The 47,202-nt window shown below is 69.3% G+C and carries 57 protein-coding genes; 34 read left to right on the top strand and 23 right to left on the bottom strand.

Annotated features, from left to right (window positions below; genetic code table 11):
• From ACH9D3_RS05560 to dapF, 4 genes are all read left to right on the top strand, one after another.
• A partial coding sequence (locus ACH9D3_RS05560; RefSeq protein WP_396410178.1) for a RecX family transcriptional regulator occupies positions 1-549 on the top strand: 549 nt, incomplete at its 5' end.
• 118 nt (positions 550-667) lie between these two features.
• Positions 668-2,197 (top strand): tRNA (N6-isopentenyl adenosine(37)-C2)-methylthiotransferase MiaB, encoded by a 1,530-nt coding sequence (miaB, locus tag ACH9D3_RS05555; protein ID WP_396410182.1) that lies wholly within the window; start codon positions 668-670, stop codon positions 2,195-2,197.
• A complete protein-coding gene (miaA, locus tag ACH9D3_RS05550) occupies positions 2,194-3,114 on the top strand; it encodes a tRNA (adenosine(37)-N6)-dimethylallyltransferase MiaA (RefSeq protein ID WP_396410177.1) in 921 nt (306 codons plus the stop codon). Before miaB ends, miaA begins: the two co-directional genes overlap by 4 nt.
• Before the next feature lie 200 nt (positions 3,115-3,314).
• Positions 3,315-4,244, top strand: coding sequence for a diaminopimelate epimerase (gene dapF, locus ACH9D3_RS05545; RefSeq protein WP_396410181.1), 930 nt, complete (start codon positions 3,315-3,317; stop codon positions 4,242-4,244).
• A gap of 18 nt (positions 4,245-4,262) precedes the next feature.
• Here dapF and ACH9D3_RS05540 read toward each other — a convergent pair whose 3' ends face one another.
• The gene (locus tag ACH9D3_RS05540; RefSeq protein ID WP_396410176.1) at positions 4,263-4,925 is read right to left on the bottom strand and encodes a methyltransferase; all 663 of its coding nucleotides are present in this window, start codon (positions 4,923-4,925) and stop codon (positions 4,263-4,265) included.
• A gap of 133 nt (positions 4,926-5,058) precedes the next feature.
• Here ACH9D3_RS05540 and hflX point away from each other — a divergent pair, with 133 nt between their 5' ends.
• A complete protein-coding gene (gene hflX, locus ACH9D3_RS05535) occupies positions 5,059-6,687 on the top strand; it encodes a GTPase HflX (protein ID WP_396410175.1) in 1,629 nt (542 codons plus the stop codon).
• A gap of 4 nt (positions 6,688-6,691) precedes the next feature.
• Positions 6,692-8,770 (top strand): helicase C-terminal domain-containing protein, encoded by a 2,079-nt coding sequence (locus ACH9D3_RS05530; protein WP_396410174.1) that lies wholly within the window; start codon positions 6,692-6,694, stop codon positions 8,768-8,770.
• Between the two features lie 118 nt (positions 8,771-8,888).
• Here ACH9D3_RS05530 and lexA read toward each other — a convergent pair whose 3' ends face one another.
• Positions 8,889-9,668, bottom strand: coding sequence for a transcriptional repressor LexA (lexA, locus tag ACH9D3_RS05525; protein ID WP_396410173.1), 780 nt, complete (start codon positions 9,666-9,668; stop codon positions 8,889-8,891).
• Positions 9,669-10,012: 344 nt separating this feature from the next.
• Between lexA and ACH9D3_RS05520 the strand changes: the two genes are divergently transcribed.
• The 7 genes from ACH9D3_RS05520 to ACH9D3_RS05490 all read left to right on the top strand — a co-directional run bounded on the left by ACH9D3_RS05520 (position 10,013) and on the right by ACH9D3_RS05490 (position 15,117).
• Positions 10,013-10,441 (top strand): LysM peptidoglycan-binding domain-containing protein, encoded by a 429-nt coding sequence (locus tag ACH9D3_RS05520; RefSeq protein WP_396398936.1) that lies wholly within the window; start codon positions 10,013-10,015, stop codon positions 10,439-10,441.
• A 222-nt stretch (positions 10,442-10,663) separates the two neighbouring features.
• Complete coding sequence (locus tag ACH9D3_RS05515) at positions 10,664-11,767, top strand: histidinol-phosphate transaminase (RefSeq protein ID WP_396410172.1); 1,104 nt, start codon at positions 10,664-10,666, stop codon at positions 11,765-11,767.
• Positions 11,768-11,911: 144 nt separating this feature from the next.
• Positions 11,912-12,535: an imidazoleglycerol-phosphate dehydratase HisB gene (gene hisB / locus ACH9D3_RS05510; protein ID WP_396410171.1), complete on the top strand. Its 624-nt coding sequence runs from the start codon at positions 11,912-11,914 to the stop codon at positions 12,533-12,535.
• Positions 12,532-13,299 carry an imidazole glycerol phosphate synthase subunit HisH gene (hisH, locus tag ACH9D3_RS05505; protein WP_396398933.1) on the top strand — a complete coding sequence of 256 codons (768 nt, stop codon included), beginning with the start codon at positions 12,532-12,534 and terminating at the stop codon, positions 13,297-13,299. The genes hisB and hisH overlap by 4 nt, the downstream gene beginning before the upstream one ends.
• The gene (locus tag ACH9D3_RS05500; protein ID WP_396410170.1) at positions 13,296-13,457 is read left to right on the top strand and encodes a hypothetical protein; all 162 of its coding nucleotides are present in this window, start codon (positions 13,296-13,298) and stop codon (positions 13,455-13,457) included. The genes hisH and ACH9D3_RS05500 overlap by 4 nt, the downstream gene beginning before the upstream one ends.
• A gap of 56 nt (positions 13,458-13,513) precedes the next feature.
• On the top strand, positions 13,514-14,266 hold the full coding sequence (priA, locus tag ACH9D3_RS05495; protein ID WP_396410169.1) for a bifunctional 1-(5-phosphoribosyl)-5-((5-phosphoribosylamino)methylideneamino)imidazole-4-carboxamide isomerase/phosphoribosylanthranilate isomerase PriA: 753 nt from the start codon (positions 13,514-13,516) through the stop codon (positions 14,264-14,266).
• On the top strand, positions 14,263-15,117 hold the full coding sequence (locus ACH9D3_RS05490) for an SseB family protein (protein ID WP_396410168.1): 855 nt from the start codon (positions 14,263-14,265) through the stop codon (positions 15,115-15,117). Before priA ends, ACH9D3_RS05490 begins: the two co-directional genes overlap by 4 nt.
• Before the next feature lie 49 nt (positions 15,118-15,166).
• Here the strand turns inward: ACH9D3_RS05490 and ACH9D3_RS05485 are convergent, their stop codons facing one another.
• On the bottom strand, positions 15,167-15,580 hold the full coding sequence (locus ACH9D3_RS05485) for a DUF1844 domain-containing protein (protein WP_396410167.1): 414 nt from the start codon (positions 15,578-15,580) through the stop codon (positions 15,167-15,169).
• 84 nt (positions 15,581-15,664) lie between these two features.
• Here ACH9D3_RS05485 and ACH9D3_RS05480 point away from each other — a divergent pair, with 84 nt between their 5' ends.
• The 8 genes from ACH9D3_RS05480 to ACH9D3_RS05445 all read left to right on the top strand — a co-directional run bounded on the left by ACH9D3_RS05480 (position 15,665) and on the right by ACH9D3_RS05445 (position 21,238).
• On the top strand, positions 15,665-15,961 hold the full coding sequence (locus ACH9D3_RS05480; RefSeq protein ID WP_396410166.1) for a DUF503 family protein: 297 nt from the start codon (positions 15,665-15,667) through the stop codon (positions 15,959-15,961).
• 334 nt (positions 15,962-16,295) lie between these two features.
• A complete protein-coding gene (gene infC / locus ACH9D3_RS05475) occupies positions 16,296-17,303 on the top strand; it encodes a translation initiation factor IF-3 (RefSeq protein WP_396410180.1) in 1,008 nt (335 codons plus the stop codon).
• A gap of 157 nt (positions 17,304-17,460) precedes the next feature.
• Positions 17,461-17,655, top strand: a complete 195-nt coding sequence (gene rpmI, locus ACH9D3_RS05470; RefSeq protein WP_017832891.1) for a 50S ribosomal protein L35 — start codon at positions 17,461-17,463, stop codon at positions 17,653-17,655.
• Positions 17,656-17,749: 94 nt separating this feature from the next.
• Positions 17,750-18,139, top strand: a complete 390-nt coding sequence (gene rplT, locus ACH9D3_RS05465; RefSeq protein ID WP_396398927.1) for a 50S ribosomal protein L20 — start codon at positions 17,750-17,752, stop codon at positions 18,137-18,139.
• A gap of 14 nt (positions 18,140-18,153) precedes the next feature.
• Positions 18,154-19,068, top strand: coding sequence for a TrmH family RNA methyltransferase (locus ACH9D3_RS05460; protein WP_396410165.1), 915 nt, complete (start codon positions 18,154-18,156; stop codon positions 19,066-19,068).
• A gap of 4 nt (positions 19,069-19,072) precedes the next feature.
• On the top strand, positions 19,073-19,525 hold the full coding sequence (locus tag ACH9D3_RS05455) for an NUDIX domain-containing protein (protein WP_396410164.1): 453 nt from the start codon (positions 19,073-19,075) through the stop codon (positions 19,523-19,525).
• 610 nt (positions 19,526-20,135) lie between these two features.
• Positions 20,136-20,597: a MarR family transcriptional regulator gene (locus tag ACH9D3_RS05450; RefSeq protein ID WP_396410163.1), complete on the top strand. Its 462-nt coding sequence runs from the start codon at positions 20,136-20,138 to the stop codon at positions 20,595-20,597.
• A 74-nt stretch (positions 20,598-20,671) separates the two neighbouring features.
• A complete protein-coding gene (locus ACH9D3_RS05445; RefSeq protein ID WP_396410179.1) occupies positions 20,672-21,238 on the top strand; it encodes a hypothetical protein in 567 nt (188 codons plus the stop codon).
• Positions 21,239-21,285: 47 nt separating this feature from the next.
• Here the strand turns inward: ACH9D3_RS05445 and ACH9D3_RS05440 are convergent, their stop codons facing one another.
• Positions 21,286-21,747: an ester cyclase gene (locus ACH9D3_RS05440; protein ID WP_396410162.1), complete on the bottom strand. Its 462-nt coding sequence runs from the start codon at positions 21,745-21,747 to the stop codon at positions 21,286-21,288.
• 331 nt (positions 21,748-22,078) lie between these two features.
• Between ACH9D3_RS05440 and ACH9D3_RS05435 the strand changes: the two genes are divergently transcribed.
• Positions 22,079-22,669: a recombinase family protein gene (locus ACH9D3_RS05435; RefSeq protein WP_396410161.1), complete on the top strand. Its 591-nt coding sequence runs from the start codon at positions 22,079-22,081 to the stop codon at positions 22,667-22,669.
• A gap of 4 nt (positions 22,670-22,673) precedes the next feature.
• Here the strand turns inward: ACH9D3_RS05435 and ACH9D3_RS05430 are convergent, their stop codons facing one another.
• A complete protein-coding gene (locus tag ACH9D3_RS05430; RefSeq protein WP_396410160.1) occupies positions 22,674-23,261 on the bottom strand; it encodes a recombinase family protein in 588 nt (195 codons plus the stop codon).
• Between the two features lie 702 nt (positions 23,262-23,963).
• On the bottom strand, positions 23,964-24,527 hold the full coding sequence (locus tag ACH9D3_RS05425; protein ID WP_396410159.1) for a hypothetical protein: 564 nt from the start codon (positions 24,525-24,527) through the stop codon (positions 23,964-23,966).
• A 392-nt stretch (positions 24,528-24,919) separates the two neighbouring features.
• Here ACH9D3_RS05425 and ACH9D3_RS05420 point away from each other — a divergent pair, with 392 nt between their 5' ends.
• The gene (locus tag ACH9D3_RS05420; protein WP_396410158.1) at positions 24,920-25,405 is read left to right on the top strand and encodes a hypothetical protein; all 486 of its coding nucleotides are present in this window, start codon (positions 24,920-24,922) and stop codon (positions 25,403-25,405) included.
• Between the two features lie 189 nt (positions 25,406-25,594).
• On the opposite strand, the gene ACH9D3_RS05415 is transcribed toward ACH9D3_RS05420, so the two are convergent.
• The 5 genes from ACH9D3_RS05415 to ACH9D3_RS05395 all read right to left on the bottom strand — a co-directional run bounded on the left by ACH9D3_RS05415 (position 25,595) and on the right by ACH9D3_RS05395 (position 27,731).
• The gene (locus tag ACH9D3_RS05415; protein ID WP_396410157.1) at positions 25,595-25,846 is read right to left on the bottom strand and encodes a hypothetical protein; all 252 of its coding nucleotides are present in this window, start codon (positions 25,844-25,846) and stop codon (positions 25,595-25,597) included.
• Positions 25,822-26,307: a hypothetical protein gene (locus ACH9D3_RS05410; RefSeq protein ID WP_396410156.1), complete on the bottom strand. Its 486-nt coding sequence runs from the start codon at positions 26,305-26,307 to the stop codon at positions 25,822-25,824. Before ACH9D3_RS05410 ends, ACH9D3_RS05415 begins: the two co-directional genes overlap by 25 nt.
• A gap of 279 nt (positions 26,308-26,586) precedes the next feature.
• Complete coding sequence (locus tag ACH9D3_RS05405; RefSeq protein ID WP_396410155.1) at positions 26,587-26,823, bottom strand: hypothetical protein; 237 nt, start codon at positions 26,821-26,823, stop codon at positions 26,587-26,589.
• A gap of 106 nt (positions 26,824-26,929) precedes the next feature.
• On the bottom strand, positions 26,930-27,196 hold the full coding sequence (locus ACH9D3_RS05400; protein WP_396410154.1) for a hypothetical protein: 267 nt from the start codon (positions 27,194-27,196) through the stop codon (positions 26,930-26,932).
• Positions 27,197-27,278: 82 nt separating this feature from the next.
• Positions 27,279-27,731: a hypothetical protein gene (locus tag ACH9D3_RS05395; protein ID WP_396410153.1), complete on the bottom strand. Its 453-nt coding sequence runs from the start codon at positions 27,729-27,731 to the stop codon at positions 27,279-27,281.
• Between the two features lie 265 nt (positions 27,732-27,996).
• Between ACH9D3_RS05395 and ACH9D3_RS05390 the strand changes: the two genes are divergently transcribed.
• A complete protein-coding gene (locus ACH9D3_RS05390; protein WP_396410152.1) occupies positions 27,997-28,272 on the top strand; it encodes a hypothetical protein in 276 nt (91 codons plus the stop codon).
• 239 nt (positions 28,273-28,511) lie between these two features.
• On the opposite strand, the gene ACH9D3_RS05385 is transcribed toward ACH9D3_RS05390, so the two are convergent.
• The gene (locus ACH9D3_RS05385) at positions 28,512-28,724 is read right to left on the bottom strand and encodes a hypothetical protein (protein ID WP_396410151.1); all 213 of its coding nucleotides are present in this window, start codon (positions 28,722-28,724) and stop codon (positions 28,512-28,514) included.
• A gap of 621 nt (positions 28,725-29,345) precedes the next feature.
• Here ACH9D3_RS05385 and ACH9D3_RS05380 point away from each other — a divergent pair.
• Positions 29,346-29,537, top strand: coding sequence for a hypothetical protein (locus ACH9D3_RS05380; RefSeq protein ID WP_396410150.1), 192 nt, complete (start codon positions 29,346-29,348; stop codon positions 29,535-29,537).
• A gap of 81 nt (positions 29,538-29,618) precedes the next feature.
• On the opposite strand, the gene ACH9D3_RS05375 is transcribed toward ACH9D3_RS05380, so the two are convergent.
• From ACH9D3_RS05375 to ACH9D3_RS05365, 3 genes are read right to left on the bottom strand one after another with little or no spacing between them, the layout of a single operon-like run.
• Positions 29,619-30,257, bottom strand: a complete 639-nt coding sequence (locus tag ACH9D3_RS05375) for a hypothetical protein (protein ID WP_396410149.1) — start codon at positions 30,255-30,257, stop codon at positions 29,619-29,621.
• Between the two features lie 43 nt (positions 30,258-30,300).
• Positions 30,301-30,816, bottom strand: a complete 516-nt coding sequence (locus tag ACH9D3_RS05370) for a hypothetical protein (protein WP_396410148.1) — start codon at positions 30,814-30,816, stop codon at positions 30,301-30,303.
• Positions 30,817-30,838: 22 nt separating this feature from the next.
• Positions 30,839-31,294 (bottom strand): hypothetical protein, encoded by a 456-nt coding sequence (locus tag ACH9D3_RS05365; RefSeq protein WP_396410147.1) that lies wholly within the window; start codon positions 31,292-31,294, stop codon positions 30,839-30,841.
• A 235-nt stretch (positions 31,295-31,529) separates the two neighbouring features.
• On the opposite strand from ACH9D3_RS05365, the gene ACH9D3_RS05360 reads away from it, so the two are divergent.
• A complete protein-coding gene (locus tag ACH9D3_RS05360) occupies positions 31,530-31,691 on the top strand; it encodes a hypothetical protein (protein WP_396410146.1) in 162 nt (53 codons plus the stop codon).
• Positions 31,692-32,008: 317 nt separating this feature from the next.
• Here the strand turns inward: ACH9D3_RS05360 and ACH9D3_RS05355 are convergent, their stop codons facing one another.
• Positions 32,009-32,344 carry a hypothetical protein gene (locus ACH9D3_RS05355; protein ID WP_396410145.1) on the bottom strand — a complete coding sequence of 112 codons (336 nt, stop codon included), beginning with the start codon at positions 32,342-32,344 and terminating at the stop codon, positions 32,009-32,011.
• A gap of 64 nt (positions 32,345-32,408) precedes the next feature.
• Positions 32,409-32,864, bottom strand: coding sequence for a hypothetical protein (locus ACH9D3_RS05350; RefSeq protein ID WP_396410144.1), 456 nt, complete (start codon positions 32,862-32,864; stop codon positions 32,409-32,411).
• Between the two features lie 432 nt (positions 32,865-33,296).
• Here ACH9D3_RS05350 and ACH9D3_RS05345 point away from each other — a divergent pair, with 432 nt between their 5' ends.
• Together ACH9D3_RS05345 and ACH9D3_RS05340 are read left to right on the top strand one after the other, a co-directional pair.
• Positions 33,297-33,845, top strand: coding sequence for a DUF805 domain-containing protein (locus ACH9D3_RS05345; RefSeq protein ID WP_396410143.1), 549 nt, complete (start codon positions 33,297-33,299; stop codon positions 33,843-33,845).
• A 27-nt stretch (positions 33,846-33,872) separates the two neighbouring features.
• On the top strand, positions 33,873-34,112 hold the full coding sequence (locus ACH9D3_RS05340) for a hypothetical protein (RefSeq protein WP_396410142.1): 240 nt from the start codon (positions 33,873-33,875) through the stop codon (positions 34,110-34,112).
• A gap of 131 nt (positions 34,113-34,243) precedes the next feature.
• Here ACH9D3_RS05340 and ACH9D3_RS05335 read toward each other — a convergent pair whose 3' ends face one another.
• Together ACH9D3_RS05335 and ACH9D3_RS05330 are read right to left on the bottom strand one after the other, a co-directional pair.
• Positions 34,244-34,783 carry a Mov34/MPN/PAD-1 family protein gene (locus tag ACH9D3_RS05335; RefSeq protein WP_396410141.1) on the bottom strand — a complete coding sequence of 180 codons (540 nt, stop codon included), beginning with the start codon at positions 34,781-34,783 and terminating at the stop codon, positions 34,244-34,246.
• The gene (locus ACH9D3_RS05330) at positions 34,735-36,483 is read right to left on the bottom strand and encodes a ThiF family adenylyltransferase (protein WP_396410140.1); all 1,749 of its coding nucleotides are present in this window, start codon (positions 36,481-36,483) and stop codon (positions 34,735-34,737) included. Before ACH9D3_RS05330 ends, ACH9D3_RS05335 begins: the two co-directional genes overlap by 49 nt.
• A gap of 376 nt (positions 36,484-36,859) precedes the next feature.
• On the opposite strand from ACH9D3_RS05330, the gene ACH9D3_RS05325 reads away from it, so the two are divergent.
• Both ACH9D3_RS05325 and ACH9D3_RS05320 read left to right on the top strand, forming a co-directional pair.
• Positions 36,860-37,642 (top strand): hypothetical protein, encoded by a 783-nt coding sequence (locus tag ACH9D3_RS05325; protein ID WP_396410139.1) that lies wholly within the window; start codon positions 36,860-36,862, stop codon positions 37,640-37,642.
• 155 nt (positions 37,643-37,797) lie between these two features.
• Complete coding sequence (locus ACH9D3_RS05320) at positions 37,798-38,253, top strand: hypothetical protein (protein ID WP_396410138.1); 456 nt, start codon at positions 37,798-37,800, stop codon at positions 38,251-38,253.
• A gap of 756 nt (positions 38,254-39,009) precedes the next feature.
• Here the strand turns inward: ACH9D3_RS05320 and ACH9D3_RS05315 are convergent.
• Entirely contained in the window at positions 39,010-39,450 is a 441-nt protein-coding gene (locus ACH9D3_RS05315) for a hypothetical protein (RefSeq protein ID WP_396410137.1), read from the bottom strand.
• Between the two features lie 485 nt (positions 39,451-39,935).
• Positions 39,936-40,370 carry a DUF6578 domain-containing protein gene (locus ACH9D3_RS05310; protein ID WP_396410136.1) on the bottom strand — a complete coding sequence of 145 codons (435 nt, stop codon included), beginning with the start codon at positions 40,368-40,370 and terminating at the stop codon, positions 39,936-39,938.
• 419 nt (positions 40,371-40,789) lie between these two features.
• On the opposite strand from ACH9D3_RS05310, the gene ACH9D3_RS05305 reads away from it, so the two are divergent.
• The 4 genes from ACH9D3_RS05305 (at position 40,790) to ACH9D3_RS05290 (ending at position 44,525) form a co-directional block, all read left to right on the top strand.
• A complete protein-coding gene (locus ACH9D3_RS05305) occupies positions 40,790-41,569 on the top strand; it encodes an ATP-binding cassette domain-containing protein (protein WP_396410135.1) in 780 nt (259 codons plus the stop codon).
• Positions 41,566-42,843, top strand: a complete 1,278-nt coding sequence (locus ACH9D3_RS05300; RefSeq protein ID WP_396410134.1) for an FtsX-like permease family protein — start codon at positions 41,566-41,568, stop codon at positions 42,841-42,843. The genes ACH9D3_RS05305 and ACH9D3_RS05300 overlap by 4 nt, the downstream gene beginning before the upstream one ends.
• 433 nt (positions 42,844-43,276) lie before the next feature.
• Positions 43,277-44,092, top strand: coding sequence for a hypothetical protein (locus tag ACH9D3_RS05295; RefSeq protein ID WP_396410133.1), 816 nt, complete (start codon positions 43,277-43,279; stop codon positions 44,090-44,092).
• 199 nt (positions 44,093-44,291) lie between these two features.
• Entirely contained in the window at positions 44,292-44,525 is a 234-nt protein-coding gene (locus tag ACH9D3_RS05290; protein ID WP_396410132.1) for a hypothetical protein, read from the top strand.
• Here ACH9D3_RS05290 and ACH9D3_RS05285 read toward each other — a convergent pair.
• Positions 44,513-45,997: a selenium-binding protein SBP56-related protein gene (locus ACH9D3_RS05285; protein WP_396410131.1), complete on the bottom strand. Its 1,485-nt coding sequence runs from the start codon at positions 45,995-45,997 to the stop codon at positions 44,513-44,515. The genes ACH9D3_RS05290 and ACH9D3_RS05285 overlap by 13 nt on opposite strands.
• A 34-nt stretch (positions 45,998-46,031) precedes the next feature.
• A complete protein-coding gene (locus ACH9D3_RS05280) occupies positions 46,032-46,361 on the bottom strand; it encodes a carboxymuconolactone decarboxylase family protein (protein WP_396410130.1) in 330 nt (109 codons plus the stop codon).
• Between the last annotated feature and the right edge of the window lie 841 nt (positions 46,362-47,202).

Raw genomic sequence — 47,202 nt, 5'->3', positions numbered from 1 at the left:
CCGGCGCAGGATCCCGAACCCGACCCCCGGGAGGTGGCGCGGGCGATCGTCCTGCGCCAGCTCACCGCCTCGGCCAAGAGCCGCAAGCAGCTCGAGGACAAGCTCGCCGACCGCAACGTCCCCGAGGACGTCGCCCGGGAGGTGCTGGACCGGTTCGAGGAGGTCGACCTCGTCGACGACGCCCAGTACGCGCAGCTCTACGTCCGCTCCCGGGCGACCTCCCGCAAGCTCTCCCGCTCCGCGATCCGGAGGGAGCTCGCCACCCGCGGCGTCACGGGGGAGATCGCCGAGTCGGCGCTCGAGCAGCGGACGGACGAGGACGAGCGGGAGGACGCCGCCGAGCTGGTGCGCCGCAAGCTCCCGGCGGAGCTGGACCTGACGGACCGCGCCGCACGGGACAGGGCCGTGCGGCGGCTGGTCGGGATGCTCGGGCGGAAGGGCTACCCGCCCGGGCTGGCCTTCGCCGTCGTCAAGGACGAGCTCGAGGCGCGCTCCGGTGCCCCGGGAGCGGCCGACGAGATGGGCGGAGCCTGCCCGGAGAGCCCGTGACCGGGGCGCGTGCGTGCCCCGCCGCCGGCGCGCCGGTGTGTCCGCGAACGAGCGGCCGGGCGCGTGCTCCGTCGCGGACGGGACGGGAACGGCCCCCGGCCCGTAGAATCGACCGGTGATGTCGACCCCCGCAGCCCTGTCCCCGGTCCCGACCGCGTCCTCCGGCACCCCCGGACCGCGCTCCTACGAGGTGCGCACCTTCGGATGCCAGATGAACGTCCACGACTCGGAGCGGATCACCGGTCTGCTCGAGGCCGCCGGCTACGTCCCCGCCGCGGGCGGCGAGCCGGACCTGGTGGTCTTCAACACGTGCGCCGTGCGGGAGAACGCCGACAACAAGCTCTACGGCAACCTGGGCCAGCTCGTGCCCGCCAAGCAGCGCAACAAGGACCTGCAGATCGCCGTGGGCGGATGTCTGGCGCAGAAGGACCAGGACACGATCCTCGAGCGCGCCCCGTGGGTCGACGTCGTCTTCGGCACCCACAACATCGGCTCGCTACCCACGCTGCTGGAGCGCTCCCGGCACAACGCCGAGGCGCAGCTGGAGATCCTCGACGCCCTCGAGGTCTTCCCCTCGACGCTGCCCACCAAGCGGGACAGCGCCTACTCGGGCTGGGTGTCGATCTCCGTGGGCTGCAACAACACGTGCACGTTCTGCATCGTCCCGTCCCTGCGCGGCAAGGAGAAGGACCGCCGGCCCGGGGAGGTGCTCGCCGAGGTGCAGGCGCTCGTCGACGACGGAGCGGTCGAGGTCACCCTCCTGGGGCAGAACGTGAACTCCTACGGCGTCGAGTTCGGCGATCGCGGGGCGTTCGCCAAGCTGCTGCGCGCGTGCGGGGGGATCGAGGGCCTGGAGCGCGTGCGCTTCACGAGCCCGCACCCCGCGGCGTTCACGGACGACGTCATCGACGCCATGGCGGAGACCCCGAACGTCATGCCGCAGCTGCACATGCCCCTGCAGTCCGGGTCCGACCGGATCCTCAAGGAGATGCGGCGCTCCTACCGCTCGAAGCGGTTCCTCGGCATCCTGGACACCGTCCGCGAGCGCATCCCGGAGGCCGCGATCACCACGGACATCATCGTGGGCTTCCCGGGAGAGACCGAGGAGGACTTCCAGGCCACCCTGGACGTCGTGGCCGCCTCGCGCTTCTCCTCGGCGTACACGTTCCAGTACTCCGTCCGCCCCGGCACCCCGGCGGGCGAGATGGCGGACCAGGTGCCCAAGGCCGTGGTGCAGGAGCGCTTCGAGCGGCTCGTGGCCCTGCAGGACCGGATCGCGGCGGAGGAGAACCGGGGCGTCGTCGGGCGGCAGGTCGAGCTGCTCGTCACCGCGGAGGCGGGCCGGAAGTCCGGGCAGACCCACCGGCTCTCGGGGCGCGCGCGGGACCAGCGGCTCGTGCACTTCACCGTCCCGGACGGCGCCGAGGCCCCGCGGCCCGGGGACTTCGTGACGGTCGTCGTGACCGGCGCCGCCGCCTACCACCTCATCGCCGACCCCCGTTCCCCGCAGGAGTACGCGCTGCGGCGCTCGCGGGCCGGGGACGCCTGGGACCGCCGTCAGGCCGAGTCCTGCGGTGTCCCCGCGGCCCCGGGTGCTGCCGGCCCGCGGCCCGTGAGCCTGGGCATGCCGGGCCTGCCCGTCCGGTGACCGGCTCGGACCGGCCCGTCGTCGCGGTCGTCGGCCCCACCGGTTCCGGCAAGACCGCCCTGGGCGTCGAGCTGGCGCTGCGGCTGGACGGAGAGGTCGTCAACGCCGACTCCATGCAGTTCTACCGGGGCATGGACATCGGCACCGCCAAGGCGACCGCCGAGGAGCGGCGCGGTGTGCCGCACCACCTGCTCGACGTCCTGGACGTCACGGAGGAGGCGTCCGTGGCGGACTTCCAGCGCGCCGCGCGGACGTGCATCGCCGAGATCCGCTCCCGCGGCCGGGTCCCCGTGGTGGTGGGCGGATCGGGGCTGTACGTGCGCGCGGCCCTCGACGTGCTGGAGCTGCCCGGCACCGACCCCTCGGTGCGGGCACGGATCGAGGGCGAGCTCGCCGAGCGGGGTCCGGGCGCCCTGCGGGAACGGCTGCGTCAGGTGGATCCCGAGTCCGCCGCGCGCCTGCGGGACGAGCGGCGGCTGGTGCGCGCCCTCGAGGTGTGGGAGCTGACGGGCCGCCCGTTCACCTCGTTCATGCCCCGCCGCGAGTACGTGCAGCCCACGGTGCAGCTGGGCCTCGACGTCGACCGCGCCGAGCTGCGCACCCGGCTGGCACGCCGGGTCGGAGCCATGGTGGAGGCCGGCCTGGAAGCCGAGGTGCACGGGCTCGCACAGCGCGGGCTGCGCGAGGGCCGCACGGCGTCCCGCGCCCTGGGCTACGGGCAGTTCCTCGACGTGCTGGACGGGCGCGCCACCGTGGAGGAGGCGGTCGAGGCGACCGTGGTGGCCACCCGCCGGTTCGCCCGCCGCCAGCTCACGTGGTTCCGGGCCGACCCGCGCGTGCACTGGCTCGATCCGTCCGGGCCCGGTCTCGTGGAGCGGGCCGTGCAGGTCGTCGACCGGGCCGCGGCCCCGGCCTGACCGGCCGCGCGGAGCGTGGACCGGCGGTGACGGCCGGCAGGCCCCCGGCGGGGGCCGCGTATCATGGCCGGGTGACTTCCGCCCAGCCCTCGACCGCCCGCCCCGCTCCCGCCGCGCCCTCGACCGCCCGCCCGGCTCCCGCCCCGCGTCCGACGGCCGACCCGGACAGCGCCGCCGACACCGCCGGTGGGCCGGACGCCGTGACCGCGCCGGACGCCGCCCCCTGGGGGGAGCTGCGCGGCCGCGCCTTCGCGAAGGGACACGGCACGGGCAACGACTTCGTGCTGCTGAGCGACCCGCACGCCGAGCTGGCCCTGGACGCCGAGCTGGTCACCCTGGTCTGCGACCGCCACCGCGGCATCGGCGGGGACGGGCTGATCCGCGCCGTGCGCTCGGAGGCGCTCCCTGAGGGGCGGGCGGTCCTGGCGTCGGCCCCCGACGCCGAGTGGTTCATGGACTACCGCAACAACGACGGTTCCGTCGCGGAGATGTGCGGCAACGGCGTGCGGGTGTTCGTCCACTACCTGGTCCAGCGGGGCCTCGTCGAGGTCCCCGAGGGGGACGTGCTGCGCATCGGCACCCGCGCCGGCGTGAGGACCGTGGCCCGCACCGACTCCGGCTACGCGGTGGACATGGGCCCGTGGACCTTCCTCGACGGGGAGACGGCCCGCTCCCGCGGCTCGGACGCCGTCGTGACCGCTCAAGGGCTCAAGGTGCCCCGCCCCGCGCTGTCGATCGGCATGGGCAACCCGCACACCGTCGTGGCGCTCGCGGAGGGGGAGAAGCTCGACCAGCTCGAGCTGTTCACCGCCCCCGCCGTGCGCCCGGAGCCCGCGGACGGGACCAACGTGGAGTTCGTGGTGCCCGCGGACGGCGACGACGACGGCGTGGGCCGGGTGCGGATGCGCGTGCACGAGCGGGGCGTGGGCGAGACGCAGTCCTGCGGCACCGGGGCGTGCGCTGCCGCCGCCGCGACCCGCTTCTGGGGCGGCGCCACGGCGCCGGACCAGTGGCTCGTGCAGGTGCCCGGCGGGGTCGTCTCCGTGACGTTCGTCCCGGCACCCGACGGCACCGAGCACGTGGTGCTGGCCGGGCCGGCCGTGCTCGTGGCCGACGGCACGTTCGTCTGAGGACCGCGGCGCGACCGCTCAGGACCCGCGTTCGACGAGCAGGACCCGGAACCCCTTGTCGGTCGTGTGCCGGGAGACCCGGAACCCGTCGCCCAGCGCGGTCGAGAGCCACTTCTGCAGCGAGTCGGCGCCCAGGTTCTTCTGCACGACGAGCCACGCCGTGCCGCCGGCGGCGAGCCGCGGCAGCCACTGCAGGAGCAGCTCGTGCAGCTGCTGCTTGCCGATCCGGATGGGCGGATTGGACCAGATGGTGTCGAAGCGGCGCTCGGGCGGCACCTGCTCCGGGAGCAGCGCCTCGACGCCGGGCAGCCCCAGGGCCGCGGCGTTGTCCCGGGTCAGCCGGAGGGAGCGCTCGTTGACGTCCACGGCCGTGACGCGGGAGCCCGGGGCGGACCCCGCCAGGCTCAGGGCGACCGGTCCCCAGCCGCAGCCGAGGTCCAGCAGCTCCGCGCCCGCCGGATCGGGAACATTTTCCAGCAGCACGGACGTTCCCCTGTCGAGACCTCGCGGGCTGAACACCCCGTTGGAGGTCTGCAGCACGACCTCCCGCCCCCGCAGGCGGACCGTCACGGAGCGCCGCACCTCGGGTGCCGAGGGATCCTCGGAGAAGTAGTGCTCGGTCCCCGGGTTCGGGGTCGCCGGGCCGGCCACGGGATCGGGGGAGTCGGAACGCGGTGCCATAGCGCCCCATGCTACCGACCGCGCACGCCGGGCCCGCACCGTGGAGCCCGCCCGGCCGCGACGCCCCGCGCCGCCGGGATGTCCGGCGCCACCACTAGACTTGACCGATCAGCAGCTCGTTCCGAAAGGCACCATGACCCACCCCCGTGAAACCCCTGCCGAGCCCCGCACCGACGCGGAGCCCGGGAACGGCCTGAGCCGGCAGGACCTGGAGGACGTCGTCGAACGGGTGCTGTCCCGGGCGCGCGCCCGGGAGCAGGCCGCCGGCCAGGTCCCGGCCCCCGAAAGCGAATCCGCGGCGACGGGCCGGCTCGCCGGCCGGGCCCGCGAGCTCGCCGACGCCGGGGACGGGCACACCGTCCACGACGGCGGTCAGCAGGACCTCGAGGAGCGCCGCGCCCTGCGCCGCGTCGCCGGTCTGTCCACCGAGCTCGAGGACGTCACCGAGCTCGAGTACCGCCAGCTGCGCCTCGAGCGCGTGGTGCTGGCCGGGCTGTGGACCGAGGGCACGCTCGCCGAGGCCGAGAACTCCCTGCGGGAACTGGCGGCGCTCGCCGAGACCGCCGGCTCCGAGGTGCTCGACGGCATCGTCCAGCGCCGGACCAAGCCGGACCCGGCCACGTACCTGGGCTCGGGCAAGGCCAAGGAGCTGCGGGACATCGTCGCCGCGACCGGCGCGGACACCGTCGTCGTCGACTCCGAGCTCGCCCCCTCCCAGCGGCGCGGGCTGGAGGACGTCGTGCAGGTCAAGGTCATCGACCGCACCGGCCTGATCCTCGACATCTTCGCCCAGCACGCCAAGTCGAAGGAGGGCAAGGCGCAGGTCGAGCTCGCCCAGCTCGAGTACCTGCTCCCGCGACTGCGCGGCTGGGGCGAGTCCCTGTCCCGTCAGGCGGGCGGTCGCGCCGCCGCCGGTGAGGGCATCGGCTCCCGCGGACCCGGTGAGACCAAGATCGAGCTGGACCGCCGCCGCATCCGCACCCGCATGGCCAAGCTCCGCCGGGAGATCGCGGCCATGAAGCCGGCGCGCGAGACGAAGCGGCTCAACCGCCGCCGCAACTCCGTGCCGTCCGTGGCGATCGCCGGCTACACCAACGCGGGCAAGTCCTCGCTGCTCAACCGGCTCACCGACGCCGGCGTGCTCGTCGAGAACGCCCTGTTCGCCACCCTGGACCCCACCGTCCGCCGCGCGCAGACGCCGGACGGCATCGGCTACACGCTCGCGGACACGGTCGGCTTCGTGCGGTCGCTGCCCACGCAGCTCGTCGAGGCGTTCCGCTCCACCCTGGAGGAGGTCGCCGACTCCGACCTCGTCCTGCACGTGGTGGACGCCTCGCACCCCGACCCGGAGGGCCAGATCCGCGCCGTGCGCCAGGTCTTCACGGACATCGACGCCCAGAACATCCCGGAGATCATCGCGCTGAACAAGGTGGATGCGGCCGACCCCTTCGTGGTCGAGCGGATCCGGCAGCGCGAGCGCAACGTGGTCGTGGTCTCGGCCCGCACGGGCGAGGGCATCGAGGAGCTGCGGCAGCGGATCAGCGAGTCCATCCCGCGTCCGGAGACGGTGCTGGACCTCCTCGTCCCTTACCAGCGCGGCGACGTGGTCAGCCGCCTGCACGACTGGGACGCGGAGATCCTGCGCACCGAGCACCTGCCCGAGGGCACGCACCTGCTCGTGAAGGTCCGCGAGGACCTCGCGGCCGAGCTCGCGGAGTTCGCCCCCGAGCACGCTCCCGGCTTCGGCGCCGAGAGCGCCTGAGCCCGTGCCGGCCGCCTTCGTGGACGAGTCCGGGCAGGACGTCTCCGGGGTGCGCCCCGAGACGCTGCCCGGGGCGCAGGACGCGCTGGCCCTGCTCGACACCGCCGTGACCGCGATGGGCGGGCAGGTGCGGGACGGGCAGCGCCTGATGACGGCCAAGGTGGCCGAGGCCCTCGACCGCGGGCGACACCTGCTGGTCCAGGCGGGCACCGGCACCGGCAAGTCCCTCGCGTACCTGGCCCCGCTCGTCGAGCACGCCCAGCACGCCGACAAGCCCGTGGTCGTGGCCACCGCGACGCTGGCCCTGCAGTCGCAGATCGTGGGACGGGACGTCCCGCGCCTGCTGGCCGCCCTCGAGGGCGAGCTGGAGCGGGACGTGGACGTGGCGCTGCTCAAGGGCCGCAGCAACTACGCGTGCCTGCACAAGCTCGAGGGCGGCTATCCCTCCGACGACGATCCGGGAGCGCTCTTCGCCCTGCCCGACGCCGCCCCGCACCCCGGTGCCCCGCAGCCGGAGGCCGCCGAGAACCCCGGGCGGCTCGGCCAGGAGGTCCAGCGGCTGCGCGAGTGGGCCCGGTCCACCGGGACGGGGGACCGGGACGAGGTGCTCCCGGGCGTCAGCGACCGCGCCTGGCGTCAGGTGTCGGTCACGGCCAAGGAGTGCCTGGGGCGCAGTTGCCCGCTCTTCGAGGACTGCTTCGCCGAGCTCGCGAAGCAGCGCGCCGGCGAAGCGGACATCGTCATCACCAACCACGCCCTGCTCGCGATCAACGCGTTCGAGGGGATCACCGTGCTGCCGGAGCACGACGTCGTGGTCATCGACGAGGCCCACGAGCTCCAGGACCGGGTGACGGGCGCCGTCACCGGCCAGCTCTCCGCGGCGATGGTGCGCTCGGCGGCCGCGTCGGTGCGCAAGCACACCTCCGCGAGCCCCGACTCCCTCACGGCCGGGGCCGCCAATCTCGAGGCCGCCCTGATGGGCGCGCCGGCCGAGCTGCTGCACCGGGGCCTCGAGGACGCCCAGGCGGCGGCGGTGGCCCAGATCCGGGACGCCGCCCGCACCGTCATGACCGAGTCCAAGGCCGGTGCCGGGGAAAAGGACGGGGACGCCGGCCGGCAGATGGCCCGCTCCCGGGTGAGCGACGTCCTCGACCTGGCCGAGCGGATCCTCGCCGCCGACGAGCACCGTGAGGTGCTGTGGATCTCCCGGCAGGGCGGCTGGGAGCCCGGCCGCGGCTACGTCGCCGCCGAGGACTCCGACCCGGCGACCCTGCACGTGGCGCCGCTGAGCGTGGCGGGCACCCTGCGGGAGGGTCTCTTCGACGGCCGCACCGTGGTCCTCACCTCGGCGACCCTGTCCGTCGGCGCGTCCTTCGACTCCGCCGCCGGCGCCCTGGGACTCCGGGGCGAGGGCGCCCCGCGCTGGGAGGGCGTGGACGTCGGCAGCCCGTTCGACTACCCGAGACAGGGCATCCTCTACCTCGCCAAGCACCTGGAGAAGCCCGGCCGCCGCCTCACCCCGGCCCAGCTGGACGAGATGCTGGCGCTGCTCGAGGCCTCGCGGGGTGGCGCCCTGGGGCTCTTCTCCTCCCGCCGGGCGGCGGAGGAGGCGGCCGAGGCCCTCCGCGCGCGCACCGACCTGCCGATCCTCTGCCAGGGGGAGTCCTCGCTGGCGGGACTCGTGCAGGAGTTCACCGACGACCCCGCGACCAGCCTCTTCGGCACGATGAGCCTGTGGCAGGGCGTCGACGTGCCCGGTGCCTCGTGCCGGCTGGTGATGATCGACCGGATCCCCTTCCCGCGGCCGGACGACCCGCTCGCGAGCGCCCGGAGCCGCGCCGCGGAACGGGCGGGCGGCAACGGGTTCATGTCCGTCTCCGCGACGCACGCGGCGGTGCGGCTCGCCCAGGGGACCGGGCGGCTCATCCGTGCCGGCGGGGACCGCGGTGTCGTGGCGATCCTCGACTCCCGGATCGCGACCGCCCGCTACGGCGGCTTCCTGCGGGGAACCCTGCCGCCGCTGTGGACCACCACGGACCGGTCCGTGGTGCTCGGGGCGCTGCAGCGCCTGTCCTCGGGCTGAGGACGAGTCCGCCGGGGGAGACCTGTCCCGGGGGAGACCTGCGCCGGGACGATCCGGGCCGGACGCAACGGCGCCCGGGCCCTCCGTCGGAGGGTCCGGGCGCCCGGGGTGCGGCGGGTCAGAGGCTGCGCAGCACCGAGACGACCTTGCCCATCACGGTGGCGTGGTCGCCGAGGATCGGCTCGTACCGCGTGTTCTGCGGCAGCAGCCAGGTGTGGCCGTCCCGCTGGCGGAAGGTCTTGACGGTCGCCTCGTCGTCGAGCAGCGCCGCCACGATGTCACCGTTGTCGGCGGCGCTCTGCCGGCGCACCACCACCCAGTCGCCGTCGCAGATCGCGGCGTCGATCATCGAGTCGCCCTTGACCCGCAGCATGAACAGCTCGCCGTGCCCGACCAGCTGGCGCGGCAGGGCGAGGACGTCCTCGACGGCCTGCTCGGCCGTGATCGGCCCGCCCGCGGCGATGTGGCCGACCAGGGGGACCATCGTCACGTCCGCGGAGGTGGACAGCTCGGCCACCGCGGAACGGGCGGCAGGGCGGGCGGAGCCGTCCGGCTCGGCCGCGCCGGCCCCGCGCGGCGGCTCGGAGGGCTCCGGTGCGGTGCCCCCGTGCAGCTGCAGGGGCGTGAGCACCTCCATCGCCCGCGGACGCTTGGGATCGCGGCGCAGGTAGCCCAGCTTCTCGAGCTGCGAGAGCTGGTGGGTGACGCTCGAGAGCGAGGCCAGGCCCACGAGGTCACCGATCTCCCGCATGGACGGCGGATAGCCGTGCTCGGCGATGGAGCGCTGGATGGCCTCGAGGATCGTGCGCTGCCGCACGGTGAGGCCGCGGCTGCGCGAGCGCGCTCCGGGGCGTGCCGTCCGCGCGCGGGCGTCGTCGGGAGTGGGGGGCTGGGCCATGGGAGCGTCGTCCTTTCCCGTCCGGCGGCCGGTGCCGCCGCCGGTGTGCGCGGACCCGGTTCCGATGTCGGACCCGGGTGGTTCCATGGGACCCGGTCGGCAGGCGCCGGGGGTTCGAAGCGCGCACCGGCCCGAGGCCCGAACATGCCCCCAGCCTAGGCGACACGCCGTGTGTCTTCAAACATATGTACGAGCGGTTGTCGACAGGGTTCGCAGACACGTGCTAGACATGGGTCATCGGTATTCGAAAGTATGTTCGATCGAATGCAGGCCCCGACGGGCCGTCGACCGGACCGGAGTTCGAGATCGCCCGCCCCGTGCGGGAACGTCAAGGAGTTCATGTCATGAGTGCCAGTGCCACCCTCAGCGCCGTCGTCGCCCGCCGCCGCGAGTCCGCAGGATCCGCCCGAGGCCTCGGCCGCGCCCTCCGGCGGGCCCGCCCCGCGCGCTCCGGCTCCCGCACCCCGCTGACCCTGACCCGCCGCGGCCGCCTCGTGTTCCTGGGACTGCCCGTCCTCGCCGGTTCCGCCGCCCTGGTCGTGCTGGCCGTGATCTTCCTCGTCCCGTCCACGGCCACCGCCACGAGCGAGCCCGTGCCGGGCTCCGGCACCGAGCAGACCACCGTGTTCCCCGGGCAGAGCCTGTGGGAGCTCGCCGTGACCGCCGACCCGGACCGGGACCCGCGGGAGGTCATGGACGAGATCGTGGAGCTCAACGACCTGGACAGCTCCGTGCTCGTGGCCGGCCAGCTCCTCGAGGTCCCGGCCGCCTGAGCCGCCCGCCCCGAGCAGGAGGCCAGGGCCCGCGCCGGCACAGGGCGCCGGAGCCGGCTGCCGGAGCAGAGGCCCGCCGGCGTGGTGGGCCATGGCCGGCGCAGCGGACGACGGCCGGTGCAGGGGGCGACGGCCGGAGCAGACAGGCGCGGCGGAAGGCCCGGCACGAGCCGGACGAGGTCCCTGGGCCGAGGCACCCGGCCGGAGCACTAAACTGTCCGGGTGACGCAGAACCTGGACCGACTCAACGCCCTCCCGCTCCGCGACGACCTGCGCGGCAGGACGCCGTACGGCGCTCCGCAGCTCGACGTCGCCGTGGCGCTCAACACCAACGAGAACACCCACCCGGTCCCGGCGGACGTGCACGCGGCGATCGTGCAGGAGGTCACCGAGGCGGCCCGGGCCCTCAACCGGTACCCGGACCGCGAGTTCACCGCCCTGCGCGAGGAGCTCGCCACGTACCTCGGCCACGGGCTCGGGCCCGGGAACCTGTGGGCGGCCAACGGCTCCAACGAGATCCTCCAGCAGATCCTGCAGGCCTTCGGCGGTCCCGGCCGCACCCTGCTCACCTTCGTCCCCACCTACTCGATGTACCCGCTGCTGGCCTCCGGGACGCACACCGGCTTCGTGGCGGGGGAGCGTGCGGCGGACTTCGGCCTGTCCACGGAGTCCGCGGCCGAGCAGGTGCGCCGGCACCGCCCGGACGTCGTCTTCCTCTGCTCGCCCAACAATCCGACGGGCACGGCGCTGGGCACGGACGTGGTCACCGCCGTGTACGAGGCGGGGGAGGAGTTCCGCACGGTCGTGGTGGTGGACGAGGCGTACGCCGAGTTCTCCCACGGCGGCACCCCCACCGCACTCACGCTGCTCGAGGGCCGGCCCCGCCTGATCGTCTCCCGCACCATGAGCAAGGCGTTCGCGCTCGCCGGCGCCCGCCTGGGCTACTTCGCGGCGGCGCCCGAGGTCGCCGACGCCGTACGCCTCGTCCGGCTGCCGTACCACCTCTCGGCCGTCACCCAGGCCACGGCCCTGGCGGCGCTGCGCCACTCGGGGTCGCTGCTGGCCAACGTGGAGGACATCAAGATGCAGCGCGACCGGATCGTCGACGAGCTCAAGCGGCTCGGGCTCGAGCCGGCCGAGTCCGACTCGAACTTCGTGTTCTTCGGCGGCATGGGGAACTCCCGGGCCGTGTGGGAGGCGCTGCTCGAGGACGGGGTGCTCGTGCGGGACGTCGGGATCCCCGGCCACCTGCGCGTCACCGCCGGCACCGAGGACGAGACCACCGCGTTCCTGACCAGTGTGGAGCGGATCGTCTCCGGCGGCTGAGGGACCCGGGGCCGGGGTCCCCCCGACCCGGATAGCATGGAAGCAGACCACCACCACCGGACCCGGGGCGCCGCCGCGCGGCCCGGACCGGTCCACCCGCGGCCCGCCGACGGCCGTGCCGCGCCCGCGAGGAGTTCCCACCGAATGAGCGACCAGACCACCACCCGTGCGCCCCGCCGCGCCACCCTGGAGCGGCGCACGAGCGAGTCCACGGTGTCCGTCGAGATCGACCTCGACGGCACCGGCGAGAACGACATCGACACCTCCGTGCCGTTCTACGACCACATGCTGACCGCCCTGTCGAAGCACTCGCTGATCGACATGCGGATCCGGGCGACCGGCGACACCCACATCGACGTCCACCACACCGTCGAGGACACCGCGATCGTCCTCGGCGACGCCCTGCGCCGGGCGCTGGGCGACAAGGCCGGGATCCGCCGCTTCGGCGAGGCCACCGTCCCGCTGGACGAGGCCCTGGCCAACGCCGTGGTCGACATCTCCGGCCGGCCCTACGCGGTGCACACCGGCGAGCCGGAGGGCCAGCAGTACCACCTCATCGGCGGGCACTTCACCGGCTCCATGGTCCAGCACGTCTTCGAGTCCCTGGCCCACCACGCCGGCATCTGCCTGCACGTCACGCTGCTGGCCGGCCGGGACCCCCACCACATCGCCGAGGCCCAGTTCAAGGCCCTGGCCCGCGCCCTCCGTCAGGCCGTGGAGCCCGATCCCCGGGTGCGCGGCATCCCGTCCACGAAGGGAGCCCTGTGAGCACCGACGGCACCGCCACGACCGACGGCGGCACCCGGCCGACCGTCACGGTCCTCGACTACGGCGCCGGCAACGTGCGCTCGGCCGTGCGCGCGCTCGAGGCCGCCGGCGCGGACGTGGTCCTCAGCGCCGACCCCGAGGCGGTGCTCGACGCCGACGGCCTCGTGGTCCCGGGCGTCGGGGCCTTCGCCGCCGTGATGGACGGACTGCGCTCCGTCGACGGGCTCCGCCTCATCGGCCGACGACTGGCCGGCGGCCGCCCCGTGCTGGGCATCTGCGTGGGCCTGCAGGTCCTCTTCGAGTCCGGGGTGGAGCACGGCCAGGAGGCCGAGGGCATGGGCGAGTGGCCCGGCGTCGTCGAGCGCCTCAAGGCCGACGTGGTCCCGCACATGGGCTGGAACACGGTGGAGCCGCCGGAGGACTCGGTGCTCTTCCGGGGGATCGAGGACGAGCGGTTCTACTTCGTGCACTCCTACGGCGTGCAGGCGTGGGACTTCCCGCAGAGCATCGAGAAGATGCGGCCGCCGCAGGTCACCTGGTCGGACCACGGCGGGCGGTTCGTCGCGGCGGTCGAGAACGGCGCCCTGTGCGCCACCCAGTTCCACCCGGAGAAGTCCTCCGAGGCCGGCATCCGGCTGCTGCGCAACTGGCTGGGCACCCTGCCGCGCACGGGTCGCCTGGACCACCTCAAGGCCGGCGACCCCCTGGGCGGGGACACCCTGGCCGGCCGGCCCACGCTGGCGGACCAGGACGGCGCCGCGTGAGCTTCGCCGTCGTCGTCATGGTGCTCGGCGCGTTCGTCGCCGGAGGCGCCATCTCCTTCCACCAGCAGGCGAAGCCCCGCTGGACGGTCGTGCTCCTGGCGCTGACGGCCGCCGCCATGGTGGGCTACGGCTGGTACGCCTGGTTCCAGGGCCGCTGAGCACCCCGCCCTCCTGTCCGAGACCCCGAACCCCGAACCCCGAGAAGGAAGACCCCATGTCCCCGAGCGAGACCCCCCGCCTCCAGCTGCTGCCCGCCGTCGACGTCGCGGACGGCCAGGCCGTGCGCCTCGTCCAGGGCGAGGCCGGCTCCGAGACGGGCTACGGCGACCCGCTCGAGGCCGCCCTCGCGTGGCAGGAGGCCGGCGCCGAGTGGATCCACCTGGTGGACCTCGACGCCGCCTTCGGCCGCGGCGACAACATCGACGTGCTGCGCCGCGTGGCCGCCGAGCTCGCGCTGAAGGTCGAGATGTCCGGCGGCATCCGCGACGACGCCTCGCTCGAGCGGGCCCTGTCCCTGGACCCCGCACGGATCAACCTGGGCACCGCGGCCCTCGAGAACCCCGAGTGGACGCAGAAGGTCATCGCCGAGCACGGCGACGTCATCGCGGTGGGCCTCGACGTGCGGGGGACCGTCCTCGCCGCCCGCGGCTGGACCCAGGAGGGCGGCGACCTCTGGGAGGTCCTGGACCGCCTCGAGGAGCACGGCTGCGCCCGCTACGTCGTCACCGACGTCACCAAGGACGGCACCCTCAAGGGCCCCAACCTCGGGCTGCTGCAGGAGGTCGCGACCCGCACCGACAAGCCCGTGGTCGCCTCCGGGGGCATCTCCTCCCTCGACGACCTCGCGGCCCTGCGCACCCTCGTGCCCTCGGGCGTCGAGGGAGCGATCGTGGGCAAGGCCCTGTACGCGGGCCGGTTCACCCTGGAAGAGGCCCTCGACGTGGCGGGCCGGCCGGGAGCCCTGTGACGGAGCGGCCGCTGCCCGCCCACATCGCCGCCCAGCTCGCGGGGGCGGGCGGCACCGAGGACACCGGCGGCCAGGCCTGGGCCGGTCGCGACCTGGGGGAGGGCACCAGCCACACCCACCGCTTCCCCGACGACGACGGCGCCGCCGCCCCGGCCGTCCTGCAGGCCCTCGACGCCCTGCGCGCCGGGACGGGGGACGAGGCCTCCGTGGTCGCCGCGCTCGTGGGGACCCGGGTGTTCGTGCCCGTCGTGGCGGAGGTCTCCGCCTCGACGCTCACGCCGGACGGTCTCGTGGCCGACAAGGAGGCCGACATGGCGCTCGTGTCCCTGCGTGCCGCGGACGGCCGGCAGGTGCTGCCCGTGTTCACCTCCACGGCGGCGCTCGCGGGCTGGCACGGCCAGGCCCGGCCCGTGGCCACGGACGTCCGCCGGGCCGCCGTGGCCGCGGTCAAGGACGGTACCCAGCTGCTCGTCCTGGACCCCGGGACGGACCTCCCCTTCGCCGTGCGCCGCCCCGCCCTCTGGGCACTGGCCCAGGACAGGCCCTGGACGCCCTCCTACCGCAGCCCGGCGGTCGCGGAGGCCGTCCGGCGCTGCGCCGGCGGACTGCCCGGCGTGCTCGCCGTGGGCACGGCTCCCGGGGACGGGGTGGCCGTGCGCGCCGCGGACGGAGCGGTCGTCCAGGGCGGCGGGGCGGGGCCCGAGCTCGCGGTCGTGCTGTCCCTGCGGGCCGGCCTGGACCGGGCGCAGCTGGACGACGTCGTCGCCCGCTTCCAGGCCCGGCTCGGCGTCGAGCCGGCCCTCGCGGAGGACGTGGACTCGATGCAGCTGCGGCTCACGACGGCGGGCTGACCCGGGGGCACCCGGACCGGCCCGCGTCGGACGGTGCGCCGGCGTCCGCTCAGTTCACCGGTCCGGTGAACTTCTCGCCGGGGCCCGCGCCCGGGGCGTCCGGGTAGCGCGATGCCTCGCGGAACGCGAGCTGGAGGGTGCGCAGGCCGTCGCGCAGCGGAGCGGCGTGCTGCGAGCCGATCTCCGGGGCGGCGGCGGTCACGAACCCGGCCAGCGCGGTGATCAGCTTGCGGGCCTCGTCGAGGTCCTTGAGCTCGTCGGCGTCCTCGCCCGCGGCGAGACCGCACTTCACGGCGGCCGCGCTCATGAGGTGGACCGCCGCGGTCGTGATGACCTCGATGGCGGGCACCTCCGCGATGTCGCGCATCTGCTCGTCGACGGCCTGGACCGTCTCCCGGGGGATGTCCGCGCCGGAGCGTGCGGCGTCGTCGTCGTCGAAGCGGAAGGTGTGCTCGGAAGTCATGGTCCAACTCTGCCACACCGCCGGGGACCGCCCGGCCTATCCTGCAGGGAGGGCCGGACCCGGCCGGAAGGAGGCGAGGGCGCCGTGTGGATCGGGTGGATCGAGTTCGACGTGCTCCTGGGGGACGTCCACTCCCGCAAGGGCAAGCGCTCCGTGGTGCGGCCGCTCGTGGCCGAGCTGCGCCGCCGCTTCCCGGTGACCGCCGCGGAGGTCGGCCACCTCGAGCTGCACCGCCGGACCCTGGTGGGCACCGCCGTGGTCGCGGCGGACGCCGCGCGCATCGTCGAGGTGCTGGACGAGGTCGAGCGCTTCGTGGCCGCCCGGCCGGAGACGGAGCTGCTCTCGGCCCGCCGGGCCCTGCACACCACCGAGGACGAGTGAGACGCCGGTGTGACCGTCGTTTCCCGAACCCGCCGCCCATGGGCTAGGATGGTCCGCAGTGTGCAAGTGGAGGAGACTCCCACCCGCGCCGGCCACGGAGCCCGAGCCTCTCGGAGGACCGGCCCACGGCTGCCGGGTCCGCGACGACATCGTCCGCACGACGGCACGGCCGGGACATCCCGCGTCCGCTCCGTCATGCAGCGCGTCACCCCATGGGTGCCGCACCGATGAGCCTCCGCTTGCCGACCGCAGCGGGGGCTTTTGTTCGTTGCGGACCGGACCATGAGGTCCCCGGAGACCTCCGGGCGATCACGCAGAACTTCAGGAGCACGGCATTAGCGATCCACGAATCAATGACAGAATCCGAGTCCCCGAAGTCCGTCTCGTCGGACCCGCAGGCGAGCAGGTCGGCATCGTCCGCGTCGAGGACGCACTGAGGCTGGCCCGCGAATCGGATCTCGATCTGGTCGAGGTGGCGCCCAACGCCAAGCCGCCGGTGGCCAAGCTCATGGACTTCGGCAAGTACAAGTACGAAGCCGCCGTCAAGGCCCGGGAGTCGCGCAAGAACCAGACGAACACGGTCCTCAAGGAGGTCCGGTTCCGGCTCAAGATCGACACCCACGACTACGAGACCAAGGTCGGCCACGCCAAGCGGTTCCTCGGGGCCGGCGACAAGGTCAAGGCCATGATCCAGTTCCGCGGCCGCGAGCAGCAGCGCCCCGAGATGGGCGTCCGCCTGCTCGAGCGCTTCGCGAACGACGTCGCGGAGGTCGGCGCGGTCGAGTCGAGCCCCCGGGTCGACGGCCGCAACATGGTGATGGTCGTGGGCCCGCTGAAGAACAAGGCCGAGGCCAAGGCCGAGGCGCGCCGCCAGAAGCAGCGCGACGAGGCGAAGGCCGACAACGAGCGCAAGGCGAAGGACAAGGTCGACACCTCCTCCGCCGCGCCCGTGACCCAGTCGATCGGGGACGCGTTCCCGGCCGAGCTGCGCGACCGGGCCGGGCAGGCCGAGGAGCCGGTGCAGCAGCAGGCACCGGAGCCCGAGGTCGAGGAGACGGCACCGGCCCCGGAACCCGAGGTCGTCGAGACCCCGGCGCCCGCGGCCCGGGAGACGGCACCCGACCCCGAGGTCGTCGAGACCCCGGCGCCCCAGGCCGCCCCGGAGCCCGAGGTCGAGGAGACGGCACCGGCCCCCGAGCCCGAGGTCGTCGAGACCTCGGTGCCGAAGGCCGCCCCGAAGCCGCCGGCTCCCCAGGCCCCTGCGCCTCAGGCCCCGGCGGCGACGCCGAAGGCACCCCGCCCCGGTCCCAAGCCGGGCGCCAGGCCCGGGCCCCGGGCCTGAGCCCCGCAAGGACTTCCGCGCGAGCGGAGCAGTACTGACAACGCCCCGCGGGGCGCAGCCGGCCCCGGCTGCGCCCGGGGGCGCCGAAGAGGTGCGACGGACGTCGTCGTGCCCTCCGGTGGCCACCACCGGAAGAATCGTAAGGAGAGCGGCCCACATGCCGAAGATGAAGACCCACAGCGGGGCGAAGAAGCGCTTCAAGCTCACCGGTACCGGCAAGGTGAAGCGCCAGCAGGCCAACCGCCGCCACTACCTGGAGCACAAGTCCTCCCGGCTGACCCGTCGCCTGGCCTCCGACCAGATCGTGGCCCCCGGCGACGCCAAGGTCATCAAGAAGATGCTGGGCAAGTAGTCCCCTCGCATCCTCCGGGGAGCCAGCCTCCCCGCCCCGCACAGATTTGACCTCCCGGGCCCACGGTCCGGGACCGAAGTGAAGGAGTACACACGTGGCACGTGTGAAGCGGGCGGTCAACGCCCACAAGAAGCGCCGGGTCGTCCTCGAGCAGGCCTCCGGCTACCGCGGCCAGCGCTCGCGCCTGTACCGGAAGGCGAAGGAGCAGGTCACCCACTCGTTCGTCTACAGCTACAACGACCGCCGGAAGCGCAAGGGCGACTTCCGCCGGCTGTGGATCCAGCGCATCAACGCCGCGGCCCGCGCCAACGGCCTGACCTACAACCGCTTCATCCAGGGCCTCAAGGCCGCTGAGGTGGAGGTCGACCGCCGCATGCTCGCCGAGCTGGCCGTCAACGACGAGAAGGCGTTCGCCGGCCTCGTCGAGATCGCCAAGAAGGCCCTGCCGGAGGACACCTCCGCGCCGCGCGAAGCCGCCGCCTGATCCCAGTCGGAGCAGTGAACCTCACGGAGCGCCTGGCCGCCCAGCCGATGTCCAACCCCCGAGCCGATCGGGTCCGGGACGTCGCGGGACTGGCCGGGCGCTCCGCGCGTGCCAAGCGGGGACTGTTCCTCGCCGAGGGCCCGCAGAACGCCCGTGAGGCCCTCGCCCGGCACCTCGGGTCGCCCTGCGTGGACGCCGTGTACGTCACCGAGGACGCCCTGGGCCGCCACCCCGACATCGCCGAGCTCCTGGAGCACGTCGCCGGGGACCGCTCCGTGTTCGTGCGCCTCGTGACGCGGGAGGTCCTCGCCGCCATGAGCGACGCCGTGACCCCGCAGGGCGTCGTCGCCGTGTGCCGGCCCCTCGACGCGGACCTCGGGACCGTGCTCGCCGCCGGGCCCCGGCTCGTGGCCGTGCTCGCCCGCGTGCAGGACCCCGGCAACGCCGGCACCGTGCTGCGGGCGGCGGACGCCGCGGGGGCGGACGCGGTGGTGCTCACCGCCGGCAGCGTGGACGTCTACAACCCCAAGACCGTGCGCTCGACCGCCGGCTCCCTCTTCCACCTGCCCGTGGTCGTGGGCGCCGACCTGCCCGCGCTGCTCGGCGCCGCCCGCGCCGCCGGATGCGGTGTGCTGGCCGCCGACGGCCACGGGGACGTCGACCTCGACCGGCTCCAGGACGCCTCGGCCGCCCGCGCCGCCGGTGCGGACGGCGTCGGCGCCGGCTACGACCTGGCGGGGCCCACCGTGTGGCTGTTCGGCAACGAGGCCCGCGGACTCTCCGCCGAGGAGAAGGCGCTGGCCGACCACCGCGTCGCCGTGCCGGTGCACGGCCGGGCGGAGTCCCTCAACGTGGGCACCGCCGCCACCGTCTGCCTCTACGCCTCGGCCCGCGCCCAGCGGCGGCCCGCGCCCGACGGCGGGCGCTGAGCCGATGACCGCGCCGCTGCCCGTCGCCTACCGCACCCAGGTGGTCGGCGCCGCCCTGCTCGACGACGCCGAGCGCCCCACGGCCTTTCTCGCCGCCCAGCGGGCCTACCCCGAGACCCTGCGGGGCCTGTGGGAGTTCCCGGGCGGCAAGCAGGAGCCGGACGAGAGCTGCGAGCAGGCCCTCGTGCGGGAGTGCGCCGAGGAGCTCGGCGTGGCCGTCGAGCTCCTCGCGGAGGTGCGCGGCCCGCACGCCCAGGGCTGGCCGCTCACGGACACCGCGGCGATGCGCGTCTGGACCGCCGTGGCGGCCGGCGGCCGCCCGGGGCCCGTGATGGGGGAGGACCACCTCGCCGTGCGCTGGCTCCCGCTGGGGGACGCCCGCGGCGCCCTCGACCTCCCCTGGATCCCGGCCGACCTGCCCATCGTGCACGCCCTGCTCGACCACCTGCGGACCTGACCCGCCGCTGCTGCCCCGTTCACTCCCTCTGTCACCGGATCCGGCAGAACGCACCGGCATCGCCTCGTCAGCGGCGGCTGCCGGTGGGCGAATCCGACTCCGTCACGAGGTCGTCGTTTCTCTCCCCACCGGCCCGGGTGCCCGTGCCTGCTCCGACAGGGTCCGCTCGACCGGGAGCGGCACCGCAGACGACCTCGTCGGCTGCCTCACGCGCGCTATCGCGCGACGGTTCGAACCGCAGGGGCCCAGACAGTCCGCGAGGAGAAGGTCCTCATCGCAGTCGCACGGGGAAGGACGAGCGCAGATGAGGCGATGAGACGCCATGTCAGCACGAGCATCGTCAGTTTCCGCCTAGCCCGTCTCGTGGCCGAGCGTGCGGCTTTGAATCGGGATGGATCGGACGTGTGGGCCTCCGGAACGAAACGCCTTCGACAGACCAGCTGATGGAGCACAAGTTATGGGTTGCGAGACGTCTCGTGAATAGGGCTCCCGATTCCCATTTCGGATGGAGTGGATGTGGGATTGCGCTTCCCCCAGGAATATTGATGGCCCTCTCGCCCACCCGCGCTTCAAGTGGTGAAGTCGCGTAAATGTGAAGTAGGGTAACGGTATGACGAATGCCACCCGAATCCTGGACCAGCTCCTTGAAGTCACCGTTGTGCTGCAGCAGGACATGTCTCGTGCCTTCGAGGGCACGGGATTGACCACGGCGCGCACTCATCTGTTGTGGGAGCTGCACCGGAGGGGGCCGTCCACCCAGCAGGCTCTGGCAGAGGTGTTGCAGGTCAGTGCCCGCAATGTCTCGGGTCTGGTGGATGCCCTGGAAGGGGCCGGGTATGTGCAGCGCCAGCCGCATCCGGGGGATCGGCGGGCGTTCTTGGTCACGCTCACCGACCGCGGGGCACAAGCCATGGCGAGGATGGAGGCCGAGCACCAGGAGTTGGCCCGGCAGCTGGTGACCGGGCTGGGCCCCGAGCAAGCGGGTGCCCTGGAGGAAGGGCTCGCGCACGTGCTGCAGCGACTGCACGGCGTGGTGGCCGAGGCTTCTGCCGGCGGGTCGGAGGCCGGGTGATGAGTGCGACCACGGCGGTGGTTCAGCAGTCTTGGCGGCGCCGAGCGGTCTATCTCGGACGGCGGGCCGTGCAGATGGAGATCGCCGTCTGGCGCAGCATCTACCGCTTCGTTCTCCGCCGGCCCCGGGTCCCAGCCGGGGCGATCGGGTTCACCTACCACCAGCCGGTGCTGCCCTTGCTGATCGGCTTCCTGGTCGCTTCGGCGATCGAGCTGGTGGCCGTGGATCTGCTGGTGAAGCAGTGGCCGCTGGTGCGCATCCCGCTGCTGGTGGTGGGCATCTGGGGGCTGCTGTGGATGCTCGGTCTGCTTCTCGGGTACCTCACTCGTCCCCATGCGGTGGGGCCGGAGGGCATCCGGGTGCGCGAGGGGGCGGAGATCGACATCGCGGTCCCTTGGGAGGCGGTGCAGTCTGTAGCCCGGGTGGAGCAGGTGAGCGAGGTGAGCAGGCCCGCCAAGATGGCCGATACCGCGGACGGCCGGGTTCTGTCCCTGTGGATGCAGCAGGCCACCAACTTCGAAGTCGTGCTGGCCCGACCGTTGCGGGTCCGGTTGCCGCAAGGAGTGGAGACGGTGGATGTGCTGCGGTTCCACGCCGATGAGGTCAAAGGCTTCATGTCCGCGGTGCGCCAGCACATCTGAATCCTGCGTCCAGGGTGCGGCCAGTGCCCGGGACGCTGCTTATTGCTTCAGCTCCTGGTGTTGCCGCCGGCGGGGGAGCCCTCGGGTGGGGGGGCGATGATCTGGTGCATCAGGGTCTCAATGTCCGAGGCGATCCACTCCTCGGCCAGGCGCCCGTCGGTCACCCGGTACAGCTCGATGCTGCCGTAGCGCACCTCCCGTCCGGTGGGGGCTACCCCCTGGAACTCACCGCGGTGGGTTCCGCGGAACATCAGACGCACCGCGACACGGTCCTCCTCGCCGAAGACGTCCAGGATCTCGGCGTGGAGATCGGGGAAGGCCCTGAGCATCATCTCCACATTCGTCTGCCATGCCTGCCGTCCGTGCTGCTGGTACGGCATCCCGGCCAGATTGATGATGAAGTCCTCAGCCAGCAGCTCGGCGCAGGCCCGCACATCGTGTGCGTTGAGGAGCTCGAAGGCGGAACGAACGAGTTCGGTGTTGCGGCGGGAACCAGTGTCGGTTGTCACGGGAAGTCCTCCTCGAGTCGTGCGCTGATGACTGCACCGAAGTCAGCCCTAAACCCGCCCCCGTCGTAACCGCATACGGTCCCGGTCCAGGAGCGCGGTGTAGCGGCCAATGAGACTCCGACTCAATGAGCATACTTCATAATGAAGTCACTTCACTAGATGGCGATGCACGACGAGTTGTCCGTCTTTCAAGCTATGGGATGCGAGACGTCTCGTCGGAAAAATTTGCGCCCGCATGTTTCCGCGGTTCTGCCCGTCTCGCATCCTTGTGCTTTATCCATGCCTCTAGAATTGGATACTCAACGTTAGTTGCGAGACAGATGAGGTGGACGTGGGGAAGCTCATCGGGTATGCCCGGGTGTCAACGCGGCAACAGGATGCACACCGTCAAGTATCTGACCTACTGGCCGCGGGTGTTCGGCGCGATGACGTCTATACCGACCATGGAGTGTCTGGAGGGCGGGGATCACGTCCACAGTTCGACAAGGCGGTGACCGCTCTCGAGGAGGGCGACACATTGGTCATCACCACACTGGACCGGTTGGGGCGGTCGACGCAGAACATGCTGGCCTTCGCCGAAGCACTGCGGGGGAGAGGTGCCGGTCTGCGGGTACTCAACCTCGGCGGGGGAGACGTGGACACCGCGACCCCGATGGGCTCGATGGTCTTCACCGTCATGGCCGCGCTGGCCCAGATGGAACTGGAGATCAAGCGGGAACGGATTACCGACTCGGTCGCCAAGCGCAGGGCTGCCGGCAAAGACCTCGGTGGGCGGCGTCAGACCTTCACGGACTCCCAGATCCGCAACGCCCTGCGGCTGATCGAGTCCGGGGAGCCGGCCACCCAGGTCGCACGGGACCTCGGAATGTCTCGGGCGACGCTCTATCGGCGGATTCGGGAGCTGCCCGCCACGGTGGTGTGATGCTTTAGCTGGTGCGCTTGGCCAGCTCTCGCTGGATCGTGCGGTAGACCGTGGAACGGGCCACCCCGAACAACTCCGCCAGCTCCGCCTGGGTGTGCTCACCCTTCTCGTGCAGGGACATCAAGTGCCGGCGCTGCAGCGCGGAGAGCTTCGGCTGCCGCCCGCGCAGCCGGCCCTTGGCCCGAGCGATGGCCATGCCCTCGCGGGTGCGCATCCGGATCAAGTCGGATTCGAACTCCGCCACCATGCTCAGCACGTTGAACAGCAACCGCCCGACCGGGTCGGTGGGGTCGTACTCGCTGCCACCGAGTGACAGGGTCACTCCCCGGCCGGTGAGCTCGTCGGCGATGTCGCGGGCATCGGGCAGCGAGCGGGCGAGGCGGTCGAGCTTGGTGACCACCAGCGTGTCCCCGGGCCAGCAGGCGGCCATCGCCTCGCGCAGCCCCGGGCGGGACCGGTGCGCCCCGGTCAGGCCGTGGTCGACGTAGATCCGTTCCTCGGCCACGCCCAGGTGTTGCAGGGCTTCACGTTGGACGGTGAGGTCCTGCTCGATGGTGGAGACGCGGGCGTAGCCGATTCTCTTCCCGCTCACCCTTAAAGTGTTGCGCATGCCGTACCTGTGCGGGCACCCCCTTGCGGGCGGGGCATACGGGCATCAACCCCACTCGGTTTCCTGCCTCCAAATCGTGATGTAGTCCCGCAGTGGGAGGGGTCCCTCATGCGTGCATGTCTGCGAATTGGTCTCACCCTCGACAGATGCATATTTAGCATGTTGAGTGCGTCCGCATGAGAATTCTGCGGAAGCTCCCTAAATAACTCATGATCTGGGACGTGTCCTGCGAATTAGAGAGCGTAGAAGAGCACGAATCCGTTGACCAACGGATGTGAGACTGGTCCTCAGTTGCCACGTAATGTCGCATCGGTTGGAAGACAGAGCCCAGTAAAAAACAGGAAGCCCGGCACCGCGTACTTCCGGTCAGTGGCCTCGGCGAGACTTCCGCTCGACGTCGTAAGCCGTCATCGCCACCCCTATCCAGCCCACCAGGGCACAAACAAGCACGCCCCATCCTTTGTCCGTGGCAACCAAATAGACCCCACCTCCCGTGAGCGCTACTAGCGGTACGGAAAACATAGCTACCAACCCCCAACCTCTCTGGCGCAGGGTTGTCCCCCTTTGGCGCTTCACCACGGACCACCTCCAAATGTCTCAATCCCTCTGTGCATGTTCCGGGTCTTAGTGGTACCCAGGATCCATCAGACCCCGCCACTCGCTAATAGCCCCAGATCAAGTTCCTCATGTACTGCCACGCGATGTGCCGGTCACGGGAATGCGCTGTTCGATCGCGCCCAGCACAGTGCGCAAATCCTTGGCGCCTTGCCCATAGTCGACCATCGTGGTTCCCAGGCGGGGTTCGCACAGCGCCTCGATCTTGATGCGGGTCGGATCGAGCGGGTGAAAGCGGAGGGTGATCCGCTCACCCCAGCTCTTCATGTTCATTCGGGCCGTCAGCTGCGCCTGGACGCCTGAGAGCTCCACCAGGGTGTACCGCGGCAACTGCTCGACGGTCTCCCGGAGGTTGAGCATCACCTGCTCCACCGGCACGTCCACCTCGAGCCGGCCCTGGCTGCGCGCACCTTGGGACGTGATGCCGTATGCGTGGTCCGGGGCGGAGGTCCTCCGCCCGCCGAGGACACCGATGACCACGCCGAAGACCACGGGAATGGCTACCCACAGGGCCAATGCCCACCAGGGCCTCTCCGCCCAGATACCGACCGCCAGGAGGACCAGCGCTGCCGGGAGGAACCACAGCAGCGCCGACCACCGGAAGCGGGACGGCGGAACATTGGTCTCCTGCATGGCGGCCTCCAAAGGGTTGGTGGTGACGGGTACCGCGGGCCGGGACCGATGTGCAGCGCCCGTCTGTGGATCCTTTCCCGTGCCCGGCCGGGTGCTTCCTGCTTACCAACGAGGGTGGTCGACCGCCAGACACACATTTGCGATCACAACGCGAGGCCGGTCACAGGGGATCCTCCGATGAAGGTCCTTAGCCCCGGCCAAGCAGGTTGCAGTGAGGGTTACCTCCCGCGCTTTGGGGGATAGGGTGCCAAGCTGCCCGGGAACGAGAAGGGGCTGATGGTGCGAGCACTGTTTCTGCAAAAGTATGGACAGCTCGAGGTGCCTGATATGTCTACCCTGCGGTAAGAATGGAGGATGCCCTTAGATTCTCTGGAGGGCGACGAAAGGGCGCCGTGGAAGTACTCGACATCATCGTCACCGGCCTGATGTTCGTGTTCGTGTTGACCATCATCTTCAAGAGCTGGGCCAGACCTACTGCTCCACGGGCCGGGCACAGCCGGGACCCTGAGGTGGCGGTGGATCGCCCCATCGAGGGAGCTCGGGTGATGATCTGGGGCCCGACCCTGTTCGTAGCGATTTTCGCTGTATTCGTGGCGACCCGGATGGTTTATGAGGAAGTCCAAGAGTTTCCCGACTTCCTGGCCTATGGCCTGTTGCTGGGTGCCGGAATCGAATTGGTCCTCTACTTGTGCGTCACTCGCGTTTTCGTCGGCTCGGTTCTGGGGACGGTCATCCGGCGTTTTGAGGGCACCTACAGCGAGGAATTAGAGGCCTTCTATGCCCGGGAGTATCAAAGGTTCTCTCGCATTCCCCTGGTTCTAGCCGGCGTTTTCGCTCCGGCCAGTGTGCTCCTGCTGCTGTGGTCAGCCATCGCATAAGGACGTCACCTCTGGTCCAGCGGACGCGCGAAGGCATGACGTCGTCAACGAGGTCGAGATGGGGCCATTCACTCCGCGTTGGGGCATCACCTGACCACACCTGCCCCGGTAGAGAATGCATTAGGGGTTGCCCTACGAGCAAGGCAGCTCAGGTCGTCGCCTGATCGTGTATCAGTCCCGGGAGGCCCCTCACCACATCGCGGGCGGAATGAACAAGCCGGCCAAAATCATGATGACGCCCAGAAGGATGGCGCCAACGCCGGGATAAAGCATCGCGGACGGCTTGGCGTGCTTAGCGAAGAACTGACCGACTCGCTGGCCATGCATCATCCGTTGCCCCTCCACGATCACGGACAGCAGCTCCTTTCGGAACTTGATGATCGCTAGACCGATGAGGATCAGAACAGGCCCTGCGATCACCGGGGGCCATACAACGTCCATGCTGCTACCATTCTGCCCTGGAAGTACCTGTCTAGTTCGCATGCCGCCCTGATGCCATGGAGCCGCGTCGCCCTAACGAAGTACTGGTAGAGCGTGTCTTGTGATCCGGTGGACTCGTTCAGTTCATAGCCTGCTCGGTCGTCTTGGTAGTCCTGCCAAAAGAAGTATGTGGCGGTAGTGATGCCGACGGCCCAGCCGGCATAAGAAAAGGCGTAGCCGCGGCCAATGAGTTCGAACAGCATGGCCAAGAGCCACACGATGCCTGTCATCAGCCCCCGCACGGAAAGCAACCGGCCCCAGCGGATCATTACCGCCAGAGCGAGACCACTACCTATCAGAGCGGCGGAGACGACGGCAGCCCACCCGAGCGGGAGCCCGTGGAAGAGCTGGAGCACGCCCGCGGCCAGGAAGAGCGCGGTTGCTACGCCGAAGATCCACCGTTGTACGGCCTTGCGCGACATAGTCGGACTTCCCATTTCATTCTGGTGCTGGCATCCTCTCACGCGCGACATAACGCGTGTGGTCCTCTCTTGTGCGCTACCGCCTGTCGTGGGTGATGCCCCCCGGCCGGGCCTCTCCTGTGAATCGGTGAGCTGGTTAGGTAGACCGATGGGATGATCGGTCGCGGGGAACCGACTGAAGTGACCCCCGTCAGTCGGATATCTGTCTCACGCTGCAGGCATGCAGGCATGCAGGCATTGCGGTAGGGGTTCCTCGGGGTGCGCTGTTGCTCAAGCTGCCTAGCTGGTGCGGCGCCCAGCCGGGCGAGGGATGAAGGAGCCCACCAGCAGGACAAGGCAGATGCCGCCGCCGACCAGTGCTGCGATTACCTGAGACTTGATCTGCGGCGGAACGCCCGTCACCAGGTCCATGAGCTCGGGACTGGAGAGAACCCCAAGGTCCTCGGCATGCATGTAGAGAGAGAAGCTATAGCTCCAGACCCCCCAGAGCATCCCCAGCAGCACTGCCAGAAACACGCAGAGTATAAAGCGAAACACTTGCACAGTCTTCTCCTGTCGCGCTTCGCGGCTGATCAACCGATACACCACGGCCAGCACCCATGGGGGCGCTGACGGTTTTGGCCTATTCCCTCGTGAGATGAGCCAAGTCGAACTTGCCGTCCAGCATTCGCAGGGCGATGCCGACAGCGATGAGGGCGGTGCCCAGCGGCGCCAGACAGACACCGACCAGCGTGGTGACGAACTCGATGATCGCCCCGGCGATGACGGTCTGCGGTGGAAGGGCCTCGTAGAGCGAGCCCACCAGGGTCGTGGCCACCATGCTGAACAGGATCCCGGCCAAGCAGGTGACGGCTCCGTAGGCGATGAGCCGGTTTGAGACGGTTGCCATAGGGGTACCTCGATCCGTTCGTGGTCTGCGTCGGTGCCTGTGGTCAACTCTCCCCACCAGCCCGAGCCGCCGGAGGGCGGCCTTATTGCTCCACCGTGTACCGGGCGTCCAGGGCATCGGCGAGCTGTTCCATGTCGATCCTCCGCTCGGGGACCGCTCCGACCATCACTTCGGCGCCGTCGACGACGAACCAGTTGCGACCCTCGGCGAAGTACACCGAACCGGCTGCCCCGGCGGTGTCGGCGAGCAGGTCGTAGACGTCCTCGCGGGCTTCGTCGCTGTCGAACCAGAGCACTTCGACCGTGCTGGTGCACATCACCGATTCGCCCGTGTCCTTGCCGGACCCGGGGAACTTCACGGCCGGCTCCGGCGCGTCCTCGGAGCAGTCCACGACCTCGTCGACGGCTTGATAAGTGGCATCCAGGGAGTCGAAGGCCGGCAGCTCGTCGGTGCCGTCACCGCAGCCGGCCACGGCCAGTCCGAGCGTCACCATCAGGGTCGTGCACTGTCCTGTGCGGTGGTTCACCATCGACACCCATCCCATTCGCTTTCGCCACACCGTAGCCGATCCGGTGCGCGACCTGCGGAACCTACCGCCGTGCGATTGGGGTTCCACGGTGGAGGACCTCGAGTCCGTCCACTTTTGCGCCCCGCCGGCGCCGTAGTGGCCACGCGATGACGTCCTGCGCCACGGCGTCGTGGCCTGGTGCCACGGAAGAGTCCACATGCGCGGCGTTAGCTTTCGCAATGGTGTGTGCTTGGCTGGGCTCGGGGTGCAACACCACCGGAGAAGGGAAGCTATGGCCGCGGACAAGACCAACTGGAACCTGACCGGGGGACAGCTGATGCAGCTCTTGGCTTGTTACATGATCTACCCCGCGTTCCAGGCCTTTCGCGCCGGGCTCACGCTCTACGGCGTGCTCCTCCTTGCCGGTGTGATTTCTTCATTTGTGGTGGGTCGCCGTCTCTACAAACGCGGCCGAGCTCAGGAGCCGGAGAACATCATTAGGACCTACGACCATAGGGAAAAGCGCCCCCCGGACACTGAGGAAACGCAGCAGAGAAACAACGACTGAGCTTCCGGATCATCTGGGACCGGGCCCATGGGGTAGGCGTGGCGCCGAGTGGCTTCGGTGCTGTGGTGGTGCAACAGGGGTTGCTCTGCGACTGCCGTGCGTGGAGTGTAGCCCGGGGCCTGCCCGGAGGTTCGGGGGGCCAGTTTGGTCGACTGCCGGGATCGCCGTGGGAACCGGCACGCCTGCTCCGGATCGACCTTTCGCCGCCCGTCACAGGGCACGGGGTCAGGGCCGCCCCGTTATTTGCGGCGGCTTCTGCGGTAGACGCCGATGAAGCCCACAATCCCTACCGCGAGACCTAGCCCGGCAATGGTAAGTCCGATGCCTGCGACCGCATCGCGGGCCAACATCACGACGAGCACCGTCAGACCGATGATGAAGGCCCCGATGGAGTTGAGCAGTAGGAAGGGATGATCGGGGTCGTTCATCAGCGGGTGCTCGGGATCGTCCATTGACCGTGTCCTCTCTGTGGTCATGCAGGTGGTGTGGATCAGCAAAGCATGTGACATTGCAAAAGGAAACAGGGGTGCGGGGTGAGGCCCGGGCCGCTCGGCTCGTGTCGACTGAATTCGTTCAGAATTCGGATGACCCGGGGACCCATCTGCGGCCGTGCAGGTTCTGATGGACAGCCCCACGGCCATGGTTGATCAAAGGGGGGATCATTGGGACATGGGATCGAGCTATAGCAGTGATGGTGTGGTACGGGAGTGGTGCGGCAAGGAGGGGTGGGGTGTCGTTGACCTGCTTGGCCATTCCGGTGGCTGCTTTGTGCACTTCACGCACATCGAGGGCCCTGAAAACGCCTACGAGGAGTTGGTTCCGGGCCAGCGGGTGATTGTCACATGGGAGCGCGTTGAGCAGGATGGCTATCCGGCCCGAGCAATAAGGGTCGAGGGAGTGTCATAGGCGAAATCCTCGCGCTTCATAACTGTCCCTGCTCGCCCTGTTGCAGTTGGGGTTCCTCCTCAGGTGGCTAAAGGGACCACAGGACGGTTGTTTCCTTATGCACATTGCCCTGGCAGGGTGGGCCTAGCTATTGAAAAGTGCCCAGGTCGAGAGGGAGGTGCAGCGCCGTGCGCATCGGATACGTGCTGTGGTTATTGGCCGCTGTCGGTTGGATCGTTCTCGCCGTGCTCAGCGACGATCCAATGTTGAGATGGGGGTTCGCTGCGGCTGCCGCTCTTGCTGTGCTGGGTGCCGTGATCGGCTGGCGACAGCAGGGTAAGAAGAGCAGCCGAAACGCGAAAGGCTCTGAAGACTTGTAGCGAGCCGAGACCTCACGGGCCTTCAGACCATCACATGCCTACGGACTCGTCCTTGACCTGCCGCGTTGCAGTAGGGGTTCCTCACCGGAGTGGCGCGGTCAGGATTCTCTCTGACGCTGGGCGAGCCGTTGGCGCATCATTGCGGCGAGTACCAGGAAGAGCGCCCCCGAACAGCACCAGCAAGGATGCTGCGAGGGCGCTGCCGCCCAGGGCCAGGGCGATAGCCGAGCCGATGGCCACGACGCCGATGGTCAGCAGGGAAGCAATGCCGCGCCACCAGGTCCGTCGCTGAGCCTCGCTGAACGGCACGGTCTCGTCCGTCTCGCTGCCCTCCGGTACGAACAGTTGCAGGAGAGGATTGAGCACGAGCAGGGCCGGAACACCGGTCGTCAACGACGGCTGTGACGCGCTGAGTCCGGCCACCAGGAGGCCGGCGCACACGGTGGTCATCACGGCCGCGAACCCGTATCGCCAGTGCCGACGGGTCAGCACGAGAGCCTTCCCCCGGCTTCGCGGCCCGATCCACAGCCACACCCCGACCGCGATGGCGGCCGTTCCACATCCGGCCGCCACCCAGGCGATCCACTGGTCCTCACCGGTGGTGCCGAGCAGATACGGCCAGTTCGCCGCCACGGACACCAAACCCGTGCCCGCGGCCAGGAATCCGCTCAGCAGCCGTATCGGCTTCCTCAGGTCATCCATGGTGTTCTGGGTGGCCACCAGCGGCTCCTTCGCTCTCTCACGGATCTCGCACCGTGTGGGCTCATCGATCAGTGGCACGCCGTGCGCGCTGGATCAGGGCGGCGTTCCGCCGGCGGACTTCGTCCTCCACGAAAGCCGCCGGGGGCTCGGGGTACCACCCGAGGTTGTCCCGGGCCTCTGCGGTGATCCGGCACCCCGTGTCGCTGGGGACAACGTGGAAGGTGGCCAGCCGGGGTAGGGCGCGCCAGCCCGCCTCGGAACCGGCGCCGCGTCGGCGGAAGGTCACATCCGAGCCGACGGCCACCTCGAGGGCAGAGCCATCGGGGGTGACCGTGGGCTCCCAGGCCTCGGTGCGGGTGATCCGCGGGTGCTTCGAGACCTTGTGCGCCAACTGGGGCACCACATACACCTGCCCCAGCACCAGGCCCACGACCAGGAGCACACCCGAGGTCACCAAGAACTGTGTCCACGAGATCACGCCTCGGGTGATCAGCTGGGTCACGACGATGTTGACGACCATGAACCCGAGGGCACCGCCCAGCCAGACCAGCCATTGGAACGAGCGGGGACCCGTCACGGGACTCCTTCGTGGGGCCATCTCAGGCCTCCTTCGCCGTGTGTCCCTGTCGGCGGGCGTCCATGGCGCGGGCGTGCCGGACTTCCTCCTGACCCAGGAGCATCAGCATCAGGCCCACGATCAGTCCAGGGGCCAGCAGGGCATAGTTGCCACCCCAGGCCAAAGCGAGGGTCAAGAGCAGGAAGCCGCCGCCGAGGACCCAGGAGAAGGAACGGGTGCCCTGCGCTGACGGCTCGTACTCGAACGGGGGCCGCAGCGGTTCCCGATCGCCTTGTGCCTCGAGCCTCCGATATTCACGGCGCTGGCGCCACAGCCGGAGCACCGCAAGCACCAGCACCGGGATGCCCAGCACCACGTTGGACAGCACCGGCCCGACGGTGGCAATGAGCCACGGGCCACCCCACAGCACGAAGCCCATGACCAGTGCTCCCCAGACCAGGTAGAACACGACTGGGCGCCAACTGCTGTCACTGGTCACGGCGAGCCCACTCTGAATGCCTCTGCCTGCGCAGGGAGTGGATCGGCGGGGAGCCGGGCAATCTGCGGCCCTGCTCGGCCATGCATGAAACCAGCCCACAGGGCTGCGGCCGAGGGCCAGGGGCAGCCGATCTCATGCCAATCGGTGACGGTGAGAGCGGCCCGTTCCCCGATGCTGATGGCCGGTTCCGTCATCTGCGCTCCGCCAGAGGGGACTCGGGCTCAGGATCCTCCTCATGGAGGCGGTCGTATTCGGCCTTGGCTTTCAGGGCTTCGTCGATCCGGCCATTGTTGAGTGCTCGGTGAGCCACGGAGATCAGCAGAAACGAGGCTGCACCCGCCACGAGGCCCAAAAGCACATGATCTTTGACGAACAGGAACACCGCAACGGCCCCTGAAATGGCGCTGAGAGCGTCGATGAGGAGGTACTTCCCCTCGCCTCTGCGCATACCTGCCCCCAGCCTGTGCGGTCCTTGTCCTCAGCCAAGCACGGGCAGGTGCGAAAGGAAATCCTGCGGCTGTGGACTCTTCGGCGGCGATGCGCTGCCAAGGCTCCCGGTACCACTGGTCCCTTCGAGGAGCTCCCCACCGGACCGCTCGGTTCCGCTCAGCTACCGGATGGCGACTGCATCAATGATGCGGATGAGGTTCAGCTGTTGCTCGTCGTGCAGGAACCAGCGATGAGTCAACGGAGCTGGAAAAGCGGCCGGGTCTGTCAGTAGGTGAAGAAGGCGATTATTGCGGCGACCAGGAAGATGCCGGCGCTGATCAGCATGAGGAACGAGTACTTCCGGCAGATCTCCATGGCTTCCTCGATGGTCAGCCCTCGTTCCACGGCCAGCAAGTAACGCGCGCCCGTCAGCGCCGGGGACCACTTCTGGCGATACATGAGGTAGGAGAAGGAGGCCAGGACCGAAGCGGCGAGGAAGATCCAGGCCATGCCTTCGTTGCCGCCCCGCCAGGTGACGCCGAGTAGAACGATCAACAGCACGAAAACGGCCATGGCCACGAACCCACCGAAGGTCATGATGATGAAGGTCTTGGCGGTCATCGGGTGCCCTCCGTACCGTGTCGTGACCTGTGGTGGCGACTGTCTGCTGCCGCAGTTCGTGCCCTCATCGGAACAGGCCGGTCACGAGCACGGTCAGCGGTAGGACTGCGGCCAGGGCGTAGATCCACCACCAGCGGGCTGAAGCGGCCGCATACATGGACGGGTTCTCCTCCGGACGGGAGGGGCCGTTGAAGGCCGTGTAGATTGCCTCGCCGAAACGCTCCGCGAACCACCGTGCCATTACCGCTCCCGCCAAAAGAATGGCGCTGATCCCCACCGGGAAGCCCACCGTCACCCACACCGGCTGAGAGTCATCCAGAGCAGAGAACAGCATGAGTGTCATCGCCGCGGCCACCGCCGCGGTAGCGGTGAAGATCGCCACCACAACCACCTGCGCGGCCGCCGGCCCCGCGGCGTCAGCCGTGGGAGCCAGGCGTCGGGCCACGGTGCGACGGGTATAAACCAGGGCCAGAGCCACCACCATGACGGCCATTGCGGCAAGCAATGCGATAGTTTCCACGAACGCCCCCTAATCCTGCGGCCCACCCCCGCAGATTCACATCAGCAAATGTCCTGAGTTGGGCGTAACCGTACCATCGACCGCACCAGCCACCCCCGGCCGCCCGAAGTGCTCCTCCCACTCGAGTCACCAATGCAGTAGGGGTGGCCTTTCGGTGGACCGCCGGGGCGGAGTGAACCCGCCGTGCTGGAGCACATCGTCGGACTGGTCCCCTCCAGCGACCAGGGCCAGTCGAGTGATGTGCTGCCCGGACGTCCGGAACACCAGCTCGTGCCGAGGTTGAGGGCGGGGCTACGGAAGGGCAGCATCTGCGCAGTGGTCGGCCAGACCACCACCGGACCGCGTCCGGGTAGCACCGAAGTGGGGACCACAGCCGGTGTGCATTTGCACATACGATGCGGTGAGACGTCGAGTCCCGTCAGGAGAGCCACGATGAACACCCCGGATCCGAACTACCCGCGTCCCGAGGCACGACCTCAGCAAGGCTATGGTCAGATGCCGGCATACACCGGCAGCCAAGAGGCTGATGGCCGAGCCCAGGCAGGTTCCGGCGGATACCACCAGCAGAACCTGCACCACTACGGTTCTCAGCCCGGGGCGCCTGTCGGCTTCGGCGAGGCGATCAAGCGCTTCTACTCCAAGTACGCCCAGTTCTCCGGCCGCGCCAGCCGCTCCGAGTACTGGTGGGTGTTCCTCTACCTGGCCATCATCTCCACGATCATCAGCATCCTCGGGGTGACGGTCGGGACCAATGCGAGCGGGCAGCCCAATGGGATCGGAGACGCGCTCTCCGTGCTGGAATTGATCTTTGCCGTGGCCCACATCATCCCCAACCTCGCCCTCGGTGCGCGTCGTCTGCATGACACCAATCGCTCCGGGTGGTTCCAGCTGATCGCCCTGATTCCGTTCTTGGGTGTGATTGTCCTGCTCGTGCTCTTCGCCCTGTCGCCGAAACGAGAAGGCGCACGTTTCGACCGGTGAGCGTACTTGTGAAATGGGGCCATAAGCATGAGCAGTGGTGATAGCGGGAAGAGGATCATCGGAGATCCACCCAATTACTCGACCCTGATGCGCGTGGCGACGGTGGCCGCGATCATCGGAGCCATCGGTCTCGGCTTCACCTCAGCGTTCTCAGGCGCACCGGAATGGTTGGCGCTGACCATGATGGCTTTCTATTTAGTGGGCTTCCTTCCGTCCTACATGTATCTGGGAGCCCTCGTGAAGGAGAACAAACGCAAGGGTGTGTAGGGCGGACGCACCTCGACCGTCGAGCTGGCCAGGAGCCGCTTCACATATGGCCGGCTACCGGTCGTGAGGGCACCGGAATGGTTCCAACCGTGGATCCAGCCTCGACCACGTTCCACGCGGACCGTATTCTTCTAGGGCTTGGAATCATCTTCTGTTGGGACGGCGATGAGTTGAGCTCGTTGGACCCGATCCCGGCGCAAGATAGTGCCAGGTGTGAGGATATGGCATTGCAATCGCCATTCCTCCCCGTCCGGTTGCCCGAGAATACCCATGACGGGTTGGGGGCACCGCGCTGGTTCATATGCAGCGATAGTGCTCAGGGTGGCCCGGTCAGCTTCGCTAGGAACAGGCGATCCTCCGGGATGGGTGTGCCAGTCCCCGAGATAGGCCAACCGCCTCCCGGAGCGTTCGTACAGCTCAGCTATCTGCTCAGCCTGCCAATCGGCGTCCGGTACGAAGGTTGACTGAGCGTGGGCAGCATTGGGTCCAGGACCGATGACGTCGGTGATGTAGATGTGTTGTCCGGTTCTCCAGCCGAGTAGTACTCCGCCGGTTTCTCGGGGTGCTGTTCGGCCAGCTTCGGTCGTCAGGGTGGGCCAGGTGGTGGGGGCCAGCCAGACGGTCAGAGGTGTTCGCACTGGTCGTGTCGTTTGAGGGTGTGGGCAGACCATGCGGGCATGGCGGGTCCGCCGTCTGGAGCATGAAGGACGACGGTGGCCGCATCGAAGACTGGCTTGCCGTCTAGCTCGGCAACGATCGTGCGTACCGCGTGCAGCGCGACTTCGCTCAGATCGTGTGCTGCTCCAGTGAAGGTGGGCTCAGCACATCCCACTGGTTGAGTGGTCGGGGCAGGGTTCGCCGGTGGGATGGGCACAGTCCCATCGACACGGTGGTACTGGAAGCAGGCAAAGCACCAGTCTGCCTCTGCGGGCACGCGTACGACGCTGCCGCCCCAGGCCCCGTTCGTGGCCTCGGCCAACACCCAGGCGGTGGAGGTGCGGGCGGCGAGGGCGGCGGTAAGCTCCTGCACTCCTACTTCGGCGGTAGCGTCGACGACCAGGTCCGCCGTTGCGAACTCCTCGCCTAGGATCCGGCGCTGTTCTTCCCCTCTGGTCACTCCACCCACGGCGAAGTTTCCGTGGCGGAGTGCAGTGTAGGGATGTGTGTCTTGAACCAGGGCGGCGACCGCGGCAGCCTTGTTCATCCCCACCTGACTCATGGTGCAAGCGTGACGTGCCAGGTTCCCCGCCTCGAGAACGTCCCCGTCGAGAATGGTCAGCTCTCCGACTCCCGCCCGGGCCAGATGCTGGGCGATGACACTGCCCAGGGCGCCCGCCCCGATCAAGAGCACTCGGCGGTCGCTCAGGGCCGTCAGTTCCGGGATCCGGGCGCGGAAATCGCCGGCGCCAACGCGGCCGGCTCGCACCAACTGGTATGTCGGGTCTCCAAGGCGCAGGGAACGGCGGGCCGGGTGGCCCGAGCGGCGTTCCTTCGGTGAGGGCTTGATGAGCTCCCCTTCGATGCGGACGAGTAGCACCCATCCCGTGCCGGTGGAGTTCCGGGCATGTTCCTCTGGGAAGGCAACCAACCGAAATTGATGCGTCCGATCACCGATGCGGTAGCTCGGGCATGAGACGGGGTCGGCTTCCTCGATGGCTGCCCAGATGGCCTGTGCGCTGTCCGCTGCCACGGGAGCAGACAAGGTGCCCCATCGTCCTTGAACTTCCATGGCGCCTTGAAACAGCTGGGCTATGGAAGCGGGCAGGGTTGCCACCGGGGTTCCATCGTTGCCGGTCAGGGAAGCGATAGCGAAACTGGTGCGCCTAGTTTCGTCCAGTGGCAATGAACCCTGGATCCTCAGCGTGGCCATGCCAGCAGCAGGATGAGCAGGAAGTTGCCAGTCACTGTCTACCAGCACGACAGCGTTGGAGGCATAAGCGCTGTAGTAGTCGGAGAACGGTTCCCCCTGGTCCTCCTCGCCATCGCCTCCGGCCCCGGAGATACCCAGCTCGAGGACGGTGCTGAGCTGAGAGGCGATTAGCCACGCAAGAGTATCCCTTGGTTGCCAGGCCCGGGAAGCGCGGCCAATCAAGCACAGATTTTTCCCGAACGGGTGCTGGTGGTGGCCCATTGCCAAGGAAGTGGCGCGGACGTCGGGGCGGACGTGCGGGTAGAACTCGGGGAACGTCGCCGTCAGCTCAAGTTCTCCGCGGCCGGTGTGCTCATCAGGCACCGTCAGTTCCCACCGGATGACTCCGTTTTGGCGGGCCTGGTCGTCTGCGATTACAGAGATCCCGGCCGCCTCCAGCTCGTCGTACTCATACTGGAGGCGGCCGGGGTGCTGCTCCCACCAGGTGGGAAAGGTGCTCATCTTCAGCCGACCGGGCGATGGTTCGGGGGGCGGGGCGGATTGGGCGGTCCCGGCGGCACATCGGGCTTGTTCGGGTGCACGGGGTGCGCGGGCTTATCTGGGTGGACGGGATGCTCAGGCTTGTTGGGATGGTCAGGCTTAGCCAAGGTGTCCACCTCCTTTCTGCGTCATGGAGATGAGTATCTCCATGACAAATCATCCTCCTCCCATCGGACACCACAACACTCATCTTCTCCAGGACTGTTGCAGGTTCGGTTGATTCTTGGACCTGAGGTACTGCGATAGCGGTTCCTCGACTGTGGTGTTCTTCTTCGGTGCGGTTGATTGATCTCAAGGGTCCGTCGCGCAGGGTGGGGGATGTGCTCTACTCGGTGGCATGAGCAGCGAGTCCTTGCCCGGCATCCCCACTGCGGCTGACTTCCGCGCACTGGCGTCCAGCTCACCGTGGCGGTTCACGACTTTGCACCTCACCCACCGGTGCCAGCAGGACAACGGGAGCACCCCGATCGGCGGGCCGGTCGAGGTCTGGCTCGACCGGGGCACCGGACGCCTGACCGTGCGCTCCGGCGCAGGGGTCGAGACGGCCGAGGGCGTGCCCTACGGAACAGCAGTCAGCTTGGTGAGCTGCAACGACCACGACCACGACCACGACGACGACGGCGCGGTGTGCGCTGTTCAGCCGTCCCCGGACACGGGGGTCGTACTGCGTCCGGACGGGCTGGTCGCCCAGCGCCCGGAAGGATGGCACTACGACCACGGCGATCCGATGTGGCGTGACTACCAGTTCACGGCCATGCTCGATCCGGCAGAACTCAGCCAGGGGATAGAGGTCAGTGATGTCGCGGCCACTGTGCTGGGCGGCCGTCCCACGTGGTCGGCGACCTGCCGGCCGCTGCTCGAGGAGGACGAGGAAGGGGGCGGCGGCTACGACCCGAGGTGCGGTTGCTGTCCGCTGCTGCTCAGCCCCGCCAGCCTGATCCCTGAGTACGGCCCCGAGGATCCGGCCCTGACCACAGGTGAGGTCCCGACGGTGTACTGCGTGCATCTGGACGTGCAGACGGGCGTCGTCGTGGACATCACCGCGCTGGACGGCATCGGGGGCAGCAGCCTCACCAACGAGATCCACGCCGTCGACGAACCCCTCGACCCACCGCTGTGACGCATCAGGACCGTCCGCGCCGGGTACTCTCCCCGTGGTGCTCCGGTCGGTAGGGCCCAGACATGAGTGAGCCCACGGCTTCCGCCGCAGACGGCCCTGCCCCGCGGGTCGCGACCGTCCCGGTGCCCACACTCGGACGGGTTGTGGCGCGGTCCATGCCTGCCGCCGCAGTCCTGGCGATCGCGATGCCGGGGGCGCTGTGGTGGTCGTCGGCCACGCCCGCCGTGCTGGACACACCGTGGTGGGTGGCGTTGCTCATTGGCCTTGTCGTGCTGTTCCATGTGCTGGCCCGTCTAGTTCGAGCCCCGCGGCCCGGCCTGCAACAAGTGCCTGCTGAGCGGCTTCGGTCCGCGCTGGTGTCGGCGTCTGGGGACGGTGTGGTGCCGCCGGATCCGCAGGTGCGCACCACGGCCGGGGTCACGGCCTGCCAGCGTGTCGAGGCCGCGGTCTACGCTGTGGCCGCCACGGTGGGCATGGTCTTGGCTTGGCTCCTGGTGGCGGAGCCGTCCTGGGTGTGGTGGGTACTCGTCATCGCCGGCCTCGCCGTGATCAGCCTGGTCCGGGCCCGGCACTCCTGGGCTTACCTACGCGTGTTGGAACGTGCCGGCTGACCACCCACCTGCTGCACGAGAGACACCGACAATCCCCTCCGCGGCCAGGACGTTGCAGTGGGGGTTGGCTCATGTGCGTCCTGGAGGCAGCGACACACACGGCCAGCCCCTTCCTATAGCCGGCGCTGTGAGCACTGCCAGGGCTCCACTGCCGGACATGCACGGGCAGGAGACGGCGAGCAGTGCTTCGTTAGGTCAGCACCGGCCCCCGAGGTAGTCCAGGGAGCGGCGTATCTATCCGTCCATGGGGCACGCCTAGAAGCGTCGCCCAGTGAGGCGAAGTACGCCGTCGAGTATGAGAGTCAGTGCCCCGCCAATCATCAGCGCGCACGCGCCCCAAAGAACCAGGACGGGAAGGATGGGAACCCCTAGGTTGTAAACGTCGGCAATCACCCAGAGCACCATCATGGGCAAGGCAATGACGGCACCTAATCCAGTGACAAGAAGAGCCCACTGACGAAGTGAAGTGGCGCGTTTCATGCTGGTCCGCTCTCCTGGTGCATCTTCCGCGGTGGGCCTGTGCCACATGGCAGGTTTCGTGCCCAAATCGTCGCACGGCCAAGATGCCACCGGCTGTCCGACCTTGTGCGGCCGAGCCGGCACCGAGCAACCAGCGACCACTCGGCAGAAGCGAGCACTAGCTGATCGGTGAGTGTTCCGTGCGCTGCAGTTGAGGTTCCCCGGTGGTGGAGGGCCTGCCATATAGCGCTCACGGCAACGGTCCCAGGGCCGGCCCCCGGTCGGTGCTGGTGGTGATCAGTTGGGGCGGTGCCAGAGGTTCTCGGCCTGCTGTTCCCAGCCGTTCTCTTCGAGGGTGTCGGTCGAGGGATCGTCGCTGACGAGGGCGACCTCCTGCTGGGGGACTCCGCCGGAGAGCCCGACGACCATGTCGCTTTGGATGGTGGAGCATCCGCTGAGCCAGTCGTCGGAGGTGGCACCGACCTGGATCAGGCACACGTCTTGGTCGCCGGCCGAGGCCTGCCTGGCCGCGAAGTAGGAGTAGTTGTCGATCTCGCCCAGGTAGCGGGCGGAGTCGTCGGCGAAAAGTTCATGGGACTGGATGACGTCCGGCACCGGTTGGGTGGAGGATTCGGAGTCGAGAACAGCGAGTCCGTGACTGGTGGAGCCACAGGCCGAGGCTGCCAGGACGACTCCGAGCGCCATGCTTGCTGTGCGGAAGCTCTTCGTGTTCATCATGAGACGTCTCCTCTGCTCTACCGAGCTTCTGGGGCTGCCCCGGGTGGCCGCCTCCTGCGCGGTGCGTCCTTGCGTGCTCACTTCATCGTGGTCCACGCCACATTACCGGGGCGTCGCGAAAGCAACAGGCCCGTTGATCACCGGGTCATCGGCGTGCCTGGCATTCAGGGTGGAGCCGAGGCGCTGGGAGATTGACCGGAGTAAGCCGGGCGAGAGGCCAATGGCCAGGCCGTCATGGGCGGCACGTGGAGTGCCGGCAGTCAGGAGTAGTGCCCTGGGCTCGCCGCCGGCGGCACGGTGTTTGTGCCGGCGAGTTCTCCTCGGTCGCCCAGGATCCTTCCCAGGGGCATCGCTGAACCTTCTTCGGCGTCCGGGCTACCGGGGACAGGCCATTCGGACATGGCAGTCGGGGTTGCCTGTCATGCTCTTCCGGGGACGGGTCGGGCCGTCGTTTCACATCAGGGCCTGTGCGCCGGTGGGGGTGCTTACTCGAACGGCTCGCTCAGGTCGCCGGGCACGTAGGCCGGCAGCACTGCGTCGTCGTTGACCTGCAGGTGCACGCGGTAGGTCAGCAGCTCGTGGTCGGTCGAGAGCGCATCGAGCTGGCTTCCCATTCCTGGTACGGCATCGAGTTCCACACTCACCTCACTGCCGGGTCGCAGGGTGAGCTCGCGGGGGCTCGGCCCTGGATCGTAGGCGTAGTGCAGTGCTGCGATCGAGCGCACGGCGCCGGTCACCGGCAGGTGGGGTACGTGCTCGGGCGTCTGATCATGGTGTTCTTCGCGGTACCGGGCCGCGGGCTCGCCGCTGTCCTGGCCCGGAGGGCTGGCCACCAGCTTCCACGTGACCGAGGATCCGACCCGGAACGGATCACCGCAGCACTGCTGCTCCCACTCGCTGATGTCCACCACGATCACCATCCCGCGAATCTAACAGCGACTCAGAAGCGTGGGGTATCGGCTGTTGCCGGCAGGCTGGGCGAAGGGTCGCCAGCCTGATCGGCGTCCTGGAGGCGAGGGACCTGCGTCCTTGTTCCCGGCGGCGTGGGTGGCCCTGTGCCGGTGCGACGGTGCGTGATGGCCGGGTATCAGCCGGTGGAGTCCTTGGGGCTGGGCGAGTTGGCGGAGTGGCTCGAGCCGCGGATCCGCACCGGGGTAGTTGCAAGGAGTAGGAGCCGTGTGGTGCGCCCCCTAAGTGGGGACGCGTGCCGGTTACCTCCAGGTATGTGCATTCGCACATGATGAGGGTGGGTGTGAGACGCCGTCCCATACCGGTCACCCGTCTTCTCGACCCCTGGGTGGCCACCGGTCGGTGCGCGGGGACGGGAAGGACGCTACTGATGACTGCTGCGGTGCTGCAGGCACAGGACCTGGTGAAGACCTATGGCCACGGTCAGAACGGTTTCACGGCCCTGCACTCGGTGAACCTGAGGATCAAGGCGGGGGAGTCGGTGGCGATCGTGGGGAAGTCCGGATCGGGCAAGTCCACCTTGATGCACCTGCTGGCGTTGCTGGACGCACCGACTTCCGGGTCGGTGACGGTCCAGGGCCGGGACGCCCAGTGCCTGTCGGCCCGAGAGCTCAACAGGGTGCGCAACACGATGTTCGGGTTCGTGTTCCAGCAGTTCTTCCTCACCCCTGGCCAGACGGTGCTGGAGAACGTGGTGCTGCCCTTGACGATCGCCGGGGTCGGCCGGGCCGAGCGGCGACGTCGGGGGCTGGCGGTGCTGGAGCGGCTGGAACTGGCGGAGAAGGCCGGGGCCCGTGCCACTGACCTGTCCGGGGGGCAGAAGCAGCGGGTGGCGATCGCCCGGGCCCTGGTCAACGACCCGTCCGTGATCTTCGCCGATGAGCCCACGGGCAATCTGGACTCTGCCACCGGGGCGGTGGTCCAGGATATCCTCTTCGAGCTCCACCGGGACCAGGGCATCACCGTGGTCATCGTCACCCACGATCCGGAGTTGGCCGCCCGGTGCGACCGTCAGGTGCGCCTGCGCGACGGGGTGATCGTGGACCCGGTCCCGTCCCCCGTGAGCGTCGTTTCTGCGGACCAGGTGATCGCCGGAGATCCCGTCGAGCGGGCCGAGGTGCCCCTCGGAGTGTCGGGGGGTGGGCGGTGAAGTGGCCGGATGTGGTCGGCTCGGCCGTCACCAGTACGTTGCGGGGCCGGATCCGGACCGTGCTGACCGTGGTGGCGGTGTTCATCGGCGCGCTGACCCTGACCCTGACCTCGGGCATGGGCACCGGCGTGAACCGCTACATCGACGAGACCGTGGCCGCCTTCGGTGATGCGGACACCCTCTACGTGCAGAAGTCCCAGCCGCTGCTGGAGCTCTCCACCGGCACGGGCCCGCAGGCCTACGACCCGCAGGACACCCAGGTCTCCACCGGGTTCGGTGTGTCCTTCGCGGGACTGTCGGAGGAGAACATCGCCACTGTGGAGGACACCCCCGGGGTGGCGCAGGTGCAGCCGGTCTACAACGTGGTCCCCACCTACCTGCTGGCCGACGGGGAGAAGTTCCAGCTCGCTCTCGGTGTCCCGGTCCACGGCACCGGCCTGCAGATGGTCACCGGGTCCACCGCGGCCGAGGGCGCGGACGAGATCGCGATCCCTGACAGCTGGGTGAGCGATCTGGGCTTCGTGACGGCCGAGGACGCGGTCGGGGAGACCCTCGACGTGGTGATGACCGACCAGGCCGGGACGGAACGCTCTTTCGAGGCGCGCGTGTCGGGGGTGACCCAGGCCAGTCTGGCCGGGGTGGCGATGAACCCCCTGCCCTCGACGTCGTTCAACGAACGTCTCTACGCCTATCAGACCAGTGGGGGACCGACGGAGGTGGCGGCCAGCTACATCATGGCCCGGGCCATCATGGACGACCCCGCCCAGGCCTCAGCGGTGCAGGGAGAGCTGGAGCAGGCCGGGATGGTGGCCTCCACGGTCGAGGACCAGCTGGGGATGTTCCGCACCGTCATCGACGCCGTGATCTGGATCCTCAACACGTGTGCGGTCATCGCGCTGCTGGCCGCGAGCCTGGGCATCGTCAACACGCTGCTGATGTCCGTCCAGGAACGCACCCGGGAGATCGGGCTGATGAAAGCCCTCGGCATGAGCGGCCCGAAGGTCTTCGGGCTGTTCTCCCTGGAAGCGGTGTTCATCGGTCTCGTCGGCGCAGTCCTGGGGGTGTCCACCGGGGTGGTCGCCGGGTCGTGGGTGGCCGGGGTGCTGGCCGAGGGGTTCCTGGCCGGGCTGCCCGGGCTGTCGCTGTTCGCCTTCCAGGCCCACAGCCTCGCCCTGATCGCCGTGGCCGTGCTGACCATCGCCTTTCTCGCCGGCACGATCCCCGCCATCCGCGCCGCGGGAAAGGACCCCATCACCGCCCTACGCCACGAATAACCCCACCCGCACCGATGCAACAGGGGTTGGGCCACTGGAGTCCTGAGGACCAGAAGGGTTCTGATGTGGCCTGAACGTTTCGCGGTCGCCCGGACACGTTCACGGTGTACCTGGTGTCTGTCGAAGGATGAGAACACGATGGGTCCCCACCCGGACCACCGGGCGAGGAGGACCTCGCGCGGGTTGGTACTGCTGCGGCGTATGCGCCGGTGGAACCGGTGCCACCCCCCGACGTGTTTTGCGATTGCCAACCCGTGGTGCCGGTGCGTAGCTTGAGCGCAGCAGCAGTCCTGCGGTGCCGTTGCGGGTTCCACCGAGCTCCTCGGCCCCGGGCACGGCTCAAACGACCAGCGGCGTGCCCCTGTTCTCCTCGTGTGGGATCGGGATCCGTCCGCGTGCTGACACCCCCCGGGATGGACCTGGAGGGCACCCGATGATCGGAGAACCGGACGCGATGATGAGCGCTACGACACTTCCACGACCCACCGCCCGCAGCAGGGCACGGCACTGGGCGACGGCTGGCGCCACCGCAGCCGTGCTCGCGGGGGGCCTTCTGGTCGGGGTTCCCGCGGCCTCGGCCGCCCCGGGCGACGCTGCGTGCCTGGAAGCCGCTGCCCAGTTCGATGCCGCCCTGGCCGGGACCGGGATCACCCCGGAGTCCCTGGCGCAGCTGGAGGTCTCCGCCGAAGCCCTTGCCGCCGCCCAGACCCAGTACGCCACCCTCATCGCAGGTGCCGGCGGGCCGAGCCCGCAGGAACTGGAACAAGCCGCCCAGCAACTGGCCCTGGCCCAACAGTCCGGTGATCCTGCGGCCCTTGCCGCGGCCCAGGCGCGCCTGGCCGAGCTCGAAGCCCAGCTCACCACCGCCCTCGAGGGCCTGGACCCTGCCGTCGTGGAGCAGGCACTGGCGGACTCCACCGTGATCTTCCAGAACCTCCTCGGGCAACTAGGCCTCACCGAGGCCACAGCCGGCCAGCTGCTCGGGTTGCTCGAGCAGGCTGCCGCCGCGTGCGGCACCACCCCCGCCCCGGTCGCCCCGGTTGCGCCTGCCCCGGTCGCACCCGCCCCGGTGGTGGAGGCATCGGCTCCTCCCGTTGAGACCGCGCCCGTGGCCGTCAATCCGGGCCTGGACATCCAGACCGCCGTCGCGTCGGAGCGCTCCGGCGCCGGGCTGCTCGCCGGCCTGGCCGGGGTCACCGTCCTCGCTGTTGCCGCCACGGTGCTGATGCGCCGGCGCACCCGCGGCTGAGAGCCTGTGACCCAGTACATGGCGGCCTACGGACCGGTCGGTCCTGGATTGCTCTAACGATGTCAGCGCGACCCCCTGGTGGGGCTGAAACCAGGGGGTGACGGGGCGTGGGCGATCAACACGACCACCCACGCCCCGTAGCGCCCCAGCGAGGAACTGAAGGCTCCAAAAACTTTTAGCGACTGGGACTGCTTTACATATGGCCGACTACCGGACATTGCCTCCGGGAACGACATTGCAGTTGGGATTTCTCAAGCAGCAGGTGAAGAAAGGCGCGTTGATGACCACGCTCCTGAGCATCGCACGGCGTGCCAGCACTTTCTTCGAGCTTGAGAATTTCATGGCCCGTGAGTACCTCGGTGACGGCGGTCAGGGTCATGGCTCAGGGGCGCCGGAGGCGGCCGGTGCCGATCGTGCGAGTCAGGTGCGGTAACAGTAGGAGTCCGAGGAGGCGTCCCCGCCCTGCAGGCGGATCTGATGAACGCGCAAGCCCCGGAAGTCCTCCTGGGAGAGGAAGAAGTCCTCGTCGACCGACAGTCCGCCGTGCTCGGTGTCGGCGTCGATCTTGGCCATCCACGCCCCGATGCCGTGGGGGTAGAGCTGGTCGTCCCAGGCCCCGTAGAGAGAGTTGGTGACGTAAACCCGTTTGCCGTCGCGGCTGGTCTCCACCATCTGGGGGCCGCCGCCGAGCCAGGTGCCCGGGGCGGATGGGTGGGCGGCGCGGTCGCCGATTCCGCCCAGGCGCACCGACCCGGTCTCCCTCGGGTGGGCCGGATCCGAGACGTCGTACTGCTTGAGCTCCCCGGTGCCCCAGCAGGAGACGTAGAGCCAGCGGTCATCCACCGACAGGGAGATGTCGGTGACCAGCGGCGGTACCGCACCGAACGTGCGCAAGAACTCCGGCAACTTCTCCGCCTCGAAGGGCTCGGCCGGGATGGAGACCACCTTCTCCGCGGCCCAGTCCCCGGCCTCGGTGCGGTGCCAGTGGAAGATCGAGGCCGAGAGGTCTTCGGTGGAGATCGCCGCGTCCACCAGGCCCCAGGTCGCCTCCGGGTCGTGAGCCGGGCGCAGCTCCAGGGCCATCTGGTGCTCTGCCCCCAGCTCCACCCGCTGCAGGTGCCGGCCTTCGGCCAGGTCCCAGAAGTGCAGGGCGTGGCCGTACTCCTGGTTGAGCAGCCGCTCGGCGACGATGCCGTTCTCCACCATCGCCGGGGTGCCCCACTCGCTGGTGACCAGGGTGTTGTGCATCAGGTGCCACCACGCGTCGTAGGACAAATACTGGGGGCCACGGTCGGTCTCCCACTTACCGATGACGTCGAAGGTGTTGTGATCGAGCACCGCGATCCCACCCGGCCCGCCGTCGCCCTCGGCGGTGCCCAGGCAGGAGAGGTAGACCCCGTCCGGGCCGCAGTGCAAGGTGTGCGGGCGGGAGTAGCCGGCTTTCCCGGCCAGTTCTTCGGCGGTGATCGTCTTGACCACCTTCGGGTTCCGGGGATCCGGGTGGGTGTCGGCGATGTGCACGTGGGAGGACCGCAGCCCGGGCATCAGCAGGTACCGGCGGGACAGCCCGGTCATGTCGTGGCCCTCGTGCATGAACGCGCTGCTGCAGGCGTTCCACCCGAAGTGGTGCAGTTCGTCCCCAGCACCGGGCATGTCCTCCCACCCGACCACGGTGCCGTAGAAGTCAGAGTCCGGGTCGAGGTCGACGACCGTCAGCGCATCGGGCCGCTGGGCGTCATGGTCGAAGGCCACCACGTAGGCCAGCATCTCGCGCGGGGCAGCCACCGCCGCCGCCGGGGACCGGTAGAACGTGGGATCCATTGCCGGGGCCGCGTCTGCGCCGGCCGCATGGTCGTGGCCGTGCTGGCTGTGGTCGTGGCGGGAGTGCTGATCGTCGGGGTTCATGGTGCCTCCTCGGAGGTGCAGAACGATGGGTGGGTCAGGCCTCGTCGAAGATCCGCAAGGCCATGGTCCCGTGGGTGACGGCCGCCCCGGCGCCCAGGTCGGCGGCGATCATGGCGGCCTGGGCGATCTGGGCCGGAGTGGCCCGGGCCTTCCAGGTGTGGGTCACGTGCACCTGGCTGCAGCGGGGGTCCTGGGAGGAGATGGCGACGCCGACGGCGATCAGCTCCCGGTGGAGTTGGTCGATGGCTCGGCCCTCACGGCCGATCGTGCCGTCGATCTTCGCAGGCCTGGAATTCCTCGGGGGCCGGTTCTTTGAACTCGGCGAGCCGTTGCAGGTCCTCGGGGAGTGGTGGTGGGGTGCCACATCTGCCTCCTTCGGAGCCGGGTGATTCCGACGGTACTCCTGATCCGCCCAGCACGTCACGATCATGGCGAAGCCGGGACACTTCTACTGAGGTGTCGGTTCTGCTCGAAGTTTGAGCTGTTTGTCCGTGGTGCTTTCTCGTCATGGTCGCAACAGACTGTGGAATCGACGGATCTCAGCGAGCCGCTGCGAAGTGATCATGCACGGAAGGTATGCCTCGCGTATGCCGTCTGACAAGCTGTGATCCCTTCGCGCACCCACACCGGCGAACTTGTTAGTGCCTGGGTGCCTTCTCAGCACTTCGGGGTGCATGTGCTGCAGAGAAGATGTGCCCTACCCATATTTACTTCTACTAAGTATTCGTCCGGCACCGGATCGCACGCCGGTGTCGCGACCCCATAGCGGCGGGGTAGATGGTGATCCCGGTGGCCTTCGCCGCGGCGGTGGCGATGGCCTGGGCGGTCGATTTGCCCCACCGGGTGGACCACCGGCGGTGGGTGATCCGGTGGGCGGCCCCCGCGTGCAGCTGAGCAGCGTCACGACGGTGCCCTGTCCGGCGGGGTCGGCGGCGGCGATCGCGCGGGCATCTTATAGGACATTGGGACGGGTGGGCTTGGCCATGGCCACGCCCTAGAAGACATCCCGTCGGGGACAGCTCACCCCTGCCGGCTTTGCATATGGCCCGGTTAGCGGCCGCACCTACGAGATGACGTCTATGCCGGCCGTGAAGCACCTGGGTTCTGGGCATTCCGTCCGGCGTTCGACTCGGGAGAGCCAGAGCGCGCTGTAAGACATGCCCGATGCTAGGAACTGTCAGGTTGGTGCGATGGCGGCGCCGGCA

This window comes from Kocuria kalidii (assembly GCF_044462225.1).
In the GTDB taxonomy this organism is placed as follows: domain Bacteria; phylum Actinomycetota; class Actinomycetes; order Actinomycetales; family Micrococcaceae; genus Kocuria; species Kocuria kalidii.
The sequence above is the reverse complement of the archived record's forward strand: the minus strand, read 5'-3'. Positions and strand labels throughout refer to the sequence as shown.

Coding starts and splice junctions, on each gene's coding strand:
- ACH9D3_RS05520 (WP_396398936.1), top strand. CDS start 10,013: ATGAGTGCCAGTGCCACCCTCAGCGCCGTCGTCGCCCGCCGCCGCGAG.
- ACH9D3_RS05400 (WP_396410154.1), bottom strand. CDS start 27,196: ATGGCAACCGTCTCAAACCGGCTCATCGCCTACGGAGCCGTCACCTGC.
- ACH9D3_RS05385 (WP_396410151.1), bottom strand. CDS start 28,724: ATGGACGATCCCGAGCACCCGCTGATGAACGACCCCGATCATCCCTTC.
- ACH9D3_RS05450 (WP_396410163.1), top strand. CDS start 20,136: ATGACGAATGCCACCCGAATCCTGGACCAGCTCCTTGAAGTCACCGTT.
- ACH9D3_RS05340 (WP_396410142.1), top strand. CDS start 33,873: ATGAGCAGTGGTGATAGCGGGAAGAGGATCATCGGAGATCCACCCAAT.
- hflX (WP_396410175.1), top strand. CDS start 5,059: ATGACCCACCCCCGTGAAACCCCTGCCGAGCCCCGCACCGACGCGGAG.
- ACH9D3_RS05290 (WP_396410132.1), top strand. CDS start 44,292: ATGGCCGACTACCGGACATTGCCTCCGGGAACGACATTGCAGTTGGGA.
- ACH9D3_RS05345 (WP_396410143.1), top strand. CDS start 33,297: ATGAACACCCCGGATCCGAACTACCCGCGTCCCGAGGCACGACCTCAG.
- lexA (WP_396410173.1), bottom strand. CDS start 9,668: ATGGCCCAGCCCCCCACTCCCGACGACGCCCGCGCGCGGACGGCACGC.
- ACH9D3_RS05425 (WP_396410159.1), bottom strand. CDS start 24,527: ATGCAGGAGACCAATGTTCCGCCGTCCCGCTTCCGGTGGTCGGCGCTG.
- ACH9D3_RS05335 (WP_396410141.1), bottom strand. CDS start 34,783: ATGGTCTGCCCACACCCTCAAACGACACGACCAGTGCGAACACCTCTG.
- ACH9D3_RS05485 (WP_396410167.1), bottom strand. CDS start 15,580: ATGACTTCCGAGCACACCTTCCGCTTCGACGACGACGACGCCGCACGC.
- miaB (WP_396410182.1), top strand. CDS start 668: ATGTCGACCCCCGCAGCCCTGTCCCCGGTCCCGACCGCGTCCTCCGGC.
- hisB (WP_396410171.1), top strand. CDS start 11,912: ATGAGCGACCAGACCACCACCCGTGCGCCCCGCCGCGCCACCCTGGAG.
- ACH9D3_RS05455 (WP_396410164.1), top strand. CDS start 19,073: ATGACCGCGCCGCTGCCCGTCGCCTACCGCACCCAGGTGGTCGGCGCC.
- ACH9D3_RS05285 (WP_396410131.1), bottom strand. CDS start 45,997: ATGAACCCCGACGATCAGCACTCCCGCCACGACCACAGCCAGCACGGC.
- ACH9D3_RS05360 (WP_396410146.1), top strand. CDS start 31,530: ATGGAGGCGGTCGTATTCGGCCTTGGCTTTCAGGGCTTCGTCGATCCG.
- ACH9D3_RS05315 (WP_396410137.1), bottom strand. CDS start 39,450: ATGATGAACACGAAGAGCTTCCGCACAGCAAGCATGGCGCTCGGAGTC.
- ACH9D3_RS05410 (WP_396410156.1), bottom strand. CDS start 26,307: ATGTCGCGCAAGGCCGTACAACGGTGGATCTTCGGCGTAGCAACCGCG.
- ACH9D3_RS05540 (WP_396410176.1), bottom strand. CDS start 4,925: ATGGCACCGCGTTCCGACTCCCCCGATCCCGTGGCCGGCCCGGCGACC.
- ACH9D3_RS05355 (WP_396410145.1), bottom strand. CDS start 32,344: ATGACCGCCAAGACCTTCATCATCATGACCTTCGGTGGGTTCGTGGCC.
- priA (WP_396410169.1), top strand. CDS start 13,514: ATGTCCCCGAGCGAGACCCCCCGCCTCCAGCTGCTGCCCGCCGTCGAC.
- ACH9D3_RS05295 (WP_396410133.1), top strand. CDS start 43,277: ATGATCGGAGAACCGGACGCGATGATGAGCGCTACGACACTTCCACGA.
- ACH9D3_RS05325 (WP_396410139.1), top strand. CDS start 36,860: ATGAGCAGCGAGTCCTTGCCCGGCATCCCCACTGCGGCTGACTTCCGC.
- ACH9D3_RS05415 (WP_396410157.1), bottom strand. CDS start 25,846: ATGGACGTTGTATGGCCCCCGGTGATCGCAGGGCCTGTTCTGATCCTC.
- rpmI (WP_017832891.1), top strand. CDS start 17,461: ATGCCGAAGATGAAGACCCACAGCGGGGCGAAGAAGCGCTTCAAGCTC.
- ACH9D3_RS05320 (WP_396410138.1), top strand. CDS start 37,798: ATGCCTGCCGCCGCAGTCCTGGCGATCGCGATGCCGGGGGCGCTGTGG.
- ACH9D3_RS05330 (WP_396410140.1), bottom strand. CDS start 36,483: ATGAGCACCTTTCCCACCTGGTGGGAGCAGCACCCCGGCCGCCTCCAG.
- ACH9D3_RS05310 (WP_396410136.1), bottom strand. CDS start 40,370: ATGGTGATCGTGGTGGACATCAGCGAGTGGGAGCAGCAGTGCTGCGGT.
- ACH9D3_RS05390 (WP_396410152.1), top strand. CDS start 27,997: ATGGCCGCGGACAAGACCAACTGGAACCTGACCGGGGGACAGCTGATG.
- ACH9D3_RS05445 (WP_396410179.1), top strand. CDS start 20,672: ATGGAGATCGCCGTCTGGCGCAGCATCTACCGCTTCGTTCTCCGCCGG.
- ACH9D3_RS05305 (WP_396410135.1), top strand. CDS start 40,790: ATGACTGCTGCGGTGCTGCAGGCACAGGACCTGGTGAAGACCTATGGC.